The sequence below is a fragment of the Erysipelothrix larvae genome (assembly GCF_001545095.1).
Taxonomy (GTDB): Bacteria; Bacillota_I; Bacilli_A; order Erysipelotrichales; family Erysipelotrichaceae; genus Erysipelothrix; species Erysipelothrix larvae.
This window is the reverse complement of the sequence record NZ_CP013213.1, coordinates 346,030-403,700: the sequence shown is the minus strand read 5'-3', so window position 1 is coordinate 403,700 and position 57,671 is coordinate 346,030. Positions and strand designations below refer to the sequence as shown.

General features: G+C 39.3%; 47 protein-coding genes and 1 pseudogene (2 of these 48 only partly in view). 10 read left to right on the top strand and 38 right to left on the bottom strand.

Annotated elements, in window-relative coordinates; genetic code table 11:
• The 11 genes from AOC36_RS01905 to AOC36_RS01855 form a co-directional block, all read right to left on the bottom strand.
• Nucleotides 1-173, bottom strand: the start of a protein-coding gene (locus AOC36_RS01905; RefSeq protein ID WP_067630651.1) for a CdaR family protein. The gene continues 1,183 nt to the left of window position 1, outside the view; 173 of the gene's 1,356 nt are visible here — the first part of the coding sequence; it begins with the start codon at nucleotides 171-173; its stop codon lies off the left edge, out of view.
• Nucleotides 166-1,341 carry a diadenylate cyclase CdaA gene (cdaA, locus tag AOC36_RS01900; protein WP_078055044.1) on the bottom strand — a complete coding sequence of 392 codons (1,176 nt, stop codon included), beginning with the start codon at nucleotides 1,339-1,341 and terminating at the stop codon, nucleotides 166-168. Before cdaA ends, AOC36_RS01905 begins: the two co-directional genes overlap by 8 nt.
• Nucleotides 1,342-1,516: 175 nt before the next feature.
• Nucleotides 1,517-3,376: a PTS fructose transporter subunit IIABC gene (locus AOC36_RS01895; protein ID WP_067630647.1), complete on the bottom strand. Its 1,860-nt coding sequence runs from the start codon at nucleotides 3,374-3,376 to the stop codon at nucleotides 1,517-1,519.
• On the bottom strand, nucleotides 3,373-4,299 hold the full coding sequence (pfkB, locus tag AOC36_RS01890; protein WP_067630644.1) for a 1-phosphofructokinase: 927 nt from the start codon (nucleotides 4,297-4,299) through the stop codon (nucleotides 3,373-3,375). The genes AOC36_RS01895 and pfkB overlap by 4 nt, the downstream gene beginning before the upstream one ends.
• Nucleotides 4,300-4,452: 153 nt before the next feature.
• Nucleotides 4,453-7,722, bottom strand: a complete 3,270-nt coding sequence (locus AOC36_RS01885) for a pullulanase (protein ID WP_078055042.1) — start codon at nucleotides 7,720-7,722, stop codon at nucleotides 4,453-4,455.
• Between the two features lie 296 nt (nucleotides 7,723-8,018).
• Complete coding sequence (locus tag AOC36_RS01880) at nucleotides 8,019-9,299, bottom strand: PDDEXK-like family protein (protein WP_067630641.1); 1,281 nt, start codon at nucleotides 9,297-9,299, stop codon at nucleotides 8,019-8,021.
• 23 nt (nucleotides 9,300-9,322) lie between these two features.
• Nucleotides 9,323-10,114 (bottom strand): hypothetical protein, encoded by a 792-nt coding sequence (locus tag AOC36_RS01875; protein WP_067630639.1) that lies wholly within the window; start codon nucleotides 10,112-10,114, stop codon nucleotides 9,323-9,325.
• 4 nt (nucleotides 10,115-10,118) lie between these two features.
• Nucleotides 10,119-10,880, bottom strand: coding sequence for a hypothetical protein (locus tag AOC36_RS01870; protein WP_067630636.1), 762 nt, complete (start codon nucleotides 10,878-10,880; stop codon nucleotides 10,119-10,121).
• Nucleotides 10,881-12,109: 1,229 nt separating this feature from the next.
• A complete protein-coding gene (locus AOC36_RS01865; protein ID WP_067630633.1) occupies nucleotides 12,110-12,844 on the bottom strand; it encodes a DeoR/GlpR family DNA-binding transcription regulator in 735 nt (244 codons plus the stop codon).
• A gap of 15 nt (nucleotides 12,845-12,859) precedes the next feature.
• Nucleotides 12,860-14,797, bottom strand: a complete 1,938-nt coding sequence (locus tag AOC36_RS01860; RefSeq protein ID WP_067630630.1) for a DUF2207 domain-containing protein — start codon at nucleotides 14,795-14,797, stop codon at nucleotides 12,860-12,862.
• A gap of 49 nt (nucleotides 14,798-14,846) precedes the next feature.
• Nucleotides 14,847-15,419 (bottom strand): LemA family protein, encoded by a 573-nt coding sequence (locus AOC36_RS01855; protein WP_067630627.1) that lies wholly within the window; start codon nucleotides 15,417-15,419, stop codon nucleotides 14,847-14,849.
• Nucleotides 15,420-15,618: 199 nt separating this feature from the next.
• Between AOC36_RS01855 and tnpA the strand changes: the two genes are divergently transcribed.
• Both tnpA and tnpB read left to right on the top strand, forming a co-directional pair.
• Nucleotides 15,619-16,023 carry an IS200/IS605 family transposase gene (gene tnpA, locus AOC36_RS01850; protein WP_067630624.1) on the top strand — a complete coding sequence of 135 codons (405 nt, stop codon included), beginning with the start codon at nucleotides 15,619-15,621 and terminating at the stop codon, nucleotides 16,021-16,023.
• On the top strand, nucleotides 16,020-17,153 hold the full coding sequence (tnpB, locus tag AOC36_RS01845; RefSeq protein ID WP_067630621.1) for an IS200/IS605 family element RNA-guided endonuclease TnpB: 1,134 nt from the start codon (nucleotides 16,020-16,022) through the stop codon (nucleotides 17,151-17,153). The genes tnpA and tnpB overlap by 4 nt, the downstream gene beginning before the upstream one ends.
• A 632-nt stretch (nucleotides 17,154-17,785) precedes the next feature.
• Here the strand turns inward: tnpB and smpB are convergent.
• The 4 genes from smpB to AOC36_RS01825 form a co-directional block, all read right to left on the bottom strand.
• Entirely contained in the window at nucleotides 17,786-18,235 is a 450-nt protein-coding gene (smpB, locus tag AOC36_RS01840; RefSeq protein WP_067630618.1) for an SsrA-binding protein SmpB, read from the bottom strand.
• Nucleotides 18,210-20,309, bottom strand: a complete 2,100-nt coding sequence (rnr, locus tag AOC36_RS01835) for a ribonuclease R (protein ID WP_067630615.1) — start codon at nucleotides 20,307-20,309, stop codon at nucleotides 18,210-18,212. The genes smpB and rnr overlap by 26 nt, the downstream gene beginning before the upstream one ends.
• Nucleotides 20,310-20,345: 36 nt before the next feature.
• A complete protein-coding gene (gene secG / locus AOC36_RS01830; RefSeq protein ID WP_067630612.1) occupies nucleotides 20,346-20,579 on the bottom strand; it encodes a preprotein translocase subunit SecG in 234 nt (77 codons plus the stop codon).
• A gap of 515 nt (nucleotides 20,580-21,094) precedes the next feature.
• Nucleotides 21,095-21,304 carry a helix-turn-helix domain-containing protein gene (locus AOC36_RS01825; protein WP_198401189.1) on the bottom strand — a complete coding sequence of 70 codons (210 nt, stop codon included), beginning with the start codon at nucleotides 21,302-21,304 and terminating at the stop codon, nucleotides 21,095-21,097.
• A 182-nt stretch (nucleotides 21,305-21,486) separates the two neighbouring features.
• Here AOC36_RS01825 and AOC36_RS01820 point away from each other — a divergent pair, with 182 nt between their 5' ends.
• Both AOC36_RS01820 and AOC36_RS01815 read left to right on the top strand, forming a co-directional pair.
• A complete protein-coding gene (locus tag AOC36_RS01820; RefSeq protein WP_067630607.1) occupies nucleotides 21,487-23,829 on the top strand; it encodes an anaerobic ribonucleoside triphosphate reductase in 2,343 nt (780 codons plus the stop codon).
• A complete protein-coding gene (locus AOC36_RS01815) occupies nucleotides 23,826-24,380 on the top strand; it encodes a 4Fe-4S single cluster domain-containing protein (RefSeq protein WP_067630604.1) in 555 nt (184 codons plus the stop codon). Before AOC36_RS01820 ends, AOC36_RS01815 begins: the two co-directional genes overlap by 4 nt.
• Before the next feature lie 53 nt (nucleotides 24,381-24,433).
• Here the strand turns inward: AOC36_RS01815 and AOC36_RS01810 are convergent, their stop codons facing one another.
• The 4 genes from AOC36_RS01810 to AOC36_RS01795 form a co-directional block, all read right to left on the bottom strand.
• Nucleotides 24,434-25,534 (bottom strand): NAD(P)-dependent alcohol dehydrogenase, encoded by a 1,101-nt coding sequence (locus tag AOC36_RS01810; protein WP_067630601.1) that lies wholly within the window; start codon nucleotides 25,532-25,534, stop codon nucleotides 24,434-24,436.
• Between the two features lie 304 nt (nucleotides 25,535-25,838).
• Nucleotides 25,839-26,933, bottom strand: coding sequence for a glycosyltransferase (locus AOC36_RS01805; protein WP_067630598.1), 1,095 nt, complete (start codon nucleotides 26,931-26,933; stop codon nucleotides 25,839-25,841).
• A 317-nt stretch (nucleotides 26,934-27,250) separates the two neighbouring features.
• Complete coding sequence (locus AOC36_RS01800) at nucleotides 27,251-29,029, bottom strand: ABC transporter ATP-binding protein (RefSeq protein WP_067630595.1); 1,779 nt, start codon at nucleotides 29,027-29,029, stop codon at nucleotides 27,251-27,253.
• A complete protein-coding gene (locus AOC36_RS01795) occupies nucleotides 29,026-30,747 on the bottom strand; it encodes an ABC transporter ATP-binding protein (RefSeq protein ID WP_067630592.1) in 1,722 nt (573 codons plus the stop codon). Before AOC36_RS01795 ends, AOC36_RS01800 begins: the two co-directional genes overlap by 4 nt.
• 86 nt (nucleotides 30,748-30,833) lie before the next feature.
• Here AOC36_RS01795 and msrA point away from each other — a divergent pair, with 86 nt between their 5' ends.
• Nucleotides 30,834-31,346, top strand: coding sequence for a peptide-methionine (S)-S-oxide reductase MsrA (gene msrA, locus AOC36_RS01790; RefSeq protein WP_067630589.1), 513 nt, complete (start codon nucleotides 30,834-30,836; stop codon nucleotides 31,344-31,346).
• Between the two features lie 53 nt (nucleotides 31,347-31,399).
• Here the strand turns inward: msrA and AOC36_RS01785 are convergent, their stop codons facing one another.
• Both AOC36_RS01785 and AOC36_RS12430 read right to left on the bottom strand, forming a co-directional pair.
• Nucleotides 31,400-32,677: a glucose-6-phosphate isomerase gene (locus AOC36_RS01785; protein ID WP_067634548.1), complete on the bottom strand. Its 1,278-nt coding sequence runs from the start codon at nucleotides 32,675-32,677 to the stop codon at nucleotides 31,400-31,402.
• Between the two features lie 75 nt (nucleotides 32,678-32,752).
• A pseudogene (locus tag AOC36_RS12430) lies at nucleotides 32,753-33,040 on the bottom strand (S1 RNA-binding domain-containing protein); the annotation flags it as partial.
• A 76-nt stretch (nucleotides 33,041-33,116) separates the two neighbouring features.
• On the opposite strand from AOC36_RS12430, the gene AOC36_RS01780 reads away from it, so the two are divergent.
• The 3 genes from AOC36_RS01780 to AOC36_RS01770 all read left to right on the top strand — a co-directional run bounded on the left by AOC36_RS01780 (nucleotide 33,117) and on the right by AOC36_RS01770 (nucleotide 36,238).
• On the top strand, nucleotides 33,117-33,572 hold the full coding sequence (locus AOC36_RS01780; protein WP_067630586.1) for a divergent PAP2 family protein: 456 nt from the start codon (nucleotides 33,117-33,119) through the stop codon (nucleotides 33,570-33,572).
• Nucleotides 33,573-33,581: 9 nt separating this feature from the next.
• On the top strand, nucleotides 33,582-33,830 hold the full coding sequence (locus tag AOC36_RS01775) for a NifU family protein (protein WP_067630583.1): 249 nt from the start codon (nucleotides 33,582-33,584) through the stop codon (nucleotides 33,828-33,830).
• Nucleotides 33,831-34,174: 344 nt separating this feature from the next.
• Nucleotides 34,175-36,238: a glutamine synthetase III domain-containing protein gene (locus AOC36_RS01770; protein WP_067630580.1), complete on the top strand. Its 2,064-nt coding sequence runs from the start codon at nucleotides 34,175-34,177 to the stop codon at nucleotides 36,236-36,238.
• A gap of 267 nt (nucleotides 36,239-36,505) precedes the next feature.
• Here the strand turns inward: AOC36_RS01770 and AOC36_RS01765 are convergent, their stop codons facing one another.
• The 12 genes from AOC36_RS01765 to AOC36_RS01710 all read right to left on the bottom strand — a co-directional run bounded on the left by AOC36_RS01765 (nucleotide 36,506) and on the right by AOC36_RS01710 (nucleotide 48,506).
• On the bottom strand, nucleotides 36,506-37,198 hold the full coding sequence (locus AOC36_RS01765; RefSeq protein ID WP_067630577.1) for an MgtC/SapB family protein: 693 nt from the start codon (nucleotides 37,196-37,198) through the stop codon (nucleotides 36,506-36,508).
• Complete coding sequence (gene nadE / locus AOC36_RS01760; protein WP_067630574.1) at nucleotides 37,195-38,937, bottom strand: NAD(+) synthase; 1,743 nt, start codon at nucleotides 38,935-38,937, stop codon at nucleotides 37,195-37,197. The genes AOC36_RS01765 and nadE overlap by 4 nt, the downstream gene beginning before the upstream one ends.
• Nucleotides 38,934-39,647 carry a TrmH family RNA methyltransferase gene (locus tag AOC36_RS01755; protein WP_067630571.1) on the bottom strand — a complete coding sequence of 238 codons (714 nt, stop codon included), beginning with the start codon at nucleotides 39,645-39,647 and terminating at the stop codon, nucleotides 38,934-38,936. Before AOC36_RS01755 ends, nadE begins: the two co-directional genes overlap by 4 nt.
• Nucleotides 39,644-40,843 (bottom strand): peptidase U32 family protein, encoded by a 1,200-nt coding sequence (locus AOC36_RS01750; protein ID WP_067634546.1) that lies wholly within the window; start codon nucleotides 40,841-40,843, stop codon nucleotides 39,644-39,646. Before AOC36_RS01750 ends, AOC36_RS01755 begins: the two co-directional genes overlap by 4 nt.
• A gap of 5 nt (nucleotides 40,844-40,848) precedes the next feature.
• Nucleotides 40,849-41,700 carry a peptidase U32 family protein gene (locus AOC36_RS01745; protein WP_067630568.1) on the bottom strand — a complete coding sequence of 284 codons (852 nt, stop codon included), beginning with the start codon at nucleotides 41,698-41,700 and terminating at the stop codon, nucleotides 40,849-40,851.
• 17 nt (nucleotides 41,701-41,717) lie between these two features.
• Nucleotides 41,718-42,497 (bottom strand): YwaF family protein, encoded by a 780-nt coding sequence (locus tag AOC36_RS01740; RefSeq protein ID WP_157777124.1) that lies wholly within the window; start codon nucleotides 42,495-42,497, stop codon nucleotides 41,718-41,720.
• Complete coding sequence (locus tag AOC36_RS01735; RefSeq protein ID WP_067630562.1) at nucleotides 42,494-42,832, bottom strand: hypothetical protein; 339 nt, start codon at nucleotides 42,830-42,832, stop codon at nucleotides 42,494-42,496. The genes AOC36_RS01740 and AOC36_RS01735 overlap by 4 nt, the downstream gene beginning before the upstream one ends.
• Nucleotides 42,829-43,332, bottom strand: coding sequence for a hypothetical protein (locus AOC36_RS01730; protein ID WP_067630559.1), 504 nt, complete (start codon nucleotides 43,330-43,332; stop codon nucleotides 42,829-42,831). Before AOC36_RS01730 ends, AOC36_RS01735 begins: the two co-directional genes overlap by 4 nt.
• Before the next feature lie 35 nt (nucleotides 43,333-43,367).
• Nucleotides 43,368-44,420, bottom strand: coding sequence for a tRNA preQ1(34) S-adenosylmethionine ribosyltransferase-isomerase QueA (gene queA, locus AOC36_RS01725; RefSeq protein WP_067630556.1), 1,053 nt, complete (start codon nucleotides 44,418-44,420; stop codon nucleotides 43,368-43,370).
• Between the two features lie 86 nt (nucleotides 44,421-44,506).
• Entirely contained in the window at nucleotides 44,507-45,646 is a 1,140-nt protein-coding gene (gene tgt, locus AOC36_RS01720; RefSeq protein ID WP_067634544.1) for a tRNA guanosine(34) transglycosylase Tgt, read from the bottom strand.
• Nucleotides 45,647-45,650: 4 nt separating this feature from the next.
• Nucleotides 45,651-47,468, bottom strand: coding sequence for a translational GTPase TypA (typA, locus tag AOC36_RS01715; protein WP_067634542.1), 1,818 nt, complete (start codon nucleotides 47,466-47,468; stop codon nucleotides 45,651-45,653).
• A 96-nt stretch (nucleotides 47,469-47,564) separates the two neighbouring features.
• A complete protein-coding gene (locus AOC36_RS01710) occupies nucleotides 47,565-48,506 on the bottom strand; it encodes an L-lactate dehydrogenase (RefSeq protein ID WP_067630553.1) in 942 nt (313 codons plus the stop codon).
• Nucleotides 48,507-48,624: 118 nt separating this feature from the next.
• Here AOC36_RS01710 and AOC36_RS01705 point away from each other — a divergent pair, with 118 nt between their 5' ends.
• Nucleotides 48,625-49,878, top strand: a complete 1,254-nt coding sequence (locus tag AOC36_RS01705) for a hydroxymethylglutaryl-CoA reductase, degradative (RefSeq protein ID WP_232505381.1) — start codon at nucleotides 48,625-48,627, stop codon at nucleotides 49,876-49,878.
• Nucleotides 49,879-49,893: 15 nt separating this feature from the next.
• Here the strand turns inward: AOC36_RS01705 and abc-f are convergent, their stop codons facing one another.
• Entirely contained in the window at nucleotides 49,894-51,342 is a 1,449-nt protein-coding gene (abc-f, locus tag AOC36_RS01700; RefSeq protein ID WP_067630548.1) for a ribosomal protection-like ABC-F family protein, read from the bottom strand.
• A 231-nt stretch (nucleotides 51,343-51,573) separates the two neighbouring features.
• Nucleotides 51,574-52,860, bottom strand: a complete 1,287-nt coding sequence (locus AOC36_RS01695) for a hypothetical protein (protein ID WP_157777123.1) — start codon at nucleotides 52,858-52,860, stop codon at nucleotides 51,574-51,576.
• 229 nt (nucleotides 52,861-53,089) lie between these two features.
• On the opposite strand from AOC36_RS01695, the gene AOC36_RS01690 reads away from it, so the two are divergent.
• Nucleotides 53,090-54,088, top strand: a complete 999-nt coding sequence (locus AOC36_RS01690; protein WP_067630542.1) for an A/G-specific adenine glycosylase — start codon at nucleotides 53,090-53,092, stop codon at nucleotides 54,086-54,088.
• A 342-nt stretch (nucleotides 54,089-54,430) separates the two neighbouring features.
• Here the strand turns inward: AOC36_RS01690 and AOC36_RS01685 are convergent, their stop codons facing one another.
• The 3 genes in view from AOC36_RS01685 to AOC36_RS01675 are tightly spaced (each overlapping or abutting the next) and all read right to left on the bottom strand, a layout consistent with a single transcriptional unit that may run on beyond the window.
• Entirely contained in the window at nucleotides 54,431-56,758 is a 2,328-nt protein-coding gene (locus AOC36_RS01685; RefSeq protein WP_067630538.1) for an RCC1 domain-containing protein, read from the bottom strand.
• On the bottom strand, nucleotides 56,755-57,273 hold the full coding sequence (locus AOC36_RS01680; RefSeq protein ID WP_157777122.1) for a signal peptidase I: 519 nt from the start codon (nucleotides 57,271-57,273) through the stop codon (nucleotides 56,755-56,757). The genes AOC36_RS01685 and AOC36_RS01680 overlap by 4 nt, the downstream gene beginning before the upstream one ends.
• A protein-coding gene (locus tag AOC36_RS01675; RefSeq protein WP_067630531.1) for a hypothetical protein crosses the window boundary here: on the bottom strand, nucleotides 57,263-57,671 show its 3' portion. Its footprint extends 182 nt past the window's final position; the window shows 409 of its 591 coding nt (coding positions 183-591); its start codon lies off the right edge, out of view — the gene reads right to left on this strand; the stop codon is at nucleotides 57,263-57,265. The genes AOC36_RS01680 and AOC36_RS01675 overlap by 11 nt, the downstream gene beginning before the upstream one ends.

Here is a 57,671-nt window from a genome sequence, read left to right as displayed (position 1 = left end):
TTGAAAATAATACGGTCAAACCACGCACTAAACCAACGGAATATGCGTGAAACAAAATCAGTCACTGCTTCATAACGACGTGCAAACCGAGCGGATTGCTTGGCGATACGTTGTGCTATTTCTGTTTTCTCATTGGTTGGATGTCCCTTTGACCCCTTATGTTTTTCACTCATCAGACTCACCTCCATCACGTTGATCAGAATGTGTTTCTGCACGATTTTCACTGTCAGCGTCGTCATTAATCCGTGTTGCAGACTTAATGTCTTCTAAATTAACACGACCATCTTTTGGTTCGGGTTTAGAATCCGAACGATCTTTTTTATAAACCTTCTTGCTAGATTCTTTAAGTTCTTCACGTTTTTCTTTTTTCATTTCACGACGTTTCTTAAAGCTTCCAACAAAGCCTTCTTTTGTTTTTTCTGTTTGTTCTTTCTTTTCTTTTTGTTTCTTTAATTGAGGAATTTCTTCACCATCTACGCGTTCAACACGAATTGGATCCACATTTAAACGACCAAAGTTAATACGACGTGATATCCGTGTATCAATCTTCTCGCTTACTTCCTTCTCTGTGTTTTTAATGACAGAATTTAAATAATCACGCAAGCTAAATTCATCCACTTCCGTCAATTTACCACCTTCTGCAATTGAGATAGTTCCAGTTTCCTCAGAAATAACAATCGTAATTGAATCGGTGATTTCACTGATTCCCAACGCTGCACGGTGACGCGCACCATAGCGTGAGGATAATTCACGAGCAGTTGGTGGGAAATACGCAGATGCACACGCAACGCGATCTCCTTTAATAATCACAGCACCATCATGAAGTGGTGTTGTAGTTACAAAGATTGACGTTAGTAAATCTTCAGTAACGGTGGCATTAATTGGGGTTCCTGTTTTAATATAATCGACCAATGAATGTCCTTGTTCCAAGGTAATAAGTCCACCTGTTTTACGCCGTGACAACGTCACTGCCGCATTCACTAAATCATTAACCAGACGCTCACGTTCGTTTCCAGTAAGTGTATTAATTGATGAGAATACTGATGTCTTACCAAGACGTTCCAAGAGTCCGCGTATTTCAGGTTGAAATATAACCACAAAAACGATAAAACCATATTGAATTGCGAAATCTGCTAAAGCTTGTACTGTTGATAAACCTAAATAAAGTGCTACAAATCGCACTAGGATTATGACCACTACCCCTTTAAAAATTTGCACTGTTCTTGAGTTGTTTCGGACCACTTTTAAAATGTAGTAAATAAGAACCCAAACAATTAAAAAATCGATGAGCACTTTTACTGCTTGTAAAAATGACTGAAACCATAATAAATTGAGTGGCATAGAAACCTCCTAACCTTATTAATTATAACATGTAACACAAAAAAATGGTTAACTGTTATTTAGAATACCACAGAATAATCTAATGTGAATCAATAACTTAATTATCACACAAAATAACAAAAAAACCTTGCAGAAAGAATTCAAAACATGAATCAATATCTACAAGGTTTATTCCTTATTTTTTAAGCAGTCCGATGAGTACTCCAGAAATCACAGAACCTATTGCAATGTAAGCAATATAGAGCAATGGATTGGATACAAGCATGATGACAAAGATACCACCATGAGGAGCAAGCACTTGAATTCCAGACATTAACACAAGCGCTGATGCAATCGCAGATCCACCCACAAAACTAATCAACATTGGAATTGGGTCACTGGATGCAAAGGGAATGGCACCTTCAGTAATAAAGGATGCTCCCAAGATTAAGTTTGTAAGACCGGCTTGTTGTTGGTCTTTCGTGAACTTGTTTTTAAAGAGTTGTGTTGCGATAAATACACCCAATGGAGGAACCATCCCTGCAGCCATTACCGCAGCCATCACTGCACTTCCCCCTGTACTGACTGTTGCAGTAAGTGTCCCTGTACCAAAGACATAGGCTGCCTTATTTATCGGTCCACCCAAGTCAATGGCCATCATTGTTCCTAAGATGAGTCCTAATAGGATTGCATTGGTTCCAGAAAGACCTGTAAGGAAATTATTCATCGCATTATTCAAAGCGCTCATTGGATAATTGACTAAGGTCATCACAAGTCCCACGACAAGGACACCAAACAATGGATAAAGCAGTACTGTTCGAATCCCATCCATGGAGGTTGGGAGTCCTTCAAGGAGTTTCTTTGTCCCGTTCATCGCATAGCCTGAGACAAATCCACCCAAGAGTGCACCTAAGAATCCTGCACCCCCTGCACTTGCAAGGCCGCCTGCTACAAACCCAACAACAAGACCTGGTCGATCCGCAATACTCATTGCGATATATCCTGCAAGAACTGGAAGCATGAAGCCAAAGGCCATCCCACCAATCGTATTGAAGGTTGCTGCAAGTTCATTATAACTTCCCAGTTTCCCTAAACTATCGGTTGGTACCCCAATGATTTGGTCAATCATAAAGGCAATCGCAATCAAGATTCCCCCTGCAATTACAAAAGGCAACATATGAGATACACCATTCATAAGGTGTTGATACACGCCTTTTGGTGCTTCAGACTCTTTTTTGTCTTGATGTGAAGCGACATAAGCAGGGACATTACCATTCACAATGGTTTCAATTAATGAATCTGCTTTATTTATCGCTTGCGCCACAGGAACATGAACCAGTGGTTTTCCTGCAAAACGATTCATCTCAACATGAATGTCTGCCGCAACAATAACACCCACTGCTTTTTCAATATCTTGAGCGGATAACTTATTTTTTACACCTGCTGAACCGTTGGTTTCAACTTTAATGTTGACATGATGAACACCCGCAGCACTTTGCAGTTTTTCTTGTGCCATATAAGTATGGGCAATACCTGTTGCACATGCTGTTACCGCAACCACAAATGGCGCATCGTCATCTACTTCACTGACTGTTTGTGAAACATCTGCATTTAAAATGTCTTGCACCTGTTGTTTTGAAGTTGCTTGTGTGAGTGATTGAATCACAGTTTCATTCATAAGTCGTGCGGAGAGTTGTGACAATAATGCCAAGTGATCATTGTTTGAGTTTTTTGGTGTCGCAATCATGAAAAACAAGCATGCCGGTTTACCATCTAAACTATTGAATTCAATGCCTTGGGTACTCTTACCAAATACAACAGTTGGTTTTGAAATAAGTTCACTCATACCATGAGGAATCGCAACCCCATCGCCAACACCTGTACTGCTGATCTTTTCTCGTTCCCAAATTACCGATTCAAACGCTTCACGATTTGATTTATCCAATACACCATCTTCTACCAACATCATCACCAGTTCATGAATCACGGCTTCTTTGGATGTTGATTTAAGGTCTAACATCATTACGCTTTGTCTAAGTACATTTTCGAGTTTCATAATGTTCCTCCTACCTCTGATATTTTTACTCGTTTCATAAGTTGATCGATTGCCTCATGTGTGGCAAGGTGTTCTGAATAAGCGGTGGCACTTGCACATGCAACTGCATATTGATATGAGGTGCTTATAGACTCTTGTGCGATGTATCCTTTAAGATATCCTGCAACCATTGAGTCCCCCGACCCTACAGAATTCTTAAAGTCACCTTCAGGAATATTCGATGTGAAGATTGCATCGTGTGTCACAAGAAATGACCCTTTTGCTCCATTTGATATGATGCATGCTTGTGCACCAAGACTCACAAGTTTTTGTGCACCCTTGATGATGTCTTCATCGGTTTCAATCGGTGTATTTAAAATAGCCTCAAGTTCACTCACATTTGGTTTAATTAAGCGTGGTTTATACTTGAGCACTTCAAGCAGTGTTGTGTCTGCAAAGTCCACCACAAACTCGATGCCACGATCTAAACATTGACGTGCTACGTTGAGATACCAGCGATAATCCATCCCATTTGCTACACTGCCCGTCAATACAACAAGATCCCCTTTAGACACATGGGATAACGTTGTCTCAATGGTCTTAACATCGGTTTCACTAACCGGTTGACCACGTCCATTGATCTCTGTTTCAACCTGTCCCTTAACCTTGACATTAATCCGTGTGTCGTATTCAACACGGGTCAATGCATCGTGAATGTGTGGATATTTTTGGAGTTCATTCACAATCTTATCTCCAGTAAAACCCCCGACAAATCCAAAAACAGTTGAAGCAACATCAAGTTCATTCAGTACAATTGCGACATTGATGCCTTTTCCTCCAATGACAACATGTTCACATTGACTGCGATTGGTCTTCCCTAAATCCAAGGAATCCACGGACATGTGATAGTCAATTGAAGGATTTAACGTACAAATCCAGATCATCTTATCCTCTCCTTTACACCAACAATATATCATAACTTGATAACGGTTTCAATCATAATCAATCATTTTCTTGCATTTTTTATCATTAACTGCTCAAATAGTTGCGTTTTCACTCAAAAAAACACCCATTTAAGGGTGTTTCATTGGTTTCTCTTATGAATCGTGTTTAACTTTAGGATGTTTTTTAGCATAAATCGCAACTGCAACACCCAGTACAACTAAAATACCGCCCATAATGTAGTATTGGTTCATTGATGATTGGGTTTCAACACGAAGCACAATGCCACTCAGTGCATCCACGCTAATCGTTTCGTCAAGATTTAACCCACTGACCTCTTCAAGTGCAGTTGATCCTGCTTGTTGGTTATCCACAAGTACCTCTGCCTTACGAATTGCGGATGCAGTTTTTGAATCAAATGTGAAAGTACGTGTTTCATCATCACCATTAATTAAGACATAATACGTCGCATCGTCATCATAAATCGCATACGCTAGCATTAAGTCCGCACTGTTTTGCTCTTCAACCTCTAGCAGGACAACCTTCTCATCAATCGCTTCAAGTGTATCTAAGGTAAACGCATCAACAGAACGACGCAGTGCAATTAACCCTTTCGTATAGTCTACGGTATGAACATTTTCTTGATAGGTATCACGATCCTGTGTTTTTGCCCAGTCAAAGTGATTAATTTTATCACTTGAATTATAGGAATCATGAATAAAGTATGGATATTCAAATGGTGTGCCATCTGCATTCAACATACAGGTTGCCTTATGAATGGGTTCATCCATTGTCGTACCACATGCACCCACCGGTTCTTTAAATGCATCAATGTTAACCTGACGTGTTTTCCCATATTCTTGACCCGCCTGCATAAAGGCAGTTCCTTGAGAGGTGAACACCATAAAGTTTCCAAGACGTTGACGTTGTAAGATTTCAGAATTGTTATCCTTTGGATCTTTCTTTATGGATTGCGCAATCACATCGTACAATGTCAAATTATCATGTGCTTCAATATAGTTCACGACATCGTGTGGCTCATCCGCTTTAAAGTTACCCGGTTGCGCCTTGATATTATTGAAGATGGTTTCAATATAACGCGCCCCATTGGTTAAGAAGCGTGGTTCACCTTCACTACCAAACCCAGATTTCAATTCATTTCTAAACTCATCTGAGAAGGATCCAACCGCACTGGTATATTGCATCCATTTTTGATCCGCTGCTTGAACACGCTCATCATCATCCCCAACAAAGGTAACCCAGCCTTCTCCAATCATGAGGATATTTGGATTCACTTTCGATGCAAGATCATAAGCCCTTTGGATCGACGCTGCATCATGGTCACCCATCATGTCAAAACGGAACCCATCCACCTTAAACTCTTCAACCCAATACATGATTGAGTCGGTAAGGATACGTGATGCCATGTGGTGCGTTGTTCCTAAACGACCCCCACCAAAGCTTGTTTTTGAATTCCCCATAAAGTCCATAAAATGATAATAGTTTGGTTGAAGGTCTTCAAAGATATGAACCGCTGCAGTATGGTTATATACAACATCCAAGATGACGCCCATTTCACGATTATGAATCTCATCAATGAGCGCTTTAAACTCTTGAATTCTCAGTTCTGCATTGGTGTTATCTTCAGAATAAACACCCGATAATGTAAAGTAACTGTGTGGATCATACCCCCAGTTATAATTACTATCAGCACCTTGTGCTAAGGCATCCCACACACGTTCATCACGATTATTTTCATCGATATTGTAATAGGCCATTACTGGCAAGAGTTGGATGTGGGTTACACCCATTGACTCAATGTAGTCCAGTTTCTCAATAAAAGCACTGAAGGTTCCAAACTTCGCCTTGAGTGTCTCATCAATCTCAATATCAGAGGTAAAGTCACGAACATGCACTTCATAGATAATCGCATCTTCTCTGCCTTCATAGCCTTCAATGTCAGCATAACTTGTTTCCATGGTTGTATTTGCAGGATTTACAAATGCTGCTTTACCAATACACTCAGGCTGAGTACTATCACAGCTTGCTGATTTATGAATCCCATCCCATGGTGCCATGGAACGTGCATAGGGATCCAATCCATACACTGTTTCCCCAAAGCGTGTAATCTTAAATTGATAATAGGTATTGGTCAGTGAATCAACGCCCACATCACTTGGTTTGAGTTCAAGAACCCACACATGATCCACTTCATCCATTGAAAACGTCTTTAAAACCTTTGTTTGGTCGGTTTTATCATAGAGCACCACTTCAACCTGTGTTGCACTGGGTGACCAGAAGTTGAGGGTTACCGCTTCATTGTTCCAATCAGTTCCAAGTGGCGCATCGGTTGCGTAATGTTCATCCATAAAACGCCAGTCAAACACAACATTCATTGAACGCCCATCAATAGTGATGGAGTAGTTGTCCTTAACGCTGAAATCCTGTGCACCAACCGTTAATTGAACTGACTTATCTTCAACTTTCGCAATTGAAAAGTCAATGGTCTGTCCATTTTTAAACAGCTCAATCGAGTCTTTTAAGCTTGACTCATCGATTGTGGTAGCCGATGGAAATCCAATTTCAAGGGTATTCACATCCACCCATTTTACAGATTGAACTTGAACATCCGAAAACTCAGCATCTTGATACACATTCGTATCATCTTTTCTTAGGTAAATATCGCGAACATCTGTGGATACATCAAAGAAGTAATCCGATGACTGTGAATCACCATAGTGAAACAAGAATCCTAAGAGTTGCGCATCGTCAATCAACCCAATCTTAAAGGTTGCGAATTGATCGGTGACATCATATGGACGTAAACGATCTGTATCCCAATTTCCTTCACGGTAATCATCATGTGCATCTTCCCATGCCCAAAGGGTGAGTTGACTTGGGTTAATGCCTTCATTCAGTAAATGAATGTAGATGTAGTCTTTCGCATCACTTTTAAAAGTACTATCACGACCAACGGTTGAATCTGATTCAGGTGTTGGTGCTGTACTGGTTCCATCAAAAGAAACACGGGAATCATCCCCTAGATAAATATCTATAACTTCAGGAGTGATCTCAATGAGTATATCTCCCTCATACACTTTTTCTTTATCCTCACCATACCGAACAATGGCACCTAACGTCCACGTCTTATCCGTTTCGTTTGTTTTTAAAACATAATAAGGGTGATCGCCACTCACCGCTGGATATGATCCATCATCCCAGTTTGCTTCTTTTTGTGTACTATGGAAAAAACCGCCCGTTTCATCCCATAAATGAAATGCAATATCTTGTTTCGATCCCGTATAATGAACCGTAATCTCACGAACATTGTCAGCCCTTACCACTGACACTGGTGCACCTTGTAATGCAGTAAATACAAGGCTTAACAATAACACAAATTGTAATAGGTGTTTTCTTACCCGCATAGTCTCCTCCTGAACTGAAATCTTGCCCCCAACAAGTCTTACCCAAACATTATATGAAAACGCTTTCCTAAAATCAAGGGTCTGACCTGAAATCGTTTTCCTAATTTCTTCTTGTTTAGAGAAATTTTTTGCATCACCTAAAAAACACCCCGAAGGATGTTTGTAAATTGTGAGTCGCGAACTTTACTTTGGGGGGGCACGCGTAACACTATTTCTTGGAGCGAAGGCATCTAAAGCGCGTCTCTTGCATTATGGATTTTGGCTTTTTTCTTCTGTAAACTGATTATCATAGACCATCACAAATTATAACCTTCTGAGTTCTCTAAAATAAACTGTTTGATTTTCTCATCGAATCTACGATATATATTTATGATCTCATCTGCTATTTGTTTTACATTATTAAGGTGATCAAATGGATTTGAATGTTTAGTCGCCCTTATTAATATTTCGTCAGTTGATAATTTTATGTGCTTCCATGTAATGAATCCGTCATCTGTGGTTTTATCCGATAATTTACATTTTAAATTCTCAACTATTTTTCGATGGTCCTCTTCAAAATGTGTAATCTTACCGTCAGAATTATAAAGCGTTACCGCAATATATAGATTTCTATCATATTCCAAAACAGTTTTGATTTTGTAATTTAAATATGAATAACAATTGAGTATTGCATACTCGTCAACGAAGCAATATTGGCCGTTAAAGCGCTCTGATTTACTGACTGCTTCAGATATCTCTTTTAGCACATGAATCTCAACTTCCTTTAAGCCGGTATCCAAGAAATCTCTAATTTCGAACATTGCTGGGAGGTATTCCTGGTTATCTTTAAGCATCTGTAATATTGAATCATTGGGTTTGTTCTTTTTAGTCATGTTCTCTATCGTTCCTTTAAATGATTTGATTGCACTCGCGATTTGTTCATCGCTATTAATATCTTGATTCCCTACTTGATTATTGATTAGCTTTAGACATTCATCCAACCACTTTAATATGTGCTTTCTAAAAGATATTGCAACTACTCTTGGTTTATCTACTTTCATATTTTCAAACGCGTTCGCAGATGGACTTCTCCCATCTATTGTTAGATAGTATAGTTTAGATGGTTTTGTGTCAGTGATACTCTTTTGCTTCATTAGTGAGTCTACATATTTTAAGTATCGGCTACATTGCTCAGGCTGGTCTTTGGCATCTATCTTAACTTCAATTGGCATTAAATTTAACAGGGAATTGTTGCTTGATTCTTTCACAATCAACAAATCAATTCTTCCTGTGCTTGTCGCTTCTGTACGATTAATCGTAACTTCTCTTCTTACCTTATATTTGACGTGGTCATCATAACAATCAGAACACCCTAAAACATTTTTTAGAAATAACATCAGGAATTCTTTATGATATTTTGATTTTCCTGGAGAAATCAGGCTATAAATAAGTTGTGTTATTCTAACTTCATTTCGCTCTATCCCCAGTGCTTCAAGCATGTTGAATGGTAAGTTCACAAGGATTTCTTCTTTTTCTTTGTGTACTTTTGTAAATTTATCAAGAACTTCCTTTATTGTTTCGTAATGCGCTTGGCTCATGTTACTTCTCCCTTTTATACGGTTCAAAATATGTTTTCTTCAAACTTTAATAAGCATACTCCCCAATAACTACAAACAGTGAGGTACTGTTTGATGAAGTTTGGTTCATAATATGTTGTTAATTGAAAATTAGAGGTGTTCGAGCTTATGGCTTTAAAATTCTCTTCTTGTGTGTCATAACATCTGATTACACAATCAGTAATTCGATCTGTACTCAATACTACTGCAACGTCATCCCATTTCGCAACATTGAAGAAAGCACCCTCTAAGTTAATTTTAACAGCTTTGCCAAATGTGACAATACACTGTTTATGATGTCTTATAGACCCATCTGAGTTCACCTGTGTCTCAAAAAATAAATTTCTTAGCGTTCGATTATCAATGTTATCTAAATATACTCGTTCATTCTGATACACTAACCCACGAATTGACATTGTTAATATTCTCTTAATGTTGATGATTTCGCAGATATCTCCACATAAAATTTCAAAGTCAATCTTACTTTTAATCTCACATAGAAAATCAATAAATACTGCATCGATCAGTATTTCCTTGTTCAAACCATTCATGAGTGTAGGTAAATCAATGACGGAAAAATCAAATGAATATTGGTTGATTGAAATATATAATGAAAACGGTTCATCACTAGTCGGTTCATATTCATATAATATTGCTCCAAAATTTACGCTAACTTCAATAGTCAACATTGACAGACTATCCACCGCTCCAAGTTTGAAGTGTGTTCTGTTTGCGTCCTCATATTGCTTGACACCCGTCTTGATTTCATTCAGTACTTGTTCTAATATATAGGTCATGTTCTTACCTCAACTGATATCCATTCACAATAACTGCGGCATCTGTGAAACACTCTGTAAAACTCATTGCTCTTTGGTAATTCGCTGAAGCATATATATCGATTACTTGTAATGCGTCATTAATGATATCAAATTCTGCATTGTTGTATCCACTTAGATAAAGTTCAATTGTCTTAAGTGACTTACTTCTTAAGAGAACTTCCAAGCTTTTATTATCCTTAACTTGAACAATGAGTTGTTCCAAGTAGAACAATTCGCATACATCAAACGCAACAACAGGATGTTGATTATAATGTCCTTTACTTGCTCCGATCTCTAATTGCTCAATCTTTGCAGTGTTGATTGACTCATTAATGACAATTACTTCATCCGGAATGCCATCAAATACAATTGTTAGTATTCGTATGTAGGAAAAACCCTTCAGTAACGCAAGTAAGTCATTAATGAAACTACTGTAGTTTCCGTTAATTTTATCTAAACCTATGGTAATATCAAGTGTCTCACTCTTGATACATTCGAAATTTAGCAAGCGCAGTAACAGCAAGAACAGTGCATCATTTCGATCTTGATCACTCACGGCAAAGAGTGTGTTGACATAATTCAAAGCGTATCGTGTGCTGTCATGATAAAAATGTATTCTTTTATTGTCGATGCTTACGCGAAGCGTCTTGTAATACTCAACCCACTTCCAATGAATTTGGATGTATCTTTCTTTCGTAAAGAAATCCATGGCCTTATAATCTACACTTTCATTATATTCTTTCATAATTTACCTTTTCTTGTGAACAGCATCAATTTTTTACCTGATGCACCTTCCACTATGCGCCTTCCTTTAATAATACAGACCTTATGGCGCATCCATTATACCCCACAATCCCCTAATCGCTCCTTTAAGTATTAAATAATTGAGGTTTTTATTCAATTTAGAATATTTGCTTCAGAATTATTACGACATTGTTATTATTCTTTATTTTTTAACAAAGTTTCCAATCATTATTCAACTACAATTATTATCATTGCATTGTGAGACTTCCATATGAAGTAAAAAAACACCCAGAAGGATGTTTATAAAGGATAGTAGATGTAACTTGGGGTTTTCACTTTAAAACACAACTTTTAAAGGTGAAGCAATTGACCGTTCTTCACTTGCTTAAGGAAAGTTTGAGGATTAATTGGTATAAATTGAGTATCTTAGACCATCAAAATAAAGCATTACGTTACTTTATACAAAATGGTTTTCTGTATATAAGTGTTTTTTGGTTTACTTAATTTAATGAAGTTCATAAAAAAGGTAGAAACCTCAAGTTTGCAGACAAAAGTTTCTACCAATCCAAACCCTCCTAAAAGGAGTAAGACTATGATATCAGTTTTTTAAAACTCATTCAATGACAAACGGTAGTGGACCAGTTTTCAATTGAGATTTGGACCATTATTCAGTTGACAAATACACTCATTTCTATGAATCCCAAAACAATGCGTTTTCCGTGATGTTTAAATAAACAGATGCACGGATTCGTTTTGGAACCGATCAGAAGACCATAAAAACAAGCCGTTTAACCAATGTAGAAAAGAGGTCGCACACTATTATGGAACGAAGCAATCCTCAAATTAATAAGCCTAGCACACCCTCAAATCCAGAAGATTGAGGTCAAGGTCAAAGTGACGCACTGATACCATAGATACCGTACACGATGTGATCCGTGTACTCCGTGTAATAAACGGATTGATAAACACAACCCCATTTGTGTATCGAAGGCTTCCATCAGGTGCCATGACTTGAAATGGGTAGTAGACCTACCCTGTTCATTTTCCCTTTCTCAAACGATTCAATAATAAAACATTCGGGTCACCCAAGATAAATCCAAAAAAAAATCAAACAGGTTTGGATTATAAAATCGTGTCTGTTTGATTTAGTGTGTATGTGTTATATGAAATGATCTCGAGCATATCATTCAATCCATTTTTAAAGATTGTGACAGCGTATGACAGTTGTGATTATGCGAAGATAAAGGATGTATCCGCACCTTCAGGTTTTATGTCCGTGATGATTTTTAATGCATCACCATCTGCAAAGGATACCTTTGAGATTTTATAAAACTTTGAATGGTCCACAAGGCAGTATGCATCGTGTGCTTGTTCAATGATTTTACGTTTTACTGCTGCTTCATTCACATCGGGTGTTGAAAACCCAAAGTCAGGATCAACTGCGTTGGTTCCCAAAAAAGCAAGGTCAAACTTATAGTGTGAAAGTGCTTGAATACACTCAACACCAACACAAGCTAGGGTTGCGGGTTTCACATCCCCACCAACAAGATGACATTCAATACCATGTCGTACAAGTCGTGTAACGTGGTGAACACCATGGGTATAAACGATGATTTTCTTTCCTTTAAGTAAAGGAATCATTTCACCCACGGTTGAACCCGCATCAAGATATACAATCATGTTATCTTGTACTAACGCACTGGCTCGTTTTGCGATTTCTTTTTTAATGTCAATGTTTTCAAGGATACGTGTTTCCACATCAATGTCAGTGTTAACCCATTCCTGATCAACGCTTTGTGCACCACCATGCACTTTTTTTAGTTTACCCTTGTCGTGAAGTTCAATAATATCACGCCGAACTGTAATTTCTGAAGCATCGGTAAGTAATACGAGGTCTTCAACACGCGCAAACTCATGATTCTTTAAATAATCTATTATTTTTTGTTGTCGTTGCACTTTTAGCATAGCGTCCCTCCCATCTTACCAGCCGCCGCCACCGCTGCCGCCAAAGCCGCCACCTGAGAAGCCACCACCGCCAGATGAACCACCGCCAAAGCCACCGCCACCACCAAAGCCACGGCCTGATGATGTTGAATTAATTGGCTCAGAAATCATCGATCGTTGGACGGTATTCATGGAACGATTCAACATCGACCACATATAGATGCTGTTCATATTGGGAATGGTTGAAGTTGTATGATACCAATCGGGTGTTTCAATCGCAATTGATTCAAACTTCTTACTCCATACATCCGTAACACCCAATACATACGCAAATGGAAGGATGTCATAGAAAATGGTGGGTGTTTCTTCTGCCAGTTTCACAAGTCGATCATGCTCTGCAACTTCAATAAAGCGTTTGAGCCCGGATATCTGACCATACCACCGTGCACCTTGTTGTGTTCTACGATCCATAAGTCCTGTTAAGATTAAGGATAGTGTTAGTATCAACGTCACACAGATGAGTTGAAGTGAATTGACCTGGATTCTAAACAAGAGACTTCCCCCTTTTAGAATCAGGATAAGCATGAGTGAAATACCAACTGAATAAAGCACGATAAGGGCTTTTTGGTGAAGTTTATTGAGTTTAATATACGGAAATCCAATCCCTGCAATGATACAAGCGATTGCACAAAGAACCCCCGCAATTCCAAATCCTACGAATGCAAACCCACTGTAACCAAAGGTAGCATACACGACGAGTCCACAATAGATTCCAAACGCAACCGTTAAGAGTATCGAACTTAAGACCTTCATACCCGTTGATTTTGTATCATAGACTTTCTTATCTTTATCTTTACGGAAGTAATCCGGAATGCTCCCTACCGCAAATGTAATCTTTTGCCCAAAAGTATTGGTCAGTTCTTGGGTTGTTACTTCATCACGATCTTCAAAGAGTGCCATAAATAACCGTTCTTCTTCTCGATTGTGACCGTGATATTCAGAAACTTTCGATATTTTAATGGTATCATCATCCAGCTCTTCAAGCGTTAAGAAGCCTTGAGACGCCCATAAGATAATGAGTGAAGTGACATCTTTTGCTTGAACTGTCCGATTATAAATATAAGCTACTTCCGCAGAACTCAAGCCATCGGGTGCAGTAAACTCAACAGTTTCCACAATCGGATAATCTTTTCCATAACGCATAAACCAGAAGATTAAAAGTGCTAACACCCCAACCAATAGACCAAACCCAACAAAGGTGAAGTCATGGTTTGCGAAACTAAAGAATCCATGTGGTAACTCTGCCATGATCGTCACAGCTTCATAGGTTCTTGAAGGTCCCACACTTCCAGATAACGTATTGCCATCGCGGTGTATCTCTACGACATTGTAGGATTCTTGGGTTCCGGCTTGAATTTCATGTGGAAAACTTTCAGGTAAGTCTTTTTCAAATTGAATGGTAAAGTCGACATTCTCAAAATCAAAGTTCCATCCATTTCCCTTTATATTCATAAAGAATACATCATAATCCAAACCAAGACCTAAATCTTGGGTGTGAATCTTATATGAATACTTAAAGGTCTGCTCACCCGTTAAGAATTGACCCGCTGTTCCTAAACGAAATACTAAATCACTTAACGATGAACTGTCATCATCTTCAGTTACCGCATGGGTTGATGAGGTAAAATCTGTAATTCTAAAGAAATAATTGCGCTTATCATTGGGTTTGTTTGTCCAACCACCTACATCGAAATCAGAGTAGAGTTGTGGTAGTACCACAAAGATTCCTTGTTGGGGATTATTAAAATATACCGTTACTTCTTCTGTAACCTCAATGACACCATTTTCGTTTACGTTCATTTGAACATTGAGGTTCAGACCATCAATCGTACTGGTTTCAGCATGAACATTGATTGGTCTTAAACCTAAAAACAATGTCAGAGTTAAAAGACACAGCATTAACTTACGTTTCATGTGTCATCACCTCCTGTAAATAAAGAAAGGGGATTACATCCCCTGTTGCTTAAAATGATACTTTGACGTTTTCGCGTTCAGTTTCATTGTTTACTTCATAGAGAGGTTTACGTTTGAACCCAAACATATTTGCGATAATCACTGAAGGGAATGTTTCAATCTTCGTGTTAAAGTCACGAGTAGTACCGTTATAGTATTTACGAGATTGAGCGATTTCTGTTTCAATGAGTTTCAATTGATTTTGTAAATCAAGGAAGTTTGTATTTGCCTTAAGATCTGGATAACTTTCAGTCAATGCAAACAAACGACCCATCACTTGACTTAAGTCACCTTCTGCTTGAAGACGTGCTTCATCAGTAGTGGCATTTACAGCCTTGTTTCGTGCTGAGATTACCGCTTCAAGTGTACCACTTTCATGTTTCGCATACCCTTTTACTGTTTCAACAAGGTTTGGAATCAAGTCATAACGCTTTTTAAGGTACACATCCATCGTTGAGAATGCTTCTTCCACTAGATTACGTTGACTCACTAGACCATTATATGCCATGACAACATACAATACGACAATGACAACAACGCCCAATGCAATCCATAATCCGCTAATTGCTGTTAATATATTCATAGTTATACCTCCTATGTCTTACATGTATCATACAGTCAAATATCAACTAAAGTCAAGCATAGTAATGCGAATCATAACAAACTTTTAACAGAAATGCCAAGAAGTCTCCGACTTCTATAAGTGGGGGATGAATTGGCTGTCTTTAACCCTTAAATCATGATATAATATAGTCAGTAGAAATATAAGGGGAGTGCATAATATGCAGGTTTTAGACAATAATGCTCATTCTGTGTTTTTATTGACATATCATATGGTTTTTGTCACAAAATATCGCAGAAAAGTCATCAATGATTCAATTTCGAAACGGGCTCATGAAATCTTTGTTTCCATTGCTCCAAACTACAATATCACCTGTATTGAATGGAATCATGATGTTGACCATGTTCATATTCTATTCAAAGCCCATCCAAATACATCGCTTAGCAAGTTTATCAATGCTTACAAAAGTGCAAGCAGTCGCTTGATTAAGAAAGAATTTCCAGAAGTGAAAGCATCCCTTTGGAAAGATGCTTTTTGGTCAAAGAGTTTCTGCTTGATTTCTGTTGGTGGTGCACCTCTAGAAGTGTTGAAACAGTATATTGAGACACAGGGGGAAAAGCGATGAAACGTGCCTACAGGTTTAGAATTTATCCAAACCAAGAGCAAATCATCTTTTTCGCAAAAACGTTTGGTTGTGTTCGTAAGACGTATAACCTCATGCTTGAAGAGCGGCTTCAAATGAATGAGGATTATCGAAACGGACTTCCAACAAACGATAAAATTCCAACACCTGCAAAGTATAAGGAAGATTACCCTTATTTGAAGGAAGTAGACAGTCTTGCCTTAGCGAATGCACAATTGAATCTTGACCGAGCATTTAAGAATTGTTATCGAGATCCAAAGGTAGGTGAGCCAAAGTATAAATCAAGAAAAATGGAGCAGTCCTATACCACAAACAATCAAAAAGGAACAATATCCGTTAAAAATCATAAATATCTTAAACTGCCAAAACTTAAGAGTCTTGTGAGAATCAAGATGCATCGTCACCCAAAAGGTGATATTAAATCCGCAACGATATCAAGGAGTACAACAGGAATCTATCACGTCTCACTCTTAGTCGAAGAAACAATCGAGCACCTACCTAAGACGGGGTCTGAGGTTGGGATTGATCTTGGATTGATTGCTTTTGCGGTGCTCTCTGATGGAAGACGTATTCCAAACCCACGGTTCACGAACCAAGAAGCACAAACACTGAAACGAGAACAACGTAAGTTATCAAAACGTAAAAGGGAGGCAAAGAAACGGGGTGTCCCGCTGAGTGAAGCCAAGAATTACCAAAAGCAAAAGTTAAATGTCGCACGAATCCATGAGAAGATCGCAAATCGACGCAATGATTTCTTAAACAAGGTGAGTAAGGAGCTAATCGAGAACCATGATGTGCTCTGTATAGAAACCTTAAAAGTTAAAGAAATGATGAAGACGAAGCGGGTTTCAAAGAGTATTGCAGATGTGTCTTGGTCACAATTTGTGGCAAAGCTCGAATACAAAGCCGATTGGTATGGGAAAAAAGTAATCAAGATTGATTCCTGGTATCCGTCCAGTCAGCTGTGTTCTCACTGTGGACATAATGATGGAAAGAAACCACTGGAGATACGTCAATGGGAATGTTCCAACTGCAACATCACACACGATCGTGATTTGAATGCAAGCATCAATATCCTGAATGAAGGATTAAGACTTTCGCATCAATCCTAAGAATGAAAAACAATAAACCGATGGGACATCGGGGATAGCTTGATAAATAAAAGTGACCGCTGGTCGACAGGAATGTCGATTAAGTTTGCTTTGTTCTCAAGAAGCCCCCACTTCGAGCGTATGCTAAGTGGCGGGTAGTTCACCAAAAGTTATCAATAATTAACATTGCATTTATCATACCTTATATAAAAACCCTTTATAACAAAAAATTCCTTGCATTTAGGATCAACTCATTGATTCCATAATGCAAGGATTCGTCGTCATTTCTTCATAATCTACCGACAACTGTAATGATTTATAAAGAGAAGACCTGTATCACAAGAGTAAAGTCACCCATGAACATATTTTTAGGAGATTGAAAACACAATACGTTTTCGATTGTATAAGGGGAGAAGAAGTTAATACGTGTTCATGTTGATGATAAACTCTTTGCGTTTGTGATTCATTGACTCTTACCCGATCTAAGTTTTAGGATACTCATAAATTCTTGTCAAGTACAATCGGTTGGTATCACCTCCATTGGTTCAATGTGATTTTAATCACCTTACACTGATAGTATACGGACTCAACCTTATTCAAACCTTAATTACAAGAAAAAACTCAATCCACAGCTGAATTGAGTTTATCGGATATTATTGATATCGTTCTTTGGTTGCCTTTTGCGCTTCACGTTTCAGGGAACGATCACGTTCTGTTGCACGTTTGTCATAGAGATGCTTCCCTTTCGCAACACCAATTTCAAGTTTCGCGCGACCATTCTTCAAATATAAATGAAGCGGTACGATTGTATTTCCTTGAAGTTGTATTTCTTTGAATAGTTTTTTTATCTCATGTGAATGCAACAACAACTTGCGATCACGGGTTTCATCATGATTAAATCGATTTCCAAAATCATAGGGTGCAATGTGCATTCCTTTAATCCATGCTTCACCATCGCGGATGGAGATATAGGATTCTTTGAGTTGTACATGCCCTTGACGAATGGATTTAATTTCGGTGCCTGTGAGCACTAATCCAGCTTCAAAAGTATCGTTGATGAAATAATCATGATACGCTTTACGATTTTTTGCGATACTTAACACGTTTTTTCGCCCCCCTTTTCTCTTTCATAAAGAACTCTACTTCATGTTCTTGTAAGTCAACAGATTCTACTTTTACATTTACTTTTTGTCCTAACACATAGGTAACATTGGTATGCGTACCGATGGCTTTTTGTGAGGCCATATCCACAACCATATGATCCCGCATACTTCTAAAAGGTACAACCCCTTCAACGGTGTTTTCCAGTTCCACAAAGATACCGTAATTACTGAATCCACTGATGAACCCTTCATAGGCTTCACCTTTTTTATCTTTCATGTACTGTGCTTTCTTAATCTTCTCAACATCGCGTTCTGCTTCCATGATATCCCGTTCTTTGGATGATACATGTGCTGCACAATCTTGGGCCATCTGCACATCGTCATTAAAGTGAGAGAAATCATGATTAAAGACATACTTTCTCAAACATTGATGGAGCCATAAATCAGGATAACGACGAATTGGAGAGGTAAAGTGGGCATAGTCTTCCAATGCTAAACCAAAGTGACCAATCGGTTCTTGATCATAGCGTGCTTTACTCATCGAACGAATCATTAAACGCGATACAACCGGGCCTTCGGGTCTATCTTTAAAGTAGTCCATTGCTTTTTGAAGGGTCTTTGGATGAATTTTATCCAAGCTTCCCTTCATACGGTACCCTAAAGTACGCAGCGTATGAGACAATCCTTTGACTTTCTCTAGATCTGGTTTCTCATGGACACGGTACATAATTGGAATTTCCAAGTATTTACAATGCCGGGCAACTGTTTCATTGGCACAAACCATGAATGCTTCAATCATGGCTTCGGCTTCACCTTGTGTTCGACGGTAAATGTCTAAGACATTCCCCTCATGATCCACCACATATTTCGCCTCATCACTTTCAAAGTCAATTGACCCTGCTTGGTTGCGTGTGTAGTGCAGTATTTGTGCACAATGAAGCATGTCGTGAATCATATCCGTTTCATTGCCCCATGTATCATTTTGATTAATTTCATTATAACTCATGCGACGTTTTGATTGAATGATTGAAGGATAAACCGCATAGTTATCCACAACCCCTTTCGAATCAATGTCCATCATACATGTCAGTGTTAAACGATCCACATTGGGGTGCAAAGAACACACACCATTGGAAAGGTTTTTGGGTAACATCGGTACAACGCGGTCTACAAGGTAAATTGAAGACGTACGTTCTGACGCATTCACATCAAGGGGTGATTTTGGTGTTACATAGTGACTCACATCCGCAATATGGACATACAAGCGATACCCATCTGCTTTACGTTCGAGATAAATCGCATCATCCAAATCTTTTGCATCTTCACCATCGACGGTGATGACGTTTTGATTGCGATGATCGATGCGTCCTTCAAAACTTGTTGGATCGACTTCATCAGGCATTGTCGCTGCTTGATCAAGCGCATCCTGATTAAAGGCAACCTCAAGATCATGAACCATTAACACTGAGATCACATCAATACCAGGTTCATCTGCTAATCCCAATACCGATTGCACATGGCCTTCTACGACACCATTTTTAACACGGTCCACTGCGATAATCACACGTTGGTTTGGTGTTGCCTCCCCTTTAATCTCAAAATTATACGGGAATTTATTTTCATAGGGTTTAAAAAGGAGTGTCTTCCCCTTTTTTTCAAAGGTACCAAGGATGAAGGAACGCTTACGTTCCATTACCTTGATGACATCCCCCTCTTCTTGTTTATTCACTTGATTACATTGTACTAAAACAACATCACGATCCAGTGCTCCATTAAAATTGCGTCCCCCGATATAGATTGCATCGGCCTTATCTCCGACAAAGCCAAAGGTTTCTCTGACAACTCTTAGGGTTCCAAGCCTGAAATGCGTCTTATCGATAACATAAAGCAAGTCATCAATTTGAACCAATTCTTCATGGGCTTTCATTGTCTTAAAAACAGACTCACAAATGGATGATGAAAAGCCCAGTGTTTGATTCAAATTTTGAATCCATGTATCCACTGAGTAGACCGTTCCATTCGCTTTAAACAACGCTTGTTTTACTTTTTCATACTGTGTGTCTGTATGTTTCATATGTACCTCTTCAAAATAAAAACCGCATATGCGGTCTTATTGTACTATCAAGATTATAACTACGAGAACAAAATAAAGACATCCCGTAACCATCGTTATACGTGAGATTACTTTCTCAGCACCACGTTCTTTGGTGTTTGAGAATAAGTTCAAACTTGAACTTCCTGTAAATGCCCCCGTAAATCCTTCAGATTTTCCGCTTTGTAATAATGATAGAATGATCAGCAGTGCTGATACAATTAATAATAAGAATTCTAGAAACTGAGCCATATTTATCATGCCTTTCAATAATCTACTACATTTTAACAAATCCACCCTCTGATTTCAACGTTTATACGGTTAAAACACACGATAAACCCAAGTATTTGCGAAAAAAGAAGGGTGTTTTGGTGTTGAGATTTCAAATTGATTCATTTTATAATCGCCATAAAGGAGATTTTCAAATGGTTAATATACAAACACCGTCCACAAGCAAAACCACGATGCGTGTCAAATACAACATCATGCGTAACAAGGATCTTAGTGCGAATGTGTGTCCGTTGACGCTGGCTCATAGAAGTCCTAAAGCCGATTAAACAAAACGACAGACCCTTAGAACCGGGTCTTAAAGACACACAAATTGTGTGCACCTTGGAAGAAACCAGTCTTCTATGAATGGATTTCACCCTGTATCTTAAGCATCATCAAACGCCTTAAAAAAGCATAAGAAGGATACATTCATGCACACTTTGGGACACCCATTTGCCCAATTTGAAAAAGGGCTTATCCATGAAGTCTTAAACCGACTACTCAAGATCATAAATGAACTCGAGTAGATCTCTGGGTTGACATTTCAACTCACGGCATATCGCATTGAGTGTCGAGAATCGAATCGCTTTTACACGTTCATTTTTCAGTTTCGAAAGATTGACTTCCGAGATTCCAGTCTTTTGGGATAAATCCTTTAAAGACATTTTACGATCGGCCATAACCCGATCAAGTCTGATTACTATCATCGTCATCACCTTGTGTAATTATACCATACTTTTTCACAAGCATATCGTTTATCGTTAAATATTTTATGATTAAACTTTGTTAAAGGAATAACAATTCGAAAGTTACCCAATATAGCCTTGAATCTGTCATTGATAAAAGATATGCTATTTGTAGTTATTTTATACGGAGGGAAAATCGAATTATGGAAAATAAATTAGAAAATTTAGTAATACTTAAACGTGATAATCGCAAATCAAAATTTAACGGTGAAAAAATCGCAGTCGCAATCAAAAAAGGCTTTGATTCTGTAGAAAACAAGAAATATAGCAGTGATGATGTAAACGAAGTGTACTCTGCAGTATTAGCGGTGTTGGCTCAAAGCGTTGACGGGGATCCTTTTGTGTCTATTGAACACATTCAGGACTTAATTGAACGTGAACTTTTACGTCAGAATTATATTGATGTTTACGAATCATTTTCTTCATATCGTAACCGTCGTAATGAATCGCGTAAAATCTTTATCTCTAAACAACACAAATTCCTTAAAGCGATTGAAGCCCTCAATCAAAAAGAAGCACACGAAGACGATAGTAAACGTGAAAACGCAAACGTTGATGGCAACAGTCCAATGGGAATGATGTTGCAGTTTGGTTCAACCGTATCCAAAGAATTTGCGAAAGCATATCAAATGAGTCATAACTTTTACAATGCTCATGATTCAGGACAAATTCACATCCATGATATGGACTTTTTACCAATGGGTACCACAACCTGTAATCAAATTAACCTCGCAAAACTCTTTGAAAATGGGTTCTCTACAGGTCATGGACACTTACGTAAACCAAAAGACATCATGTCTTATGCTGCTTTAGCTGCAATCGCCATTCAATCCAATCAAAACGACCAACATGGAGGCCAAAGTATTCCTGCATTTGACTACTACATGGCACCCGGTGTCCTTAACACCTTCAAAAAACAATTCAAACAACGAATTTATGAATACCTTGACCTTCAAGATCTTCTCTTAGACTTCAACATGGATAAAGCAGTCGCAACCATCGATGCATTCACATCCATTGATGTCACTTTAGATGATCTCCGTTTAGTTGCAGGTAAAAACGATGCTGTCATGAAACTTGTGGAAAAAGCGTATGAAAAAGCACTCGCAGTCACCAATCGGATCACTTTCCAAGCAATGGAAGCATTCATTCACAACCTTAATACCATGCACTCTCGTGCGGGTGCACAAGTACCATTTAGTTCACTGAACTTTGGTACTGATATTTCACCTGAAGGACGCATGGTTGTGGACAACTACCTTGACGCATTGGATTCAGGACTTGGAAAAGGTGAAACACCGATTTTCCCAATTTCAATCTTTAAAGTTAAAGAAGGCGTTAACTACAATCCAGAAGACCCTAACTACGATTTATTCAAAAAATCAATTGCTGTTTCTTCAAAACGACTCTTCCCTAACTTCTCATTCATCGACTCACCGTTTAACCTTCAATATTACAAAGACGGTGATTATGAAACAGAATGTACCTATATGGGGTGTCGTACCCGTGTAATGGGGGATATTACTGATCCAGATAATGAAGTTGTGACCGGACGTGGTAACCTAAGCTTTACCTCAATCAACCTCGTACGTTTAGGTATTAAACATGGACTTTTAAACAATGAAACTCCAGATATTGACGGATTCTTTGAAGAATTAGGCGACTTAATGGACCTCGTGAAAGACCAACTGCTTGAACGCTTTGATATTCAATGTGCAAAACATGTATCAAACTTTAAATTCCTTTTAGGACAAGGTGTTTGGAAAAACTCAGAAACACTTAAACCAAGTGAAAACCTTCGTCGTGTCCTCAAACACGGTTCCCTAGCCTTTGGATTTATTGGCCTTGCGGAATGTCTAAAAGCATTGATTGGTGTGCACCATGGAGAAAGCGAAGAAGCCCAAGAACTTGGATTACGAATTGTTGGATTTATGCGTGCGAAAGCCGATGAATACAGCCAAGAATACGGACTCAACTTCTCACTCATCGCAACACCAGCAGAAGGACTCTCAGGACGCTTTGTGGCAATTGACCAATCAATCTTTGGTAGCATTGAAGCCATTACCGATCGCGATTACTACACAAACTCCTTCCATGTTCCAGTTTACTATGATGTAACAGTGGACAAAAAACTCCAACTTGAAGCACCCTACCACAACCTTACAAACGGTGGACACATCACTTATGTAGAACTTGATGGCGATACGACTAAAAACCTTGAAGCCTTTGAAGAAGTTGTGCGTAAGATGCACGACTACCAAATCGGATATGGTGCAATCAACCACCCTGTAGACCGTGACCCGGCATGTGGTTATACCGGAATCATCAACGATGTATGTCCTGTATGTGGACGCAGTGAAGAAGCACATAATGCACAACCATTTGAACGTATTCGTCGTATTACAGGATATTTAGTAGGTACCCTTGATCGATTCAACGATGCGAAACGCGCCGAAGAACATGATCGTGTAAAACACTCCATATGACCATCCGACTTTCCTCACTCATCCACGACTCAATCGTAGATGGTGAAGGCCTTCGTTCGGTAATCTTTACCCAAGGGTGTCCACACAACTGTCCCGGATGCCACAACCAAAGCACGATCCCATTTGATGGTGGGACAATCTTGGACATCCAAACTGTCATTGACGATATTCTAAAACGCGATTTAAAACGCGTAACCTTTTCAGGGGGAGAACCCTTTGTCCAAGCAGAAAGTTGTTATTACATTGCAGTAGCGCTAAAAAAACACGGCTATAACCTGTGGTCGTATACAGGTTATACAATGGATGCACTGTTAAGACATCGCGACCCTTATGTTCGAAAGTTCTTAGAACAAATTGAAATCCTCATTGATGGCCGGTTTATCCTTGCACAACGAAGTCTTCAAACACTTTTTAGAGGATCAACCAATCAACGCATTATTGATGTTCCTGCGTCACTTGAAAAAAATGCACCGGTTGTCGCAACACGGTTCAAAGACCCAGAACTCAATATTCCAAAAGCAAAAGAAAAGGATAAAGGTATCTTTATCTAAACACACAAGGAGCACCCATTCATTTGAGTGCTCCTTTTTAATATCGTGAAGAATTACTTCTTAATACGAAGGATTGGCTTAATGGTAATGCCTGTTTTTGAATCTTCAAACGCTTGATTAATATCCTCAAAATCATAGAATGTCACAAGCTTATCAAATGGAAATTGACCTTGCTTATAGTACTCAATGAGTCGTGGGACAATATACTTCGACGATACAAGCCCCGCAATATACCCTGATAGTTTCTTTGTTCCAAATAGAAACTCAGTGTTTAAGTCAATACCAATCTCTTGATATCCTGCACCAATAAGACATAACTCGCCTTGATTTGTTAATGCAGCAAGTGCACTTTTCGCAACCATAGAGTTTCCTGTCGCATCCACACCATAATGTACACCTTTTCCATCCGTTAAGGACCGTACCATTTCTGTGATATCCTGCGCTTTACTGTTAATCACATCTGTAGCACCCAGTTCTTTCGCAAGCTTCAAACGATCATCATTGATATCAACAGCAATAATCTTTAAACACCCTGAAATCTTTGCAGCCATCACAGCACTCAATCCCACTGCACCACAGCCATAGATTGCGATTGTAGACCCACTTTTTGGTTTTAACCCTTCTAAAACAGTCGCACTGCCTGTCACAATCCCACATCCCAATGGGCCTAATAACTCAAGATCTAAGGACTTATCAACCTTGATAAGATTTTTCTCATTGGTAACTGCATAGGTTGCAAAGGTCGATTGACCAAAGAATGTCGAGATTTCGTGTCCGTCTTTGGAAAGACGTTTGGTTCCATCTTCCATGGCTCCACCAAAATTAAGTCGTGGGATATGCTCACAAGAACCAGGTTTTCCTGTTAAACAATTGTCACAGGTACCACACAAACAACACGCCACAACCACATGATCGCCAGGCTTCACATAGGTTACTGCCTCACCGACTTCTTTCACAATTCCAGATGCTTCATGCCCTAACACAATTGGAAATGGAACACCCATATGCCCGCCTGCTGCGCCTGCATCAGTTGCGCAAACACCTGTCGCAACCACTTCGACCAACACTTCTGTCGCTTTGGGTTGATCCAATTCAACATCCTCTAAAACAAAGGGAGCACCCGCATCCCACGTCACTGCTGCTTTAACTCTCATATCATCTTCCTCCTTAAATATGACCACTCACAGCATAGTTCATATTGTTATAACCATTATAACTTGCGGTAAGAATTGAGACAATCCACCGATTCTAAGTTCGTCAAAACAAATCCAACTCATTTGTATTGATGCTTAGCGTATATCTAAGGATTAAAAAAGAAGGAATCAACACTTTTTATGGATAAACCTGCTTGATTTCGATCAATCGTCCGTTACTTCACAGTGTAATGACTCAATCGTTGATATAAATTATTTTTAACACAAAAATACCAAGACCTATATTAAGTCTTGGTATCGTTATCTAATCTTTAAATAAACAATCCCACTCAAACATCACACGCTCAAATGAGAAATGATTTGAACGTTGCTGAATAAGTTTGGAAACATAATTCCAGTGCGCTTCATCCTCAACAAGACTCAAAACCTTTTCAGTAAGTCCCTCAATTGAACATTGCGGGGCCAAGACTTCTTTTTGTAACGCACTGCCTACTACTTCCTTAAGTGCATCAATATCATACCCCACAATTGGAAGTCCATAACTCATTGCTTCCAACGAAACCATAGGAAGCCCTTCCCACCTTGAAGGCAACAAAAAGATACTTGCATGTTTATAGAATGTTTTCACATGTCTATGCGCACCATAGAAGACGACATGACGTTCAATGCCTAAATTTCTAACCATCGTTTCAATCGCAATCGTATCGGGGCCATTACCTACAACATGCCACGTCCAATCTGGATGTTTTTTAAACACTGGAATCAGTGCTTCAACCGCCAAATCAAGCCCTTTGGTTGGCTGTTTAATTCGTCCCACTGTAAGAATTCGTTTGTAATCGAAAACGGGTGTACTCTTACTTCCTCTAAAGGGCATTGGATTTAGAATAACCGTTGATTCAAGGTTAAACGCTTCATCAAATCGTTTCTTATCATGATGTGTTAAAACAATTAAATGATCGTAAGCTCCCATGGCCTGTTTGAAACGGTCATTTTTCTTCCACAAAAACCGCCCCTTATTCTCAAAATATCCTTCATACGAATTATGAAACCACGATATTTTCCGAGCATCAATGCCTTCTAATGCATCAGCAAGGGCAATGGATTGCTTCCCTTCCACCCCAATGATTACATCAAAGGCTTCATGCTTAAGATAAGCATGCAGTTTGTTTTTTGACGCTTGTGTTAAGCGAAAGTTTTGATCATGAATGTAAAGCTCAGGGTCGTGATGTATCTTTATACGCGGATCAATTTTATACAATTTTCGCTCCGGTGAATAGCCAGGATGCGTGTTCACGATCGTCACGTCATAGTAATTTACCCATTCATTCGCAAGGGATGTCACAACACGCGCTACGCCTCCGATTTTAAACACAGTGTTTGTAAACATTAACAGTTTCACACATACCACCCCCTATATTCTTATTGTACGTTAGTTGTACTTAAATCTATAATCAAAAGAATATATAGTCATAATATAATCATAAGTGACATGTGTTTTGATCGCTGAATTGAAACCTTCACCCTTATTGTAATTAAGATGCAGATTTATGTGTAAAGCATCGAATCAAACCGATGATTTCATCATTTGATCTTTAGTTCTTTCGATTATGAACACCCAAGGGTCCCTGCACAAACATAGTAGAAGAAAAAAACCAAACACTTCCACACTTTATTAGTATGGATTTGTTTGGTTCAATGTGTAATACCTTATGTTTATTAGCTCAACTTCGCAAGTCCATGATACAACTGATAGTACCGACCCTTTTGAGCCAAAAGTTCATCATGCGGACCGCGTTCAATGATTTCACCATATTCTAAGACGAGTATTGAATCGGCATTTCTTACCGTTGAGAGACGGTGGGCAATCACGAAGGTTGTTCGGCCTTGCATCAAAGCATCCATCCCCCGTTCAATCAATCGTTCGGTTCGTGTATCAATGGATGATGTTGCTTCATCAAGGATGAGAATGTGTGGATTAGAGACTGCAGCACGTGCAATCGACAACAACTGCCGTTGTCCTTGTGAGAGATTATCTGCTTTACCACGAATCTTTGTTTGATATCCTTGTGGAAGACGGCGTATGAACGAATCCGCATTCGCAAGTTTTGCGGCTTCAATTACCATTTCATCACTGGCTTCAAGATTCCCATAACGAATGTTATCCATAATAGTTCCTGAGAACAAGTGGGTATCTTGGGTTACCATCGCCATTTCCTTACGCAGATCATGTTTCACAATATCTTTAATATTAAGACCATCAATAAGAATCGATCCCTTACTGACATCATAGAACCGACTCAATAGGTTAATAATGGTGGTTTTACCTGCACCTGTTGAACCGACTAATGCAATCTTTTGACCTGACTTAGCATTAAAGGATAAATCTTTAAGAATTAATTTGTTTGAGTTATACCCAAAGGACACATGATCAAAGACTACATCCCCATGAATTGGGAAATCTTGACCCTTATGATGCCATGAATGGGTGTCAGAAGTAATCGTTCCTTCATCATTTTCTGGTTGAATTTCCAAGATATTGAAGATTCTCTCAGCACCTGCAAGTGCAATCAGAATCATGTTAATTTGACCCGTAAGTTGGTTTAATGGCATGGCACTTTGACGCACATACACAAGATAGGCAGTCAGGGATCCCACATCCAAAAGTCCACTTAAGGTAAAGAGTGCACCCATTACCGCAGACATTGAGTAATTTATATAGGAAATGCTCACAATCATTGGAACTAAACGTCCTGAATAGGTTGCTGCTGCAATGGCACTATCCCTTACTTTTTCACTCTCTTTAGTAAAGGTTTTAAGATCTTCGTGCTCATGATTAAACACTTTTGCTACCTTTTGACCTTCGATGATTTCTTCAATATACCCATTGAGATTTGCTAATGAGAGTTGTTGTTTCCGGAAATATTCCCGACTTTTTCCTGAGTTATAACGAACATATAACACCATCAAAAACAGTGCTGCAAAGACAACGATGGACAATTGCCAACTCAAGACCACAATCATAATCATTGTCCCAATTGTAACCGTTAGACTTTGAATCAACATCGTAAATGAACTGTTAAGCGCATCGGCTACTGTATCAATATCATTGGTAAAACTACTCATCATTTCACCATGGGTATGCGTATCAAAGTACCGAATGGACAGTTTTTCCATGTGTTCAAATAGGTCACGTCGAATGTTCGCAATCACCCGTTGTGAGACACGTACCATAAGTTGCGTATAGGTTAATGAAGCCGATGCCCCACAGAAATAAATGGTTCCTAAAATAAGAAGCTTTCGCAGTAATCCTTCCAAATCATGCATCGCAATGGTGTCATTAATGATTGGTTTCAACATGAAGGTTCCAAACACATTGGCTAAACTGCTGATGACTACTAAAATCGCTACGAGCATGACGGTCCACTTATAATCGCCCAAGTATTGAATCAAACGCGATAAAGCGGATTTTGTTTGTTGCGGGCGTTTTACACTCATGCCAACACCCCCTCTTGTTGGGATTGGTAAATCTCACGATACAATGGATCAAGCACCATAAGTGCTTCATGATCTCCTGCCGCATGAATTTCACCACCATCAAGAATGATGATTTGATCGGTATCAATCACGGATGAAACCCGTTGAGCGATAATGATTTTTGTGGTATCTGGATAACTCGATTTCAACCCCTCCCAAATACGTTGTTCCGTTTGACGGTCAAGGGCACTGGTTGAATCATCAAGAATTAAGATTTTTGGATTTTTTAGAAGGGCTCTTGCAATACAAAGCCGTTGTTTTTGTCCACCTGAGAAGTTTGCACCGCCTTGTTCAACACGGGAATTATACCCATCACTCAAGGCATCAATGAAATCATGGCAACATGCAATCTTACATGCTTCAATCACTTCATCAAGGGTTGCATCTTTCTTACCCCATCGTAAGTTTTCAAGAATTGTGCCTGAAAACAAGGTGTTTTTCTGAAGCACAATCGCAAGTTCTTCCCGTAAATGTCTTAAGTCATAATCACACACATTATGACCCCCAACAATTACTTCACCATCACTGACATCATAAAGTCGTAATATCAGTTGAACTAAAGAACTCTTAGATGAACCCGTTGTTCCCATGATACCAACCATTGACCCCGATGAGATCCAAAATGAAATATCATGCAGTACCGGTTCTTGTGATTCTTTAGAATACTTAAAGGTAACATGTCTAAAGACAATGGAACCATCTTTCAGTGATCGCAGCCCACCTTCATTTTCATCCAATTCAACCGGCTCCACAATCACTTCCTCAATCCGTTCAACCGATGTGAGTGAACGGGTAATTAATAAGAATACATTAGAAAGCATCATTAATGAATTTAAAACTTGAAGCACATAACTTAAGATCCCCGTTAAAGCACCAATTTGCATTTGATCCGCAAAGATTCGATTGCCACCAAACCAAATTATCGCAAGAATTGTACAATACATCACACTCTGAAAGAGTGGTAAATTCAGGGTTGCTACCCGATAGGTATTAATCCCTGTATCCCGTACATAATCATTCACTGCTTCAAACTTTTTGGCTTCAGTATCTTCGCGCACATAGGCCTTCACAACACGAATTCCCACTAAGTTTTCTTGAACAATTTCATTCACACGATCCACCGCTTCTTGAAGCATCTTAAAACGTGGTTCAATGCGTTTCACAATCATCACTAAGAAGGTCGCAAGAATAGGTGCGGCAATTAAAAACACAAGGGATAAATTACGGTCCATCATAAAGGCAAACACAATCGACATCACAAGCATCACAGGGGCTCTAAACATCGGGCGTATCCCATTGTTAATTGAACTTTGAATGATGTTAATGTCTGAGGTTAAACGAGTTATTAGGGATGCATTGGAAAACCCATCCAAATTTTGAAATGAAAACGTTTGAATTTTCTTAAACACATCAATACGCAATTGATTCCCAACATTAAAGGCAAAACGTGATGAATAGTGGGCATATAAATACCCTAACACAAGGGAAATCAGCGCACACATGATCATTAATGCCCCTTGTCGGTAAATGACACCTACATCCTGGTTCGCAATCCCTATGTCGATAATATCGGCCATAATCATTGGAATTGCAAGTTCAAACGCACTTTCCAGTGCAATACATAAAACAGATAAGATTCCAAATTTCTTAAACTGTTTGAAATACTTAAATAATATCAAAGCACCTCATCCTCTCTTCTTATAGTTTAACACATGAAACCCGTAGTTTTTCGTGATATGATATACTTCCATGGAGGCAAAAAATTATGACATCAACTAACACAAAAACAATCGTTGTCGCTGGGGGTTGTTACTGGGGTGTGGAAGAATACTTCCGTCGACTCAAAGGCATCATCGACACCAAAGCAGGGTTTGCCCAAGGCACCGTTGAAAACCCAACCTATGAGGAAGTCTGCACAGGACAAACTGACCATGCAGAAGCGGTCGTGCTTACCTATGATCCAAGCATCCTATCCCTAAGTGACATCGCTGACCATATTTTCAGAATCATTGATCCAACATCTCTCAACAAACAAGGGGGCGATATTGGGACACAATACCGCACTGGATTATACCCTTCTAATACAGAAGACCTCAAAGTGCTTCAAGACTTTGTGGATTCAAAACGAGCATCCTACAACAAACCCGTGGTTGTGGAAGTAGAAATGCTCCGTAATTTTTATGATGCACCCACCGACCATCAACTGTATCTTGTGAAAAACCCACATGGCTATTGTCATGTAGATTTTAGTAAATTGAAACCTGAAGAACTGAAATAATCATACACAAAAGCCGTTGTCACAATTCTCATGTGATAACGGCTGTTTTTAATTTATTTTGTTTTACCTAAGAGTCTAAACATATTGCGTTTGTATACTTCAACACCCGGTTGGTCAAATGGATTCACATCCAACATGTATACAGACATTGCTAATGCTTTGAAGAAGAAATAAACAAGATACCCAAAGGTATATGCATCGACTTTTTCAATTTCAATGATCACATTTGGAACATTTCCGGTAATTTCATGCGCTTCAAGTGTTCCTTCAAACGCTTTTTCATTTACCCAGTTCAAGCTCTTGCCTTCGAGGTAATTCAATTGGTCTAAGTCCCCTTCATCACTTGGGAATACCATATCCTCAATCGGATTCACAACACGAATGACCGTTTCAAAGAGATTCTTTGTGCCTTCTTGTACAAATTGACCCATTGAGTGAAGGTCTGTTGAGAAGTTCACACTTGCAGGAAGTAATCCCTTATCTTCTTTCCCTTCAGATTCACCAAACAATTGCTTCCACCATTCAGCTAAGAATACCAAATGTGGTTCATAACTTACAAACATTTCTACAGACTTGCCTTGTTTTTCTAAGATACGGCGTGTTACACCATATACATAGGCAGCATTTGTGGTAAGGTCATCGGTATTATAGTCATGCGTTGCATCTTTAACCCCATCCATAAGGGCATTAATATCAATGCCTGCAGCCGCAATTGGGAGTAAGCCAACTGGCGTAATTACTGAGAAACGACCCCCGATATCATCAGGAATGACAAAGGTTTCGTACCCTTTCTTATCTGCAAGTGGCTTAAGAAGCCCATTTTTCGCATCAGTTGTTGCATAGATACGACGTGCTGCTTCTGTTTCACCATATTTTTCTTCCATAAATTGACGAATCAATCTGAATGCAAGTGCAGTTTCAGTTGTCGTCCCTGACTTAGAAATTACATTACATGCAACCTCTTTGTCCTTAATGTAATCAAGAATACGCACAACAGCAGTTGAAGAGAATGTATTCCCAACATAAATGATTTCTAAATCTTTTTTACCATAAGGGTTTGTCATCATATCAATTGCAGCACGTGCACCTAGATAAGATCCACCGATACCACATACTAACAATACTTCCGCTTGATCTTGGATGCGTTTTGCACAATCTAAAATACGTGCAAACTCTTCTTTATCGTAGGTATTTGCCCAGTCTACCCACCCAACATAATCTGAACCTTTACCAGTTTTATCATGAATCATTCTGTGAATGCGTGATACTTCAGATTGATAACTGAGGACATCTTCATTCAATTTCGCATGACTTAAATCTACTTTTACCATAGGGGTCTCCTTTGCTTTAATCCACAGGGGCAAACTTTCTCTTAACGTTTCAAATCCGATTTTCATTTCTGGAACCAACGGTCTTTTTTCAGGTAACTTCACACGTTCTCTACGTCGCGAATAATTCATCGCTTTTAAAGATAAACGCAACTGACCCGTTTGTTTATCCACATCAAGAACTTTAGCGATGATGGTCTCACCACGTGATACAAATTGACGAATATTACGCACAAAATCATCCGATATCTCAGAGATATGGATGAGCCCCGTTGTATCTTCATCGACTTGTACAAAAGCCCCATAGGCTTGTATTCCAGTAATCGTACCTTCTATGATTTGTCCGTTCTTATATTGCCGCTTCATGAATTCTCCTTATTTCCAATTGTTATTATACCACATAACAAAAGATGTGGTATAATTTTTCATGTGAGGTGATACAGTGTTTAACGAATTTTATCCGCTTTTATGCGCAATCGTCGCGAACATCGTTGCACAACTTTTAAAACCGATTTTTCACTATATAAAGACCGGAAATTGGGATTTTAAAATGGCACTTGAAAGTGGCGGATTTCCAAGCTCGCACACTGCATTAGTTGTAGGACTTGCATTTGCAATCGGATATAGTGAAGGCTTTACATCAACCTTCTTCTACATCGCATTTTGCCTCATGCTTATTGTCGTATACGATGCTGCGAATGTACGCTATTATGCAGGCCAAAACATACGCATGACAAAACAATTAATCAATGACTTTGAAGTGTTAACCAAACACAAACTGACTGACCCCGTCTATCAAGAACGTGTGAAAACCGTACTGGGCCACAAATGGGTTGAAGTGATTGGTGGGCTTGTCCTTGGATTTATTGTCGCAACTGCGTTATACTTTTTTAGGTAGGTGATACTGATGGATTTAGAATCAAAGATTGTACATACCATAAGTCGTATCCGTCCATACATCCAATATGATGGGGGCGATATCGAGTTTGTGAGTGTTGATGAAAATGGACTGGTAAAGGTCCGCTTACTGGGAGCTTGTGTCGGTTGTGGCTTGGTTGATTTCACATTAAAGGGCGGTGTTGAAGCCTTATTAATGGATGAAATTCCAGAAGTTACAGGCGTAATTCTTGCGGAAGAAGAATTTCAAGAAATCTAAGATAAACGTTGGTTCTTAACATGATTGAATTCATGATAAAGGATCAACTTTTTTTTGTGCTTCTTCCCCACGCACACTCACCATCCCCACTTGACATCCAGGAATTGAAACAATCCATTCCCTACCCATAAACTATTTTATGACAGTGATACATAGGATGTTTATAACACAATTAGCGATTTGTATATGGATTGCCTTTTTATAAACGGTTGAGGGTCCATCCACCCCAAACAAAAGGATACTAAGTATCAAAAAAATAATTGTTTTTTTCATTTTTTATATTTACAATACCCTTTTTATTCTGTTATTATCATTTCATTAAGTTTATTTGAGAGGAGTGCTTTATGACTGATAAGCCCTATGAATGTTTTGGACTCAAATGTTTTGATGAAGAAACAATGATTAAGTATTTACCACGGCCTGTTTATACGAAATGGAAACAATCCATTCACAAAGAAGAACCGATGGATCGAGAAACTGCCGACGCAATTGCCCACGCAATGAAAACTTGGGCTTTAGAAAACGGTGCAACTCACTATTCCCACTGGTTTATACCAATGACAGGTTCCAGTGCAGAAAAACATGACGCTTTTTTAGAACCCGACTCAAAAGGTGATCCAATCTTTAGATTCTCAGGAAAGAATTTAATCAAAGGAGAAACAGATGGCTCAAGCTTCCCAAATGGTGGACTGAGACAAACTTTTGAAGCCCGCGGCTACACATATTGGGATGTTTCATCACCAGTATTTCTAAGAGGTCATGTTTTATTTATACCTTCTGTCTTTATTTCATTCCACGGTGACTCACTCGATGAGAAAGCACCCCTACTGAAATCAATGGACGCGATGAGCCAAGCATCAAAACGTGTGCTTCATGCTTTAGGTGATACCGATGTCCAATCCGTACGCCAAATGGTAGGTCTTGAACAAGAATACTTCTTAATCAAAAAAGAAGACTATTTCTCACGTGATGACCTGCTCTTTACGGGGCGTACGCTTTTTGGAGCCCGTCCCCCTAAAGACCAAGAGCTTGTAGGGCACTACTATGGTTCCATTCCATCCCATGTGGTTCACTACATGGAAGATGTGAATGAAGAATTGTGGAAACTGGGCATCTATTCCAAAGTAGAACACAACGAAGTTGCCCCATGTCAATTTGAGATTGCGGTTGTTTATTCCGATGCAAACGTTGCGGTAGACCGTAATATGCTGGTTATGGAAACCTTAAAACGCGTGGCTCTTAAACATGATATGGTCGCGCTTCTTCATGAAAAACCATTCTCCTATGTGAACGGTTCTGGAAAACACAACAACTTCTCCCTTGTCACGGATACAGGGATTAACCTTTTTGACCCCGGAGCAGTCCCTCACGAAAACATTCGATTCTTAGTCTTCGTTTGTGCTTTACTTCGCGCGGTTGAACGTCACAGTGCACTCTTGCGCTTTGCAGCATCAACATCCGGAAATGACCAACGCCTGGGGGCTTCTGAAGCACCACCAGCAATCATTTCAATGTTCATGGGTTCTGAACTCGAAGAAATTCTAAACCAACTTGAACACAGTGATGTGATCTCTAAAGCCAGTGATAAAGTGTACTACTCCCCATTAGGTTCATTAAAAGAGCTTCCAAAAGACAGCTCCGATCGCAACCGTACATCACCCTTTGCATTTACCGGTTCGAAGTTTGAATTCAGAATGCCAGGGTCATCAATCTGTGGTGCCTTTGTGAATACAACCCTGAATGCAATCATGGCAGAAAGCCTTGAACAATTCGCAGATGAACTCGAACAAAACCCAGACAACCCACTCCTTGTTTGTCAATCAATTATTAAACGACACAAACACATTATCTTTAATGGGGATGGTTACCATGATTCATGGGTAGAAGAAGCACGCCGTCGTAACTTACCAAACCTAAACCGTTACATTGATTCAACCGCTGCCCTGCTTTACCCAAAAACACTGGACCTCTTTTGCACATTGAAAATCTTGTCCAGTCGTGAACTTGAAGCGCGCAGTGAGATTTCATACGAACGCCATATTGAAACACTCAACACAGAAGTAAGAACCTTTGTATCTATGATACGTCGTGGACTTTTACCTGCTGTTGTGGATGAGATTACACGCACATCACAGACCCAAGTAAATACGTCAAGTAAATACCTTCAAGGACATGTCAACAAATGTGTGCAATTGGCCGATGATTTAAGCGATGCACTCGATGCATGTGAAAAAACGCTGGCTCAATGCCTTGGCATCGATTCATGCAAAGACCGTGCCATCACCATGGATAAAAACCTGCGTCCACACTTAATTCATTTACGGGATCTTTGTGATGAGGTTGAACTCCTCTTACCAGAAAAATCCTATCCATATCCAACCTACACTGAAATCTTATTCAAAGTGTAAACCTAAAGCTACAAACAACACACCCGCGATCTAATCTACGGTTTACGTTTGTAGCTTTTTTTACGGGCATATATACATCACGACAATTTAAACCCATGATAAAAAAATGAAGCAGTTGTGGATTCGAGATGAACCACCCAGATGGTCGTACACAAATCACTGACTGTTAGCACACATCGTCTTTTTTGTAATCGTGGCGTTTATACATATATCTTAGGTGTTGGAAAGCATCACCCTACCCTTGAATAAAAAAACATTCCTTCACACTTACATGAGGAATGTCTCAATTGATAGGATATCATCAATGCTTTTAAGTCTCACAATGATATCAAAGTATTGTTGATTGTTTTTATATTCGAGTTCATACATTAGAAGAAGGTGTTTTTCTTCATTGATTTTCTTAACATCAATCATCACAAGATTGTGTTCAATCCCTTTTACATTAAGAAGCTCTTCAATCATTTGATGCGAGAATTCATCTTTACAGGTTATCTTGATGCGGTTTGATTTTGGAACATGGACATAATTTTCCACAATCAAAAGTGATCCAATAATCCCTATAACACCCACAAATGCGATCGCAAAGTATCCCATACCACTTGCAATTCCAATTCCTGCAACAGCCCAAAGGGATGCGGCAGTGGTCAATCCGGTAATGGATTGTTTATGAACAAAAATGGTCCCTGCACCTAAAAACCCAACACCCGATACAATTTGGGCAATGATGCGGCTGCCATCCACACGGACGGAATCGCGTAATGATGGATCCAATGTTAGTGACAGTTCCAAGGTTTCACGCATGAGTTGAACTTGAATCAGTGCAAAAACACACGACCCCAAACATACAAGGATATGTGTTCTCAGTCCAGCGGGTCTGTTTTTTCGTGCCCGTTCAAACCCAATAATGCCCCCTAAGATCACAGAAGCTACGATGCGTGTGAGAATGTCACTCCAACTCATCGTTGACCCAACCCTTCATGAAGCACGCGTGTTTTCAATGCTTGGGTTTCATCAGAGATGCATTGAGGAATTTGACTTTCACGATAATCCGACCCAAACCCTTGCTCGCTGACAAGTACAATTGGTGGCATTTGAAGGCGTTTATACACAGCGTTTCGCATTTGCCGTGAAACCCAATCTAGATCTTTTATAAAGGCTTCTGGATCATCTAAGCCATAGGCTTTGAGATATTTCCCAAGGTTTGTATCAAGAATACTTCCATCAAGATACTTTTTCAATAGATCGTTGATTGAACCACCCATCAGATACAAGACTAAATGGTCATGGTAGCCCCACTTCATCGGATCAAATTGGCCTTCTGCTAGTTCAGCACTGGGTGCAAAATCCCAGGAAATCATGTCGCCTTCATCACTTGGAATCAAATTATGCGGGATGATTTCTTTATTGTTTGCGTCATTAATCGAACGTGCAAGGTCTCCCACTTCAAGTTTTGTAAGGTCCCCCAATATTGACAAGGCACCAATTGCATCACCATAAAGTGTTGCATAACCTAAAGCGACTTCGATTTTATTGCCGTTATTGACCACGACACCATTTTCAAGACTCGCAACACTCATTAAGGTATGCCCCCTTAAGCGTGCTTGAATGTTTTCGAAGGTCAGCCCTTCAACGGTTGGGTATCCAGATGTTTTGAGGCCTTTAACGGTTGCATCCACCATATCACCAATCGGGATTTCATGAAGTTTAAACCCTAGAGTTTGACTCAGATGATACGCATTGGACTTTGTAATATCCCGGGTGAATTGACTGGGCATCGTTACTCCGATTACACGCTCTTTACCTAAAGCATGAGTCAGTAAGGTTGCACTGACAGAGCTATCTAGCCCTCCTGAGACACCAATTATCCACTTTGGTCCATAAGGGAGTGCTTCTTCATCAAAGTAACGAATCGCATGCAACAAGCCTTGATACAGCTTGTGCGTTTTTATTGGGGATGCATTTTTGATATGATCCAAATCCACAATCGCAAGTTCTTCTTCAAACATATCATTCAATGCATAACAAGAATCTTTATAAGTTACTTGTGAATTCCCATCCATCAATAACACAGACTTCCCTGTATTTTGAAGACCCACTGAGTTCACATACACAAATGGAATCGGGAGATTCTTATGGTTGATGACAGCAGAACGTGATGATTCTTTTTTAAAAATCCAGGGTGAACACGAAATATTGATTAAGTAATCAGGGTTGTATTTTAATGCTTCTTGGGTTGGTGAAATCTCATAGGTTTCATCCCACATATCTTCACAAATCTGGATGGCAATTTTCTTTCCTTTAAACTCAAAGGGTTCAAAATTATGCCCTGATTTAAAATAGCGTGCATCATCAAAAACTCCATAGGTTGGAAGCAATGATTTATGATACACGCCAACAAGCGCTCCTTTGTGTGCAAAGAAGGCTGCATTATAAAGTTTACCATCGACAACATCAATATTACCCCAAATCACACCACACTCACCACTCATGTTGATGATGTCTTGATTCATGGACAATAAGAGATCTTGCATGTCTTTTTGATGATATTGGTCCGCGATAAAATAGCCACCCACGCACATTTCAGGAAACACGATGAAGTCCGCAGCATTATGAACCTTTTGAATCATATGCTTGATGGTCTTCAGATTGTGATACGGTTGACTGGCTTTAACTCTCATTTGAGCAATCGCACATTTCATGAATTTCCCTCCTTTTGAATAAAGGCTGCATATGCAAAGACACTGACTGCACCAACAGTACTTAAGGATACCCGTGCATCATAATCAAGACGCACCATATCCTGCACAGTGTCCAGTACATTTCGTGATAACCCACGATAAGCGCCTCCAATCACAATACAACTCTTTGAGTTAAAGGTGTAGTGTGTCAGTGATTGACTGGTGTCATTTCGATGGGCACCGACGATGCGTACCCCTTTTGATCCCATTTGGGTTAGCGTCTGTGCAAGATCATCACTGAAATGCCATACTAAGGATTCACTGGCACCCGCACTGGCGCGAATGAGTTTTGCTTCATGTTCATAGAAGTCATAGGTTGGCGTGATAACACCATCAAACCCCAAAGCGGATACGGTTCTTAAAACTTCCCCCATGTTATAGGGGTCACTTAACCCTTCAACACACATATACAACATTGATTCTTTATACTTTATATTATCACAAGTTCGTCCTTCGCATTCAACTGCGACACCCCCATGAGACTTCGTTTGTGTGAGTTCACACAAGACTTCATCACTGACAAACTCAACTGGGATCCCCGCACTTTTCGCAAGGCCTAGAATATACTTCGCATCTTTGTCCGCCCGTTTTTGACGCATATAGAGTTTAGAGATGGGTCTTTTTTGATGCTTTAAGATCGCTTTTACACTAATTTTCCCAACAACAATCATGAGGCACGTCTCACAAAGTCAAAGTCCTCAACATCAAAAGGCACCTTAATCTTCACGTTTTCTAAGGGTCTAAATACACGATCCACAACTTCATCTTTACTGTTAATTAATGTTTCAAGCACAAAGGTTTTATGATTCGTCTTTGGTCCAAAGACTTCCAGGGTTTCACCCACCTTAAAGTGATTTCTCACTTCGAGAATGACTTCATCACCATCCGTTGATTGAATAATGCCTAAGAAGTCCTGATTTGCAAGGCGACCATTTTCACCATAAATGTACCCTTCACGTCCAAATTCACTGTTTTCATAAAATCCAGTGAAGCTTTCTCTATTTTCTGCTTTTAATAAGGCTTCATTGCACAACGCGCGTGCGTTCTCAATATCGCCACCATTTTCAATGGTATCAATAAATCGACGGTATGCCGAAACCACACAGGCAAGGTAGTATTCTGATTTCATACGGCCTTCAATCTTTAAACTATACACTCCAGTCGCCAAAAGTTCGGGTAAGATCTCCGCTGTGCGCATATCCTTTGATGACATCGTAAACAGACACTCAGGGTCTGAAACCAATGCCTTTTGATCATCATAGATTTCATAACGCCAGCGACAACTTTGCGCACATCCACCGCGATTGGCATCACGTAAAGTCATATGATTACTCAAGGTACAGCGTCCTGAGAAATTGGTACACATTGCACCATGAATAAAGACTTCAATGGGAACATCCACATGCTTCATCAATTGATCGACTTCTTCCAAGGTTGTTTCACGCCCCAAGACCACACGATCTGCACCTAAGCGTTTTAAAAAGTTGACCGCTTTTGAATTGAGTGTGGATAATTGGGTGCTTAAATGCGCTTCAAGTTTTGGTGCAACCGACTTCACTAAACGCACCGCTTGAACTGATGCAACAATCACCGCATCCACCCCAATCCGTTCTAAATCCTTTAAGTATTGGGTAAACCCTTCAAGATCTTCATCATGAAAAATCATGTTGGCCGTTACAAATAACTGCGCCCCATGATCATGACAATATGTAGCGCCGTCTTGAATGTCTTCAAGCGTAAAATTACTGGCACGATATCTTAACGAATACTGTTTACCACCAATAAAAACAGCATCCGCTCCGAAATCAACGGCTGTCTTTAATCGATTTAAATCACCTGCTGGTGCTAATAGTTCATAACGACTCATGTGCATCACTTCCCTTTTTCAGTTTCTTGATACAACAATCCATGGGTTAAGACCATATCACAGGTCTCACTTAAGATTGTTTCAAATTGATCATAATCCTCTAAAATATCTAAAGACCGTACAACAAACAAAACATCTTCAATTTCAAGTCCCATCACATCAAAATACAACGTTTGAATCCCGGCTTCTTTTAGCGTTTGATAGACATGAATCCCCGAGTAAACATCCGGTGCATAGATATGTGTCCCATAGTGATCCTCAAGGGTCATATAAAGTGCATCCCGTTTGGCTTCTTTCATCCAATACAGTTGACCTGTACGAATATCGACATTACGGTATTGCGCATATTGCGTTAAATGTTTACGTCGTGACGCACTCATCAATTGATACCCAAAGAAATGCATACCACACACGTTGGTTTCTTTGCTGATACTCACAATTTCATCCAAGGTCAATTCACGGCCTAATACCACTTCATCTGCACCCATGTCATGCATTGTTTTCACATCGTCGATATTGGTCATGGTTGTATCGGTATCTAAAATAACCTTGACATCCAGACCCAGTTCAAACACAATTTCTAAAACTGCCAAGTCTGATGCCGTGATTTCTTCAATGCCCCCTTCAACTAAAGACTTAATTTCATGTTTCAGTTGATTGAGTTCATGTTCAAAATAGAACCGATTAAAACACCCCACGACCGGGATTTTCTCATTCACTTCAATCATTTCTTGGATTGTAAAGACTTCAACTTGACGTGCTGCGCTAAAATAAGAACCCATTAAGACTTTATCCACACCATTGCTGAGGTAGTTTTCGACTTGATTCAAATTAACCAGCGGTACAATTTTACGCATATTCATCACTCTTTCATTTATCGGATAATACGAACATGTCGTTCAACATATTCACTACTTACTACATAACGCATGCGATTGCGTTGACTTTTCTCAAAGAAAATAAACATTAAATACCATATAAAGACAATCCCAGCTGCTGCTACAAGAAGCATCCAAGGATAGCCCACAATCGATTCAATCAAAGCTAAGGGTGAATTATCAACTGCTGCCATTAAGAAGAAGTAGTTACTGCCTAATACCAGATTGATTCCATAGACAAGTGCAGACAACCCAAAGAGACAGACTACGGATGTTCTAAAATATTTGCGTTGGGGTCTAAACCCAAGATAAAGCACGTTAAAAATTGGAATACAGAAAATAATACCATGGACTAAGAACGTTTGGAAGGTTTGAATGTTAAACCATGGTGCATGGTTGTAGTTAAAAAGAAGTGCCATGAGTGCCCCAAAGGTCCCTGCATAATAGGTAAAATTCTCCAAAAACTTACTGCGTGTCATCCACCATAATGGCATTAAAAAAATCATAAAGCCACAAAGATGAATGGGTAAGTGTTCTGTTAAGTCGTACCCACCCGATTGAATTAACCACACTTGACGGATTAATTCTAAGATGGGCAGTGCCCAAATTAACGTACGCATCGTTTTTTGACGCATCATTTGATTTTGGTTGTATCCAATCCAAAGGACAACACCAACTAAGAGAAGCGTAATTGCCAATAGAATCATATAGACTGTTGTGAACGGCTCAACAGAAACCCCCTCTACTGGGTTTGGATAGAATTTAAAAAAATTCATACTTGGTAAAACGCCCATCCACAATATACCAAGAGTAAATCAAGAAAGACTCCGTTCAAGCCGACTAAATTTAGTAATCGTTGGAATTCATACACACCAAAGATATCCAAACGGATTCCCATGATGAAGACTACAATCAATGAGATGACAACTTTGCCAAACCATCGATTGTTCTTTTTTCTACCTGGCAGTAAAAATCCCCCAATGACTAACAGTAAGATACAGTATACCAAGGTTAAGATCCACCCAAATCCACCCGGTATTAATTTTTCAAGTAAATGATAGACAAGTGCACTTGCGATAATTACCAAAAGTGCAGACCAATAATTTTTCATGATTTCTTCTCCTCAAAGTGCATGCGTATCAAAGCGCCCACAAACATTGCGATTGATGGGACGATTGTTGAGACAACCCACCACAATGACAGAATACTTTCTGTAGGAAGACGGTACATATACGTACCAAATAACGCATTCAGTAAACTATAGATTAACCATATATTTCGTAAAGTATACCAATAGGTTGAAATATAAATCGCACCATATACTAAGATTAAAAACAACGCTAAGAGTATTAATGCACGATCCAACAATAAATAGTACAGGGGTTGATCGTCTCGGTTCACACCCAAAATGATTCCCACTACTACATATGCGATAAAGTTCCAAAGGGATACCCCCACTACTTGAACCCAAATTGGAAACTCATTGAGCATATCAAACAGAGGATGTCCCATATAAAACACAAGTAAGTGAATGAAACTTAAGACAAAGTGTCCAAGAAACACAAACAATACAATGCGTCGAAATATTTTTTTAACTTCTAATTTTTCCATATACAACTCACCCTCTACTGTTCCTTATTATATCACTATTTTATAGTTTTACGACACACCCCTTTGGCAGGTTCTTGTAAAAACATGCTATCACCAAAGGAAAAGAAGCGATATTTTTCATCAATTGCATGTTGATACGCATGTTCAATCACTGACTTCCCTGCAAAAGCACTCACTAACATCACTAAGGTCGACTTTGGTAAATGGAAATTTGTAATGATTGCATCCACCCCTTCAAAAGTATATCCTGGATAGATAAAGATATCACTATCGCCTTCACATGCCTTAAACGCCCCATATTTTTTTAGAATCGTTTCAAGGGTTCGAACCGATGTTGTTCCAACTGCGATAATACGACGACCCTTTGCTTTTGCTTCATTTAATAGATCTGCAGTTTCTTGGGACATCATATAATGTTCCTCATGCATCTTATGGGTTTCAACCGTTTCAACCTTCACTGGTCTAAACGTTCCCAATCCCACATGAAGGGTTACTTCCGCAATACTCACCCCTAAATCTTTAATTCGATCCATCAAATCTGGTGTAAAGTGAAGCCCTGCAGTCGGAGCTGCTGCGCTGCCATCCACTTTCGCATAGACGGTTTGATAACGATTTGGATCTTCAAGGCGTTCATGGATATACGGAGGTAGGGGCATTTGCCCTAATTCATCCAGCACTTCCAAAAAGATACCATCATATTCTAGGTCAAAAAAGCGAATGCCCTCTTCCCCAATTTTAGTACACACAGCGATTAATCGCCCTTCACCAAAGCTCAACCGGGTTCCAAGTTTTACAACTTTCGCATTGCCCACTAGGCATTCTACACGGTTACCTTCAAACTTTAGAATCAACAGTTCAACATGAGCACCGGTCTCTTCTTTAATGCCAAAAAGACGGGCTGCGATGACCTTTGTGTTATTCACAACCAAGACATCTCCCGATTTAAGATAATCCACGATATCATAAAAATGACGATCTTCTAGGTGATCTTGTGCCACAACAAGCAGTCGTGATGTTTCACGATTTTTAAGGGGAACTTGGGCAATAAGTTCCTCTGGTAAATTAAAGTCAAAATCATTTACATTCATAATAGGTAACCCTCCTCAACGTTGGTGTATGTGTGTAAAAAATTGCATCTTAGATTGAATCCTTCAACCAAAAATGCAATTTCCTTTTAAAATCCTGATTTTGTTTCATGAAGCTCATAGGCTTCATAAACCTGATCTCTAAGTTCTAAGAGCCGATCTTCTTCAATCGCCAACCGAATGTCTTCCATTAACTTCAGTAAGAATCTAAGGTTGTGAATCGATAATAACCGCATTCCCAATCCTTCATTACAACGAATCAAATGTCTTAAATAGGCTTTGGTATAGTTTTGACATGCTTCACAATCACATGCAGGATCTAAGGGCGTAAAGTCTTCTGCAAACTTATTGTTCTTGATGTTAACACGTCCTTGTGTAGTCATGGCAGCACCATGACGTGCAATTCGTGTGGGTAAGACACAATCAAACATATCAACACCCCGTAACACACCTTCAAAGATTGCATCAACAGAACCAACACCCATTAAATAACGCGGCTTGTCTTCAGGTAAAAATTCAATCGCATCATCAATCATCTTGTACATCACTTCTTTGGGTTCACCCACACTGGTACCCCCAATAGAATACCCTGGGAAATCCATTTCCACCAGTGATTTTGCACTGTGATGACGCAGTTCAGTAAACGATCCCCCTTGCACGATTCCAAATAACGCTTGATCATCGGGTCTTTGATGTGCAAGTTGACCACGTTTTGCCCAACGAAGGGTCCGCTCAACGCTGTCTTTCATGTATTCATAGGTTGCAGGATAGGGCGGGCATTCATCAAAACTCATAATAATATCCGCACCCAAATCATTTTGGATTTGAATGGCTTTTTCAGGGCTTAAGAAAAGCTTATCTCCATTGAGATGATTCCTAAACGCAACACCCTCTTCTTCAATCTTACGAATTTGACTCAAAGAGAACACTTGAAATCCACCGCTATCAGTCAAGATTGGGCCATCATAGTTCATAAATTTATGAAGTCCCCCTGCTTGTTTCACGATATGTTCACCCGGTCTTAACCATAAGTGATAGGTGTTACTCAAAATCACCTGAGATCCGATCTTATAAAGATCCTCAGGTGATAGAAACTTAACAGTCGCCAAGGTTCCCACAGGCATAAACATCGGGGTTTGAACCGTACCATGTGGGGTTGTAATGGCGCCACGACGGGCTTTTGACCGTATATCTTTTTTAATTAATGTATAGTCTAATGGTTTTTTCATAGACCTATTGTACCATGTTTTTCTCACGATTTGCATTCTTGCGTTCATGACTCTTTAAATAACGTTTACGAAGACGAATATTGTGCGGTGTTACCTCCACAAGTTCATCATCACGAATAAATTCAAGGGCATATTCAAGGGTCAATGGAATTGGCGGTACAAGACGCATTGCTTCATCTTTACCCGCAGAACGGATTGACGTTGCCTTCTTATTCTTGGTTGGATTGACTTCCATATCCATGCTCCGTGCACTAATACCGACAATCATGCCTTCATAGACATCTGTTTGTGGTCCAATAAAGAATTGACCGCGTTCTTGAAGGTTGAAAATTGAGTATGTCATGGATACACCTGCTTCTGTTGAAACCATTGAACCATTTTGACGTTGGGCAATTTCCCCTTTCATTGGTGAATAACCATGGAACTGACGCACCATTGTCCCTTCACCACGGGTCATATTGATAAAGTCACTTCTAAATCCAATCAAACCACGTGTTGGTACATACCACACTTGTTTAATCATACCGCGATCTTCACCCATATCCACCATTTCACCTTGTCGTAAAGACATTTGGCTAATGATCGATCCAGAATATTCATCCGGCACTTCAATAATTACTTCTTCAATTGGCTCACATGTATGACCATCAATGACTTGTGTGATAACTTGTGGTTTACTAATCGCAAGCTCATAGCCTTCACGACGCATGTTTTCCACAAGAATCGATAAGTGAAGTTCACCACGCCCTGATACTACAAAAGTATCGGGTGACGCAGTGGGTTCTACACGAAGTCCAACGTTGACTTCAAGTTCTTTTTCAAGGCGTTCTTTAATATTACGCGAGGTTACATATTTACCATCTTGACCCGCAAATGGAGATGTGTTGACCAAGAAATTCATCGACAAGGTTGGTTCTTCAACCTTAATTGCAGGTAATGGAAGAATGTTATCCAATTGATTAATGGTTTCCCCAATCGAAATATCACTGATTCCAGATACTAAGACAATGTCACCACTGCCCGCACTTTCAGTTTCAGTTCGGTTTAATCCTTTATAGGTAAACACACCTGCGATTTGTGCACGACGTGTTTTTCCTTCTGCATCAGAAACCATCACTGTTTGACCTTTTTTCACAGTCCCTTGATAAATACGACCAATTCCTAACCGTCCAATATAATCATCATATGCTAATGATGAGATTTGAAGTTGAAGTGGTAAATCATCTTTATCTGGATACACCTTGGTATGTTTCACAATGGTTTCGAAAAGAGGACGAATGTCCTTCCCTTCATCATCAAGGTTGTATTGCACGATATGTTTCTTCGCAATACCATAAAGAATTGGGAATTCCAATTGATCATCGGTTGCGTCAAGATCCATAAAGAGCTCATACACTAAATCAATGACTTCATTCACACGACGATCGGGTTTATCGATTTTATTAATCAGAAGAATTGGTTTGAGTCCAATTTCTAATGATTTCTTAAGGACAAACCGTGTTTGTGGCATCGGTCCTTCTGAACTATCCACAAGTAAAATAACAGTATCCACCGTACGGATAATACGCTCAACTTCACTTGAGAAGTCAGCGTGCCCTGGAGTATCCACGATGTTGATTTTAATGCCATCATAGTTTACACTACAGTTTTTTGAGTAAATGGTAATTCCACGTTCACGTTCAATCGCATCACTATCCATGACTTGTTCTTGAACCACTTCGTGGGAACCAAATACACCCGATTGTTCAAGCATTGCATCGACTAATGTACTTTTCCCCGCATCAACGTGGGCAATTACCGCAATATTTAATAATTTTTGCATACGCATCACATTTCCTATCTATAACTGCGTTATTATACACCACTGAAGGGTCATTATACAAAAAAAACATAAAAAAACATGTGAAAAGACACATGTTTATAAGTTTGAACTGTCTAAAATCGCTTTCAGCGTATCAGCAGACACCTTTAAATCATGGCGTTCTTGTTGGCTATATGGGACTTCCACAACTTGTTTGACACCACTTCGTGTCACAATCGTCGGAACTGAGATATAAACATCTTCTAACCCATATGCACCACTTTGAAGTGTCGAAACGGTCAAGATTGAGTTTTCACCACGAAGGATGACTTTCACAATATGGGTAATCGCAAGGGCGACTGCATAATTGGTAAAGCCTTTACGATCAATGATTTCATAGGCAGCATTTTTAACTGCATCTGTGATTTCATTTTTATGTTCTTCAGGAAACTCTAACCCAATGTTACGGCAATATTGTTCGATGGTAAGTCCTGCAATGGTTGCCAGTGACCATGTCGCAATTTCAGTATCTCCATGTTCACCAATAATATTCGCATGAATATTGCGGGCATCCACACCAAACTCTTGCGATAAAATGGATTGAAAACGCGCGGTATCAAGAACGGTTCCAGAGCCAATCACACGTTCTGCAGCAAAGCCTGATAACTTATAAGTTACATAAGAAAGAATATCTACAGGATTTGATACAACCAGTAAAATTGAATCCGGGTTATTGGATGCAATTTCTGGAATCATTTGTTTGTAGATTTCAATATTCCGATTGACTAAATCAATCCGTGTTTCACCGGGTTTTTGTGCCAGTCCTGCAGTAATAATTACAATGTCAGAACCCTTGGTATCACTATAGGTGCCACTTCTTACATTCACTGGACTTACAAATACTTGCCCTTGAACGATATCCATCGCTTCACCTTCTGCTTTTTTCGCATTGATATCGACAATGACGATTTCAGACGCAAGGCCATGGTTCACCAGTGCAAATGCAGTTGCAGAACCAACAGAACCCGCACCGATAATTGATATTTTAGTAGTTTTCATGTTTCAAACCTCCCTTGCATCTATTATAACGCTTAATCCCATGAATGCATCGCAATGTACTTCAAACTTATAGCATTCTGATCACTTTTCGTCTATGATTAAGAGTGAGGTGAAATACATGTCACAGTATAAAGGTTTTTATAAAAAAAGTATTGCAGAACGTTTGGAAATCCTAAAACGTGATCGGCACATTAACCCCGATTATTTTGGGTCACTTCCAGCTTCTACCTACAATAATATGATTGAAAATGCAATCACAACATTCGAACTTCCAATGGGAGTTTCGCCAAATTATTGTATTAATGGAAGACAAATTGTCATTCCGATGGTCACAGAAGAACCCTCAGTAATTGCCGCTTCAAGTAATGCCGCAAATATCATTAAACAAAATGGAGGCTTCACAAGCAGTGTCATTTCCCGTGTCATGCGCGGTGAGATTGCTTTTGTGAATCCAAACAATCCCCAAGCCATCCAAGACTTCATTGAGACACACCAAGAAGCACTCTTTGACAACGCCCATCAGGCGCACCCATCGATTATAAAACGGGGTGGTGGGGTTCAATCCATCACGACACGACACATCACCAAAGACGATAACACCCTTGTGATTGTGGATGTCTTAGTGGACACACAAGAAGCAATGGGCGCTAACATGATTAACACCATCTTAGAAAGCCTCAGAACACTCATTGAAACAAACACCCAAGAACACGCCCTTATGGCGATTCTCACAAACAATACGCCAGAATGCCTCGTCCATGCACACTGCACCCTTGACCCATCAACCTTAAAGTTCAGCGATACCATTGGTCAAAAGATTACTGAAGCAAGCCTTTTGTCTAAACTTGACCCCTTTAGAACCGCTACCCACAACAAAGGTATCATGAATGGTGTTGATGCAATCTTAATCGCAACCGGCAATGACTGGCGCGCGGTCAATGCTGGCATATACAGCTATCATTCACGAAACGGACAGCTTGAACCCTTCACAACCTGGTCATTAAATGATGAAGGCATGATTTGTGGTGAAACAACCCTGCCATTAGCGTTAGGCAGCGTTGGTGGAAGCATTGGACTCAACCCTAAAGTAAAACTTGCCTATGAGATTCTTGGGTTTCATGATGTGAAATCCTTAATGGAATGCATTGCCTGTGTTGCATTGGCGCAAAACTTCGCCGCAATCTATGCGCTCACAACCGATGGTATCCAAAAAGGACACATGGCACTCCATGCACGTAACCTGGCTTTAAAGGCAGGTGCAAAACCCACTGAAGTTGAAGCATTGGTACACCTACTCTTAAAACAACCCCATCTAAATTCAGACACTGCCAAAGCGTGTCTAGAACAACTCAAAGCGACACACTCTTCCTAAGTTGTGCCGCTTTTTTTAGCCGTTTATTGATGGTACAAGTGACTGGTGTTTCACTTCAAACACCTGATCCCCTAATTGATCAATGAACCACCGATCATGGCTCACTAAGATTAGCGTATGTTCCCAGTTTTCAAGCATATCTAGCATTGCTTGTTGTGTATCCATGTCAAGATGGTTGGAAGGCTCATCAAGAATTAAGGCATTAATATCCGAAACAATCAACATCGCAAGTACACACTTTGCACGCTCACCCCCCGATAATTTAGATGCCGTTTTATCCAAATCTTCTTTTGAAAATCGTAGATTGTTTAAAATGGTTCTGACTTTTCCCATGTCATAGATACTCTCTCTCATGACATTTTGAAGTAACGTCTTCTTAAGATCAATGGATTGGTGAAACTGTGAGAATACACCAAAGTGTATCCCAGGATTTACAACAATCCCATCTTCTTTTCTTAAAATCGCATTGATTAAGCTTGTCTTACCACACCCATTAGGACCTGTGATTACACTGCAAACATTTGTCTTTAAGGTTGCGTTGGTATCTTTAAATAACACCCGTTCACCATACGCAAGGTTAAAGTTCTCAAGCGTGATTGCAGTCTTTGCCCGTAGTTTTTGAGTAGACCCAAGACTGATATTTATGGGATCATTGCTTTCAGGTCGCTTCAATGTTTCCTTATGATCCATACGACTTAATAACTGACGTGAACGCCGTTGAACATGTCCCTGTTGGACACTCGCAATCCCGGCATAGATCCGCGCTTCTTTACTCGACATGTGTTTTGGTTTTTTCCCCACCTTTTGAGCTTCAATTCGAATCCGTGCTGCTTCCTTTTCAAGACGCTTGCGCTCTTTTTGGTCTTGTTGATACAGAAAGGACTGATAATCATATTCACGTTGTTGTTGTATCTGCCACATCTCATAGGTTCCATCAAATTCACGGACAGTCCCACCATCCAAAATCCACAGTCGATTCACAACGGTATTAAGAAATGTTGTATCATGGGATATCACAATCAAAGTTCCAGAATACTTTAATACTTCTGATTCAAGATGTTGGATGGACACTAAATCCATATTCGTGGTAGGTTCATCCAGCAGGTATAATGCTTTATTTTGTGAGAGTACATTTGAAAGTGCACGTTTTGTCTTCTCGCCCCCGCTATAACCCGCATTGCGTCCAACATCAAACAAGGATGCACTATAGGAACCAATCTCAATCTCATCAATGTTCGACCCCAGGGGTTGAGGCATATAAGCCAATGATTCAATTACTTCAATCACCCCTTGATCCGGCATGATTTCACCTGCGATGAGTTTCATCAGGGTTGATTTCCCTGAACCATTCGCACCAATTATACCAATACGGTCTCCTTCAAAAACTTCAAGATGTTTAATCTCAAATAGCGTTTTATCCCCATAGATTTTCACAACTGAAGCCAAGTCTATTATTTTCTGCATATGTTTTCTTCCTTTCACTTTTGGTAATAAAATAAAAAAATACCCACAAGCGTGCGTACCAGAAAGTAAAAAGAATCTTTACAAAAATGATATCAAGCTTTTTTAGTTTCTAGCACGACAAAAAACATAAGAACTCGTTCATTGTCTTGTGGTTTAGAAACTAATTGCGCATTGTATATCATCACTCCTTTGACACAAATTATACATGAAAATACATAAAAACGAAACCCTTTAGTACTTGGGTTTCGCTCCAATTTTCTTATAAATATATTCTTTCTCAACAATTGACCCCACTCTTCCCACATTACTATGCAAATAAGAGTAATACGTTCCAGGTGTAATAATTCCATTCACATGGAACAACTGCATTCCAGTAGATTGTACAATATACTCCGCAACAAGCACGCAGTTTGTGGTAAAGACATTGTATGTCTTAAAGGGTCCACTGATAAATTTATAATAATCAACCCCCACTTGTGAATCTTTCAGATGTTTTAAGTATGAATCTTTCGTCTTCTCATGATCCAAAGGATAATCATAGTAGTAGGCAGGTTTCATCAACAAGTCAATGCGTTCTTCGATCCGATCCCGTTGTTGTGGTGTGAGTTTACACAAGAACCGATATACTGTCGAACTATCATCCACACTATACTGTACAAATTCGCACTCAGATCCTACAATCAACACACCATCACCATAAGCTTGAGTTGAATGCCGATTGAGCGGATCGTGACACCCATACGAATAGATTGCTCCATTATATCCAATATCAATATGACCCATGCGATTATATCCATAATCTTTGATATAGATATAAATTGAAACATAATCCCCGATTGTAGGTTCAACCGTATCCAGTACAAGATCTGGATTCAATGCGACTTCTCGCTCAATTTTCTTCACAAGGAAACTTGGAAGTAACGCTGTAGCGAATATCGGAGCTGGCATTCTCAACGTGTACCCTGAACCAAGATTCACTCTAAAGAGATCCACAATTTGTAAGATGCCATGCAAGATTAGATAAATCCCAACTTGTAAGTTTACAAAGAAAGCAGATTCTGCCCCGGACACTAATAATGAAGTCCCCATGACAAATCCCGCTAAAAACTCAAGGGTAATCACAATTTTCCCTTTCTGTTTTCTTTGGAAAGAAACAAATAACTCTAAACCTCTAACTGCTGCATTAAACAAAGCCCATACACCAAAGAACAATGAAAAGAATTCCATGAAGATGTTCTCATTAAAAAGAGAATAAATAAAGAATCCTAATGAGCCAAAAGATATTAAAAGATCCAGTCGGTTTCGATTTGTGATTGAACGAAATAAGAAGGTAAATACCGTACCAACTAATAAAGCTTGGATTAATAGTTTCACAACCCACCACCAAAAATTTTCACGCATTATGATGGAGATACCAATCACAATTACAAAAAGTCCAAATAAAATTTGGAGAATAAACGAGAATTTTTTTATGCTTTTTTTCTCATAGAATTGAATTCCGTCATTATTTTTCATCATATGGAAATATTATACCATTTCATCTTGATTTTTTCTTCATAAAAAGGTAATATTGTAGTAACAACTTATATCCAAATTAAAGTTGTTACTTGCTCATTCATTGTCTCTCACTCATTATACTTCATGCGTTCCTTCTTAGTGCATGGAGTATTGGATAATGAATTGCACTATCTCTCTTTAGAAAAGGGCTCACACACCCCTTTTCTTTTTTTTGGTGTATAATACATTTATGGAATTTACGAAAAGACTCTTAAACTGGTATCATGAAAACAAGCGAGACTTACCCTTTCGCGCCTCAAAAGACCCCTATCACATTTGGGTCAGTGAGATTATGGCCCAGCAAACACAAATCGCAACCATGATCCCCTATTACAATCGATGGATTGAATCATTTCCAGATGTGAGCACACTCGCAGCTGCAGATATCAATGATGTCCTCAAACATTGGGAGGGATTGGGATATTATAACCGCGCTCGAAACTTACACAAAGGCGCGCTTTTTGTCATGGAACACTTCAATGGCATCATCCCTTCTACGAAAGAAGAACTTCTATTGATCCCAGGCATTGGGGATTATACATCCAGCGCAATCGCATCCATCGCCTTTGACCAACCCGAAATCGTCATTGATGGAAATGTGAAACGGGTGATGGCACGCTATTTAAACTATACTGAGAATGTAAACGCACGAAAAGCACATAAAGTTTTTGAATCCTTTTTAAAGAAAGAACTGATTGAAAGCAAAGCCAATCCAAGTGACTTTAATCAAGCCATGATGGAACTGGGTGCCTTGGTCTATACACCTTCAAACACTTTATGTGTTGGCAGTCCTTTTAAAGAAATGTGTGCAGGGTATCGAGGTGAAAACATCGGACAAATCCCTTATATTCCAAAAGCAAAGAAAGTCCCTTCTTTTAAGAAAACTGTTTGGTATTATCAACAGAATCATTCCCTCTTAGTATCAACCGATGACAGTGACGGATTGATGAAAGGTTTACTTCGTTTACCCATGACTGATGGTCATCAAGACACACCGCCCCTTCTCACACTCAAACACAAATTCTCACACCTAGAATGGGATATCCACGTTCATCCCTTAAGTGAAGCTACTTCTGCCAATGAAAACTGGCATCTTATGGATCTTAATGAAGTCAATTCAAAGGCAATGATTACCGCGCATAAGAAAATTCTCATCGCTCATTTAGAGCAAATAAAACCAAGTCAGTGAATCAAAAATCCACAGAACTGAAAAAACGATGAAGTCCTCAGTTATATAAACGACCTTAACACTCTTTACTAGGATTTATAGATTTTAAATAAATATCATTAATAAGTAATTTGACCAAAAATTCAGTTTTCGTATACCCAAAATACAAAAGAATTATAGACTTCTAGCTTATTGACAAAGAGGTACTGTCACTGATTCGTGATAGTACCTCTTTTGGCATAGAAAATATTCTCTTCTGTCTAAACTATGTTCTTGACCTTAGAACCTGTTTAATCCACTAACTTGGTTTTTACTTACTTAACAGCATCACTAAAACGCTGTACTTTCTTTTTCACCATGAGCTTATTCTGGGTGGAGTGTTTTAACAAATTCATAAGAATTACCTGAAGTTTTTCCAATTCCTAACTCACCGAAGTCATTACTTCCAGACATATACAGATATCCGTCTTCTGTGATAAGACCAGTCGTTGCATAGTATGCTCCGATGCTTGTAATTTTCCTTCCACCAGCTGGGTTCTTGATGGTAGGAGTTTTGAGTACTGTACCATTTGATACACCAATAGATCCAAATGCACTGTATCCCCAAACATACGCTATTCCATTTCTATCCAGTGCAACACCATAATTCTCGCCCGCTTCAACTTTATCAATGAAGTCGCCAAATCCAGTCATGATTTGTGGTACACGGTCTTTTGGAGAAACACTCATTCTCGTGTTATTCCCCAGTTGTCCAAGATCATTTTCCCCCCATGCATATAACCTTCCGTCATTCATAAGGATATATCCATGATCAGTCCCTAATGAAATTTCTTTAATATTTGGAATACCTGTAGCTTCAATATTTGAATCAACGTTAATATTTCGAAGCTTTTCATTCACATTGGTAGGTACACGAACATCACTTCCATTGTTATTGACACCTAACCCATTTTGTCCCCAAAAATAAACGTTATCTTCAGTATCGATTGCAACTCCATTCCTAACACCCAAGTTAACAAACTTAATGGTTGGATTACCTACAATATTTAACACTTTTGGTTCATAGATACTATTAGTCGTGTTTTGACCGCTTGCGTAATCGTTTCCATCACCCCAAGTATATACAACGCCATTTTCACTCAATGCTGCAGCTGTATTTCGACCACAGGATATTTGAACAAACTTTACTTTTGAACCATCCATCACGACAAGCTCTTTAGGAACATAGTTGTTTATGAATTTCACACCATTACCTTGAACGCCACCACCTTCGAAAAAATCATTGCCCCATATAAAGATACGATTATCAGCTGTTAGCGCCATTCCAAAATTCCTTCCGCCATCTATTTTAACCACTTCATACTCACTCAGTTCGCTGATTTCACCCGGTGTAGATTGTGTAGTTGTTGTGTTTCTTCCAGTTTCTCCATTTGATGATAAGCCCCAGCTATAGACATGACCATCCGTGGAAAGAGCAATTGTTGTGTCATACATTGGTGCAATCTCTTTGTATGCATAAACCGTAAGATTAATGCAGAGTTCATCTGCTTTCATACCGATGTCATTGGTAACATTGTAGCAAATATTATATTTTCCTGGTTTCATCGGATCATAATCTGATGGTGTTGTAATGACAATTTTATCCTTAAGATTTGGTTCAGCGAGTCCATCATCAACAAGGACAAACGATCGTAGATCAATTGTCTCTGATACAAACTTTCTCGGATTTTCCACATAAGGTCTTAGGACTGGCTTTTTACGGTCTGTAACAATAACCGTTCGACTAAGCTTATGCAATTCACCATAATAATTCGCAGTGTACTCCAGTGTATATTCCCCAATTTTGCTTGGTTCAACTTGACCACTAACATCCACCGATACTGGATCATCATACTCATCCTGTGCAACCCATCCTGGTTCAAGATATGAATCGTCTTTTGATACATACAGTGGATTATCACCCGTAAGATTGAATGTGAGCGACCTTAAAACACCCGTTTTGATTTCACCATAGGTAGAAACTGATGATTGCCAAGTTGACTGTTTGTTTTGAGGTGATGCCAAAACATTGACCGCAACCCCAATTTTGTTACCCTTTATTGTGCTGATGAGTGTTTCTTTATCCACGTTATTCCCATCCAAATACAGTTTATACGTGTAACGTTTTGATTTAAACCCTTCACCAAGTCCATCTTTGGTTGTTAAAGTGTCAGCGAGGACTTGCTTTGAAATACCTGTTCGATTGTTCGAAGTCGCTGATAATTCTTGAGTATCAAGATCCTGTTCTCCTATGATCAAGCCATTGAGTTCGCCTGCTTTAATGGAAGCATCTTTCGTTTCACCCGTATACAGCGTTACAATCTGAGTCTCATTTGCTTCGTTCACAAAGGATAACTCGATGGTGCCCTCAACGTCTACATCAAAGGGTGATGAGTTATTAAGAGTAAATTCAATACCCATCACTTCATTTTGAATCAATGTTGGCTCAAACTGACTATCAGTACCCAAAGGATACGTTTTGGTGTTTTGTTTAACCTTAAAGTCCGTGACTTCGATTTGGATCTTTGAAGCACTGATATTAAAGGATTGAGAAACCACATCACTTAATAACCCTGAAATTGGAGATATGAATACCGTAAGGCACGTTAGGATACATCCGATGATAAAAGCACGAACTTCAAAACGTTTCATTGGATCACACCCCGTTTCTCTTTACGATATCGAACAAAAAAATGCACCCCAATATATAGTGAACATACAGGTACAACACCATACAGTACAACATGAAGTGGTGAATTAAAATGAGCGATGATGGATGTGGTCAAAGTAGTGTAAAACACAGCTTTACCTAATACATCAATGGTCTCAACAATTTCAAGATCCGCATTCTTATTGTTATCCCCTTTTGTCACAAATCCTTGATCATCGATATCCACAATACGGTGGAAGACGTTTGCGTTGATTAAATGACTATAAAATGCAATTTCGTCACCGACTTGTAAGGTTGATGCATCGACTTTTTTCACAACCACCAGTGAATTTACTGGATACTTTGGTTCCATTGATCCTGATGTTATGATGAACGGTTTGTACCCAAAGAAAAACATCTCTTCATTGTCCTTTTTTACAAAAGAAAAATACAGTGCTAGCACAAGTAAAATTACTGATAAAACTAGAACTGTATTCGCGATTATTTTATGTTTCATCTTCATCATCCCTTTCCTTAAGTAGAAGAGCGATTCCCATTAACACCCCTCCCAGCGCAATAACTGGCCAACGATTGTCTCCTTCAAGTCCTGTACTTGGTAATATGAGTGGTGGATTGGGCGTTGGTAATTCAACGTCTGGATTTCCTGTATCAGGCAAGTCCAAATCGCCATTAAAAATCATAAATTCAAGTTGATAGGTTTCTGATAACCCTTGTATTTCATTGCCAGCATGTGGATCAATCGAGTATTCAAAATCAACTTTTACGCGGTCTCCTTTATCAATTGTCGCAATTAATAGATTCATTTCAGTTCCGTTATGGTCTAACTCCATAGAACTTTGAGACATTCTTAAAACAATGTTTTTTGTTAATTCATTGTTGTTTGTTGTTTCTACC

Coding starts and splice junctions, on each gene's coding strand:
- abc-f (WP_067630548.1), bottom strand. CDS start 51,342: ATGCAGAAAATAATAGACTTGGCTTCAGTTGTGAAAATCTATGGGGAT.
- cdaA (WP_078055044.1), bottom strand. CDS start 1,341: ATGCCACTCAATTTATTATGGTTTCAGTCATTTTTACAAGCAGTAAAA.
- AOC36_RS01755 (WP_067630571.1), bottom strand. CDS start 39,647: ATGATTGTTGTTGGGAAAATTAGTGTAAAAGCGATCTTAAAGCATCAA.
- AOC36_RS01735 (WP_067630562.1), bottom strand. CDS start 42,832: ATGAAAAATTATTGGTCTGCACTTTTGGTAATTATCGCAAGTGCACTT.
- AOC36_RS01705 (WP_232505381.1), top strand. CDS start 48,625: ATGTCACAGTATAAAGGTTTTTATAAAAAAAGTATTGCAGAACGTTTG.
- AOC36_RS01875 (WP_067630639.1), bottom strand. CDS start 10,114: ATGACCTATATATTAGAACAAGTACTGAATGAAATCAAGACGGGTGTC.
- AOC36_RS01775 (WP_067630583.1), top strand. CDS start 33,582: ATGGATTTAGAATCAAAGATTGTACATACCATAAGTCGTATCCGTCCA.
- AOC36_RS01885 (WP_078055042.1), bottom strand. CDS start 7,722: ATGCGGGTAAGAAAACACCTATTACAATTTGTGTTATTGTTAAGCCTT.
- queA (WP_067630556.1), bottom strand. CDS start 44,420: ATGAATGTAAATGATTTTGACTTTAATTTACCAGAGGAACTTATTGCC.
- AOC36_RS01730 (WP_067630559.1), bottom strand. CDS start 43,332: ATGGAAAAATTAGAAGTTAAAAAAATATTTCGACGCATTGTATTGTTT.
- AOC36_RS01750 (WP_067634546.1), bottom strand. CDS start 40,843: ATGAGTCGTTATGAACTATTAGCACCAGCAGGTGATTTAAATCGATTA.
- tgt (WP_067634544.1), bottom strand. CDS start 45,646: ATGAAAAAACCATTAGACTATACATTAATTAAAAAAGATATACGGTCA.
- AOC36_RS01860 (WP_067630630.1), bottom strand. CDS start 14,797: ATGAAACGTAAGTTAATGCTGTGTCTTTTAACTCTGACATTGTTTTTA.
- AOC36_RS01770 (WP_067630580.1), top strand. CDS start 34,175: ATGACTGATAAGCCCTATGAATGTTTTGGACTCAAATGTTTTGATGAA.
- AOC36_RS01690 (WP_067630542.1), top strand. CDS start 53,090: ATGGAATTTACGAAAAGACTCTTAAACTGGTATCATGAAAACAAGCGA.
- rnr (WP_067630615.1), bottom strand. CDS start 20,309: ATGAAACATACAGACACACAGTATGAAAAAGTAAAACAAGCGTTGTTT.
- AOC36_RS01710 (WP_067630553.1), bottom strand. CDS start 48,506: ATGAAAACTACTAAAATATCAATTATCGGTGCGGGTTCTGTTGGTTCT.
- AOC36_RS01800 (WP_067630595.1), bottom strand. CDS start 29,029: ATGAGTGTAAAACGCCCGCAACAAACAAAATCCGCTTTATCGCGTTTG.
- secG (WP_067630612.1), bottom strand. CDS start 20,579: ATGGCTCAGTTTCTAGAATTCTTATTATTAATTGTATCAGCACTGCTG.
- AOC36_RS01865 (WP_067630633.1), bottom strand. CDS start 12,844: ATGCTAAAAGTGCAACGACAACAAAAAATAATAGATTATTTAAAGAAT.
- AOC36_RS01855 (WP_067630627.1), bottom strand. CDS start 15,419: ATGAATATATTAACAGCAATTAGCGGATTATGGATTGCATTGGGCGTT.
- AOC36_RS01745 (WP_067630568.1), bottom strand. CDS start 41,700: ATGCGTAAAATTGTACCGCTGGTTAATTTGAATCAAGTCGAAAACTAC.
- AOC36_RS01825 (WP_198401189.1), bottom strand. CDS start 21,304: ATGATAGTAATCAGACTTGATCGGGTTATGGCCGATCGTAAAATGTCT.
- pfkB (WP_067630644.1), bottom strand. CDS start 4,299: ATGATCTGGATTTGTACGTTAAATCCTTCAATTGACTATCACATGTCC.
- typA (WP_067634542.1), bottom strand. CDS start 47,468: ATGCAAAAATTATTAAATATTGCGGTAATTGCCCACGTTGATGCGGGG.
- tnpB (WP_067630621.1), top strand. CDS start 16,020: ATGAAACGTGCCTACAGGTTTAGAATTTATCCAAACCAAGAGCAAATC.
- AOC36_RS01815 (WP_067630604.1), top strand. CDS start 23,826: ATGACCATCCGACTTTCCTCACTCATCCACGACTCAATCGTAGATGGT.
- AOC36_RS01820 (WP_067630607.1), top strand. CDS start 21,487: ATGGAAAATAAATTAGAAAATTTAGTAATACTTAAACGTGATAATCGC.
- AOC36_RS01785 (WP_067634548.1), bottom strand. CDS start 32,677: ATGGTAAAAGTAGATTTAAGTCATGCGAAATTGAATGAAGATGTCCTC.
- tnpA (WP_067630624.1), top strand. CDS start 15,619: ATGCAGGTTTTAGACAATAATGCTCATTCTGTGTTTTTATTGACATAT.
- nadE (WP_067630574.1), bottom strand. CDS start 38,937: ATGAAATGTGCGATTGCTCAAATGAGAGTTAAAGCCAGTCAACCGTAT.
- AOC36_RS01880 (WP_067630641.1), bottom strand. CDS start 9,299: ATGAGCCAAGCGCATTACGAAACAATAAAGGAAGTTCTTGATAAATTT.
- AOC36_RS01740 (WP_157777124.1), bottom strand. CDS start 42,497: ATGAATTTTTTTAAATTCTATCCAAACCCAGTAGAGGGGGTTTCTGTT.
- AOC36_RS01895 (WP_067630647.1), bottom strand. CDS start 3,376: ATGAAACTCGAAAATGTACTTAGACAAAGCGTAATGATGTTAGACCTT.
- AOC36_RS01870 (WP_067630636.1), bottom strand. CDS start 10,880: ATGAAAGAATATAATGAAAGTGTAGATTATAAGGCCATGGATTTCTTT.
- AOC36_RS01810 (WP_067630601.1), bottom strand. CDS start 25,534: ATGAGAGTTAAAGCAGCAGTGACGTGGGATGCGGGTGCTCCCTTTGTT.
- AOC36_RS01685 (WP_067630538.1), bottom strand. CDS start 56,758: ATGAAACGTTTTGAAGTTCGTGCTTTTATCATCGGATGTATCCTAACG.
- AOC36_RS01680 (WP_157777122.1), bottom strand. CDS start 57,273: ATGAAACATAAAATAATCGCGAATACAGTTCTAGTTTTATCAGTAATT.
- AOC36_RS01765 (WP_067630577.1), bottom strand. CDS start 37,198: ATGAGTTGGAGTGACATTCTCACACGCATCGTAGCTTCTGTGATCTTA.
- AOC36_RS01695 (WP_157777123.1), bottom strand. CDS start 52,860: ATGATGAAAAATAATGACGGAATTCAATTCTATGAGAAAAAAAGCATA.
- msrA (WP_067630589.1), top strand. CDS start 30,834: ATGACATCAACTAACACAAAAACAATCGTTGTCGCTGGGGGTTGTTAC.